This window comes from Streptomyces viridochromogenes (assembly GCF_001270495.1).
Lineage (GTDB): Bacteria > Actinomycetota > Actinomycetes > Streptomycetales > Streptomycetaceae > Streptomyces > Streptomyces viridochromogenes_A.
Genome location: NZ_LGUR01000193.1, coordinates 1 through 57,671, shown reverse-complemented (window position 1 = coordinate 57,671; position 57,671 = coordinate 1). Strand labels below are relative to the sequence as shown.

The following is a 57,671-nucleotide window of genomic DNA, read 5'->3' as shown; positions in this document are numbered from 1 at the left end:
CGAAGCGGAGCTCGATGCCGTCGTGTCGCAGACCCTCGCGGTCCATGCGCTCCGCCGCACCGGCCGCGCGCAGCACGTCCACCGTGCCCTGCTCCAGGATTCCGGCGCGCTGGCGGTGCTCGACGTAGGCGCGGTCGCGGCTCTCCAGGACGACCGAGTCGATGCCGGCGTTGTGGAGCAGCCGGGCGAGGAGGAGGCCCGCGGGGCCCGCTCCGATGATGCCGACAGTGGTGCGCATCGGTCGCTTCCCTTCACTGTTCGTCGTTCGTCCGAAGTTCGTGTAGTGAACTTTCATTCACCACTTACTGACGGAGTCTCCGACCGCGCACGCCCGCTGTCAACGGTTGTGCGTGAACTCTTGAAGGGAAGGAGAGGCTCGGAAGTGCCCAGAGCCGGACTTGAACCGGCACGCCCGCGAAGGGGCAGCGAGGTTTAAGCTCGCCGTGTCTGCATTCCACCATCTGGGCAGGCCATGGGCTCCGCATCGAGGTTCCGAGCCTATCGGGGTACGTCCCCCGAACAGCGGACGAGCAGACCGATGTTGTCTTATTTTATTGACGTCTGAGGGTGCATCAGCCCACGGAACGCGCCATCCGCACTTGCCAATAGCCTTTCGTGCGCCCGTCGGCGGCGCATGCGGAATGACGGAATTTCACCGTCCAAACAAGGACGCTCCACCTGTTCCAGACTCGAACACCCGTCAGGGGTCGCCGTCATCCTCAGGTATGACGCGGCGGTGTCCCGTCCATCCGCAGTCTGTCTTCGGAACCGGAACAGCGACTGACTACATGGCGCTCTTCAGCCAGGACGATGGATGACGTCCCTTCGAAAACACCGTCGTCCCTCAGGAGCGCCTACTCGTGACCACCGCATCCATCGCCGACCGGGCCACCACCGTGGCCGCGCGTGCCACGGATCTGTCGAAGATCTACGGACAGGGCGAGACCCAGGTGGTCGCCCTGGACCGGGTCACCGTCGAGTTCCGGCAGGCCGAGTTCACCGCGATCATGGGACCCTCCGGCTCCGGCAAGTCCACGCTGATGCACTGCGTGGCGGGCCTGGACACCTTCTCCTCCGGTTCGGTGCGCATCGGCGACACCGAACTGGGCTCCCTGAAGGACAAGCAGCTGACGAAGTTGCGCCGGGACAAGATCGGCTTCATCTTCCAGGCGTTCAACCTGCTGCCGACGTTGACGGCCCTGGAGAACATCACCCTCCCGATGGACATCGCGGGCCGCAAGGCTGACAAGCAGTGGGTGGATTCGGTCATCCGGATGGTGGGCCTGGCCGATCGCCTCAGCCACCGCCCCGCCCAGCTCTCCGGCGGCCAGCAGCAGCGCGTCGCCGTGGCCCGCGCGCTGGCCTCCAAGCCCGAGATCATCTTCGGCGACGAGCCGACCGGAAACCTCGACTCGCGCTCGGGCGCCGAGGTGCTGGGCTTCCTGCGCAACTCCGTACGGGAATTGGGGCAGACGGTGGTGATGGTGACCCACGACCCGGTGGCCGCGGCGTACGCGGACCGCGTGGTCTTCCTCGCCGACGGCCGGATCGTCGACGAGATGTACCGGCCGACCGCGGACAACGTCCTCGACTTCATGAAGCAGTTCGACGCGAAGGGCCGCACCAGCTGATGTTCCGCACCGCCCTGCGCAACGTCCTCGCGCACAAGGCCCGGCTCCTGATGACCGTGCTCGCCGTGATGCTCGGCGTCGCGTTCGTCTCCGGCACCCTGGTCTTCGCCGACACCCTCTCCAACGCCTTCCGCAACCAGTCGGCGAAGAGCTACGACAACGTCGCCGTCGCCATCACCTCCTACGCCAACCCGGACGACGCCAAGGAGGAGCCCGGCCTCTCCCGGAAGACCCTCGACAAGATCGCCGCGGTGGACGGCGTCGACGCCGCGTACGGCCGCGTCGAAGGCTTCGCCGGCGTCGCCGACCCCGACGGGAAGCTGATCGGCGTCGGCTGGTCCAACAAGGGCTCCAACTTCGCCCCCGGCAAGGACGGCAAGGACCCCGCCTACACGTTCACCGACGGCTCCGGCCCGGTGAAGGACGATCAGATCGCCCTGGACAAGGAGTCCGCGGCCAAGGGCGAGTACCAGGTCGGCGACCGGGTCCGGGTCGCCACGAACGGGCCGGTGAAGGAGTACACCCTCAGCGGCGTGTTCACCACCGAGGACGGCGCCGTGAACGCCGGCGGCAGCCTCGTCCTCTTCGACACCGCGGTCGCCCAGAAGCAGTACCTCAAGCCGGGCTACTTCGAGAGCGCCACCATCACCGCCGCCTCCGGCGCGGACGACAAGAAGATCCTGGACGCGGTCAAGCCGCTGCTGCCGGACACCGCCGAGGCCCAGACCGGCCAGGCGCTCGCGGACGAGCAGGCCGAGCAGATCGAACAGGGCCTGGGCTCGCTCAAGCAGGTCCTGCTCGGCTTCGCGGGCATCGCGCTCTTCGTCGGGATCTTCCTGATCTCCAACACCTTCACGATGCTGGTCGCCCAGCGCACGAAGGAGATCGCGCTGATGCGGGCCGTCGGCGCGTCGCGCAGGCAGATCACCCGCTCGGTGCTCGCCGAGGCCGCGGTCGTGGGCCTGGTCGCCTCGGTGATCGGCTTCGTCCTCGGCATCGGGCTGGCGGTCGGACTGCGGTCCGGCATGGCCGCGTTCGGCATGAAGATTCCGGGCGGCCCGCTGGTCCTGTCCGCCACGCCGGTGATCGCCGCGGTCAGCGTCGGTGTGCTGATCACGATGTTCGCCGCCTGGCTGCCCGGCCGCCGCGCCGCGAAGATCCCGCCGGTGGCGGCCATGAGCAGCGTCCACGCGGTCGCGACCACCAAGTCGCTGGTGGTGCGCAACTCCATCGGCGCGGCCATCACCGCCCTCGGCGCCGCCGGGATCGTGCTGGGTGCCTCGTCCGGCGGCGACGACGGCCGGATGTACATCGCGGCGGGCGCGTTCTTCGCGCTGGTCGGTGTGATCATCCTGATCCCGCTGCTGTCCCGGCCCGTGATCGCGCTCGTCCGTCCGCTGCTCGCCGGTCCCTTCGGGGTGGCCGGCAAGCTGGCCGGCCAGAACGCGGTCCGCAATCCGCGCCGTACCGGCGCCACCGCCTCGGCGCTGGCGATCGGACTGACGCTGGTCACCGGCCTGTCGGTGCTCGGGGCCACGGTCGGCGCGGCCATCGACAAGATGACCACGGACAACATCAAGGCCGACTACATGGTCTCGATGGCGAACGGCGGGGCCCTCGACGAGTCCGCGCTGACGGCGCTGGAGAAGGCCAAGGGCGTCTCCGCGGTCTCGCCGCAGCAGAGCGTCTACTTCCAGGCGGGTGACGACGACTACGTGTCCGCTTCGGCGGTCACGCCGGGCGACATCGAGCAGGTACTGAACGTCGACGTCGTCAGCGGCAACATCGGCACGCTGGCCGAGGGCCGGATCGCGGTCGCCGAGAAGACGGCCAAGAGCAAGGGCTGGAAGCCCGGCGACAGCGTCCCCGTCACCTTCAACGACGAGAAGAAGGGCACGCTGACGGTCGGCGCCGTCTTCAAGGACAGCGAGTTCCTCTCCCCCGTCCTCGTCGACACGAAGGTCGTGAACCCGCACGAGGTGCAGCCGTCCATCCAGCAGATCTTCGTGAAGGTGGACGGCGGCCAGTCCGCGGCGAACGAGAAGGTCCTCACCGACGCGCTGGGCGACAACCCCGCGATCACGATCATGGACCGGCAGGACATCCGCAACGAGTTCGGCGGCGTCATCAACACCCTGCTGAACATCATGTACGGCCTGCTGGCGATGGCCCTGATCATCGCCGTGCTGGGGGTCGTCAACACCCTCGCGATGTCGGTCTTCGAACGGCAGCAGGAGATCGGCATGCTGCGCGCGATCGGTCTCGACCGGCGCCGGGTGAAGCGGATGGTCCGGCTGGAGGCCGTGGTCATCTCGGTGTTCGGCGCGGTGGTCGGCATCGGCCTCGGCTCGTTCCTCGGCTGGGCGATCGGCGAGACCTTCGCGGACCAGATCCCGGGCTACACGCTGGTCCTGCCCTGGGACCGGATCGGGATCTTCCTGGTGCTGGCCGGTCTGGTGGGCGTCCTGGCCGCGCTGTGGCCGGCCCGCAACGCCGCGCGGCTGAACATGCTGAACGCGATCAAGACGGAATAGCCGTACGAGACAGCCGTACGCGCACATGGGCCCCGTTCCCGGGAGGGAGCGGGGCCCGTGTGGTTTCAGTTCCAGGTGCGGGAGCGCAGCGGCATCCCCGAGTCACCGGAGTCGGACGTCCTGATCGCCAGCACCTGGTTGACGCCGATGCGGTTGCGTTCGAAGGCGAGCGCGCAGGCGGCCATGTACAGCTGCCAGACGCGGGCGCGCCCCGGGCCGGTGAGCCTGACCGCCCGCGCCCAGTCGGCCTCCAGCCGGTCGACCCAGCGGCGCAGGGTCAGGGCGTAGTGCTCCCGGATCGACTCGACGTCGCGCACCTCGAAACCGGCCCGTTCGAGCTGGGTGACGGTGACGCCGATGGGCTGCAGCTCACCGTCGGGGAAGACATAGGAGTCGATGAACTCGTCGACCTGGTAGGAGGATTCGTCGCGCTGCGGCCGCCGCCCGATCTGGTGGTTGAGCAGCCGCCCCCCGGGCTTCAGCAGCCGGTACAGGACGTCGGCGTACTCCAGGTACCGCTCGGCGCCGACGTGTTCGGCCATGCCGATGGAGGAGACGGCGTCGTACGGCCCGTCGTCGACGTCCCGGTAGTCCTGGACGCGGATCTCCACCCTGTCGGTGAGCCCCTCGTCGGCGACGCGCTTGCGGGCGTAGACCGCCTGTTCCTGGGAGAGGGTGACGCCGACGACGCGCGCGCCGTACTCGCGGGCCGCGTGCATGGCCATGGAGCCCCAGCCGCAGCCGACGTCGAGCAGCCGCTGGCCGGGCCCGAGGGCGAGCTTGCGGCAGACGAGGTCGAGCTTGTCGCGCTGGGCGTCCTCAAGGGTGCCGGCCGGGGGCGAGGCCGCCCAGTAGGCGCAGGAGTACACCATGGACGGCCCGAGGACGATCTCGTAGAAGTCGTTGCCGACGTCGTAGTGGTGGCTGATGGCGCGTCTGTCGGTGCGCTTGGTGTGCAGATGGCCGCGGGCCCGGCGCACCTCCTCGGGGGGCGGCGCGGGCGGCAGCGGAACCCCGCCGAGCCGGACGAGCCCGCGGACCGCGGCCCGCACCTCGGGATCCCGGAGCGCCTGAGCCAGGCTTCGGGCGTCCTCCCCCCGCTCCCACACGAGCCCGGAGAGCAGATCGAGGGCGGTGTAGAGATCCCCCTCGATGTCGAGGTCCCCGGCCACCCAGGCCCGGGCCAGGCCCAGTTCACCGGGCTTGAACAGCAGCCGCCGGACGGCGCGGCGATTGCGTACGACGAGGGTCGGCGCGCCCGGCGGCCCCGCCTGCGAACCGTCCCAGGCGCGGATGCGCACCGGGAGCGGAACTCCCAGCAACTGTTCGAGAAGGCTCTTCAGCCGCACCGCGGCGTCTGCCATGGCGCACACCTCCGTGATCGGATCCCGGAATGTCCCAACACCACGTAAACACCTGGGAGCCCTGTGCGCAGTCCCCCACGCGCGTTACGGCTGGGCAAACAACCGCGACGGAGGCGGGGAAGGCCGAAGGACCTCCCGCACCACGGATGGCGGGAGGTCCTTCGGGTGGTTCAGCGACCTCGGGAGGTCAGCCGGACAGGGTCAGGAGGCCTTGGCCTTCTCGCCCTTCTCGGCCTTGCTCGCGGCAGCGACCGGGGCCGGCTTGGCGGCCTCGTAGAACTCCTCGCGCGGGTGCTCCATCGCGCCGAGGGAGACGACCTCGCGCTTGAGGAACATGCCGAGGGTCCAGTCGGCGAAGACGCGGACCTTGCGGTTCCAGGTCGGCATCGCGAGGCCGTGGTAGCCACGGTGCATGTACCAGGCGAGACGGCCCTTGAGCTTGATCTTCATCTTGCCCATGACGATCATCGCGACGCCCTTGTGGAGGCCGAGGCCCGCCACCGCGCCCTTGTTGGCGTGCGAGTAGTCCTTCTGCGGGAAGCCCCGCATACCGGAGATCACGTTGTCGCCGAGGACGCGCGCCTGACGCAGCGCGTGCTGTGCGTTCGGCGGGCACCAGGCGTTCTCGTTGCCCGCCTTGCGGCCGACGATGTCCGGGACCTGGGCGTTGTCGCCGGCGGCCCAGATGTAGTCGGTGCCCTTGACCTGGAGGCTCGGCTCGCAGTCGACGTGACCGCGGGGGCCGAGGGGCAGGCCGAAGCGGGACAGGGCCGGGTTCGGCTTGACACCGGCCGTCCAGACGATCGTGTTGGAGTCGACCTCCAGGCCGTTCTTCAGCACGACGTGGCCGTCGACGCAGGAGTCCATGGAGGTGGAGAGGTAGATCTCCACGCCACGGCTCTCCAGGTGCTCCTTGCCGTACTGGCCGAGCTTGGGGCCGACCTCGGGGAGGATCTTGTCGGCGGCGTCGACGAGGACGAACCGCATGTCCTCACGGGAGACGCTGGTGTAGTACTTCGCCGCGTCGCGGGCCATGTCCTCGACCTCGCCGATGGTCTCCGCGCCCGCGAAGCCACCGCCGATGAAGACGAAGGTGAGCGCCTTGCGGCGGATCTCCTCGTCGGTCGTGGAGTCGGCCTTGTCGAGCTGCTCGAGGACGTGGTTGCGCAGGCCGATGGCCTCCTCAATGCCCTTCATGCCGATGCCCTGCTCGGCGAGGCCGGGGATCGGGAAGGTGCGGGAGACCGCGCCCATCGCGATGACCAGGTAGTCGAAGGGCAGCTCGTACGCCTCGCCGACCAGCGGGGCGATCGTGGCGACCTTGCGGTCCTGATCGATGGTGGTGACCCGGCCGGTGAGGACCTCCGCCTTGGGCAGCACGCGTCGCAGCGGGACGACGACGTGGCGCGGGGAGATGCTGCCGGCGGCGGTTTCGGGGAGGAAGGGCTGGTAGGTCATGTACGACCGGGGGTCGACGACCGTGACGGTCGCCTCGCCGTAGCGCATCTTCTTGAGGATGCGCCGAGCTGCGTACAGGCCTACGTACCCACCGCCTACTACGAGGATCCTGGGACGCTCCGTGGTGCTCATGCCATCGAGTATCCACCCGCCTCAGGGGGGTCGCTCGTGCGCCCCTTCACAAGCTCTTCCATGCCCTGTGCTACACTCCCCGGCCCGCGTGACCCAGGTCATGGTCACAATCGGGAACCCGGAAGCGTTACGCCCCGTTGTCAATGCCGCGTGAGCTGCCTCTCTGGCTCTTCAGGGCCTCCGTGAGCGGGCCGAAACACCGTCCGTCGGCGGCCTCCCGATCCTTCCTTACACCGGCCATCTGAACATGTTCAAGGGCCTGTTCACCCCTCGGAAGGGTCAACCGGCACCCATCCGTGCTTCTCCAGGGCCCAATTCCTTGTGAAGAACTTCACGAAGGTTCTTGAGCGGGTGCCTTCAGGGGGTCGCCGGCGGCCTCAAAAGGCCCCCTCAGGAGCGCTCATACGCTAGCCGACCTGCTCAACCGACGGCTACCGAGCAGTAGCAACCGAGACCCGGACCACCCCGCCGATGCGACCCGGGTCACCCTCCCCTCATGGCCGTCACTCGGTCGGCCACACTCCGCGCGAAATTGATCAGAAGGGCACATAACGTGCAGCCATGATCACCTCACAGAAGGCCCTCCAGCGGGCCACCTCCCGAATAGTCACGGTCGGCGCTGCCCTCGGCATCGCCCTCGCAGCGGGGGCGGCCACGGCCGTCGCCACGCCCGCCCACCCCGTCGCCACGAAGGCCACGGCCGTACAGGCGTCCACGGCCTACGGCGGACATGGTGACGACGGAGGGTGCAGCGGCCTCATCGTCCTCCTCTGCAACTGACGGACAAGCCCGCACGGGCTGACACACGACGGCCCCGGTCCTCCGTGAGGTACCGGGGCCGTTCCGTGTCGCGGCAGGTCAGTCCCTGCGCCTGCCCGCCTCGGCGTCTTCCGCGACCTGGAAGGCGATGCCGTCGAGGATGTCGTGCTCGCTGACGACGACCTCCTCGGCGCCGATCCGTTCCATGATGGCGAGCAGCACCAGCGCGCCCGCGGCGATGACGTCAACTCGCCCCGGGTGCATGGAGGGTACGGCCGCGCGCTCGGCGTGGGTGGAGTGCAGCAGCCAGTCGGTGATCCGGCGGACCCGGTCGTGGCTGATCCGGGAGTGGTGGATGCGGGCCGAGTCGTACTCGGGCAGGTCCTGGGCGATCGCCGACATCGTGGTGACCGAACCGGCGAGCCCCACCAGCGTCTTCGCCTCGCGCAACGGCACCGTCAGCTCGGCGAGATCGAGGGCGGCCTCGATGTCGGCCCGCATCGCCGCGATCCGCTCCTCGGAGGGCGGGTCGCAGACGACGCCGTCGCTGACCAGGTGGCGCTCGGTCATCCGCACGCAGCCGACGTCCACGGAACGTGCCGCGCGGACGTGCTCCTCGCCGACGACGAACTCGGTCGACCCGCCGCCGATGTCCACGACGAGGTAGGGCCGGTGCAGGTCCTCGCGGCCCACCAGCTCCTTCGTCGCCCCGGTGAAGGAGAACTCGGCCTCCTGGTCCCCGGTGACGACCTCGGGCTCGACGCCCAGGATGTCCATGACCCCGCGCACGAACTCGTCCCGGTTCTCGGCGTCCCGGGAGGCGGAGGTGGCGACGAAGCGGAGCCGCTCGGCGCCGTGTTCCTTGATGATCGCCGCGTAGTCCCGGCAGGCGGCGAAGGTGCGCTCCAGGGCCTCGGGGGCGAGCCGGCCCGTACGGTCGACGCCCTGGCCCAGGCGCACGATGGTCATACGGCGGTCCAGGTCGACGAGTTTGCCGGTGGCCCCCGCGCCGGAGGCGCTGTCGGGCACCGTGACGTCGGCGACGAGGAGCCGGATGGAGTTCGTACCGCAATCGATGGCGGCGACGCGGGTCACTTCTCGGCCCCCTCGTCCGTGTCGTCCGTACCGAAGAAGCCGCCGCCGTTCGCGCCGAGCTTGACGACGTCCTCCTGCGTCGCGAACGGAGGCACGCACGGGCCCTTGGCCCACCACTCCGGCAGCATGGCGATCGCCTCGTCGCCCAGCGGGTTGACCCCGGGCCCGGCCGCCAGCGAGTGCGCGACCAGGACGTGCAGGCACTTCACCCGGTCCGGCATGCCGCCCGCGCTCGGGAAGCCCTTCAGCTCCTCGATCTCGTCGCGGCGCCGGATGTAGTCCTCGTGCGCGGCCCGGTAGGACGCGGCCAGTTCCGGGTCGCTCTCCAGCCGCGCCGTCATCTCCTTCATCACGCCGTTCGCCTCCAGCGTGCCGATCGCCGACGACGCCTTCGGGCACGTCAGGTAGTACAGCGTCGGGAAGGGCGTGCCGTCGGGCAGGCGCGGGGCCGTCTCGACGACGTCCGGCTGCCCGCACGGGCACCGGTGCGCGATCGCGCGCAGCCCGCGCGGGGGGCGCCCGAGCTGCTGCTTGAAGGCCTCGACATCCGCGTCGGTGGGCTCGGTGCGCGGAGTGGGCGGCGGGGGCGTTTGCATGCCTGTCTTTCTATCGGTTCTCGCTGGGCTCAGTGGTCGGCGGCGGCGTCGGCCTTGTCGACCCCGTCCCAGATGTTCGCGTACCAGGGGCGGTCGGCCGCGCTCTGGTCGGTCCGCGCCTGCTTGGCCGCGTCCGGGTCGACCACGATGTAACCGGTCTCGCCGGGCAGCACGTAGTGCAGCCGCAGCCGGATCTGCTGCTCCGCGTACGCGTCGTCCTGCCAGCGTGCCTTGAGGTCGCGCAGCTGCTCGACGCGCTGGGCGGCCTCCTCCTTCTGCCGCTGCATGTCGGCGATCTCGGCGCGCTGGGAGACGTACTGCCTTATGGGGTAGGCCAGCGCCACGACCATGGAGCAGAGGACCAGCGCGAGCAGCGCGGCGCGTCCGGTGAGCCTGGAGCGCCGGGCCTGCCGCTTGGTCTGGGAGCGGTAGACGCGGGCCGCCGTCTGCTCGCCGAGCAGCCGGATCCTGGTCGCGGTGGAGAACCGGTCCCGGTCCTTGACGGCCATGTCCCGCCTCCCGTTTCACACGCGTACGTCCCCGCACACGGTACGGGACCGAGTACGGGGACGTACGTACGACTGGCTAAGGCTCACCCCAGGTGGGGGTCAGCCGGTCAGCCCGACCAGCCTGGTCAGCCCTTGAAGCGCGGGAAGGCGCTGCGGCCGGCGTACACCGCGGCGTCGTCGAGGATCTCCTCGATGCGCAGCAGCTGGTTGTACTTGGCGACGCGGTCCGAGCGGGCCGGGGCGCCGGTCTTGATCTGGCCGCAGTTCACGGCGACGGCGAGGTCGGCGATGGTGACGTCCTCGGTCTCGCCGGAGCGGTGGGACATCATGCACTTGAAGCCGTTGCGCTGGGCCATCTCGACGGCGTCCAGGGTCTCGGTCAGCGAGCCGATCTGGTTGACCTTGACGAGCAGGGCGTTGGCGGCGCCCTCGTCGATGCCGCGGGCCAGGCGCTCGGGGTTGGTGACGAAGAGGTCGTCGCCGACGATCTGGACCTTGTCGCCCAGCTTCTCGGTGATGATCTTCCAGCCGTCCCAGTCGTCCTCGTACAGCGGGTCCTCGATGGAGACCAGCGGGTACGCGGAGACGAGCTCCTCGTAGTACTCGGTCATCTCGGCGGCCGAGCGGGACTTGCCCTCGAACTCGTAACTGCCGTCCTTGTAGAACTCGGACGCGGCGACGTCGAGAGCGAGCGCGATCTGCTCGCCGGGCACGTAACCGGCCTGCTTGATGGCCTCGACGATGAGGTCGAGGGCGGCGCGGTTGGACTCCAGGTTCGGGGCGAAGCCGCCCTCGTCGCCCAGGCCGGTGGACAGGCCCTTGGTCTTCAGCACCTTCTTGAGGGTGTGGTAGACCTCGGCGCCCCAGCGCAGGGCCTCGGAGAAGGACTCCGCGCCGATCGGGGCGATCATGAACTCCTGGATGTCCACGTTGGAGTCGGCGTGCGAGCCGCCGTTCAGGATGTTCATCATCGGCACCGGCAGCAGGTGCGCGTTGGGGCCGCCCAGGTAGCGGAACAGCGGCAGGTCGCTGGCCTCGGAGGCGGCATGGGCCACGGCGAGGGAGACGCCGAGGATGGCGTTGGCGCCGAGGGAGCCCTTGTTGTCGGTGGCGTCCAGGTCGAACATGGCCTGGTCGATCAGGCGCTGCTCGGTGGCGTCGTAGCCGACGAGCTCCGGGCCGATCTGCTCGATGACGGCGAGGACGGCCTTCTCCACACCCTTGCCGAGGTAGCGGTTCGGGTCGCCGTCGCGGAGCTCGATGGCCTCGAAGGCGCCCGTCGAGGCGCCGGACGGAACGGCGGCACGACCCGTGCTGCCGTCGTCGAGGCCGACCTCGACCTCGACCGTGGGATTGCCTCGGGAGTCCAGGATTTCCCGGGCTACGACGACGTCGATGGACGGCACGAGCATCTCCTTCTTGGGATGTGACGCGGGTACGCAGTCCGCGGTGGGTACTGCGAGACGAGCCTAACCGGCTCCGGGCGTTCGGCCAGCTGTCGACCGCCCCGTGGACAGAACCGAGAGTAAATTGTTTCCGAACGGAACAAAGACTCCGGCGCAAAAAAGCCCCGCCCCGGTGCGTACGGGGGAAGACGCACCGAGGCGGGGAGTTCGTGGGGACGGGGGTGACCCTCACGACGCCTTCACTATGAGTTCCACGGATGTGGAGGCGCCGTGGTTCACCTGTCGCCCGCGTGTTACTTCAGGTGCAGCTGCTGACCCGGGTAGATCAGGTCGGCGTCCTCGACGATGTCCTTGTTCAGCTGGAACAGCTTCTCCCAGCCGCCCTTGACCTTCTTGGCCTCGGCGATCGAGCTGAGGGTGTCACCCTTGACGACCTTGTACTCGCCGTCGCCCTTCTTGACCTTCTTGCCGGTCGGGGTGGTGACGGTCTTGGTCGACTTCTTCTCGGCGGCGGGACGCTCGGCGGAGCGGGAGGCCGGCTGCTCCTCGGTGGCGCGCGGGGCGGTCTCGGTGCTCGACGAGGAGCCGGAGCCGGTGTACGCGGCGCTCGACAGGCCGGTGCCGCAGTTCGGCCAGGCACCCTTGCCCTGGCCCGCGAGGACCTTCTCGGCGATCTCGATCTGCTGGGCCTTGCTGGCCTGGTCGGCGGTGGAGGCATACGCCGTGCCGCCGTACGCGGCCCAGGTCGAGGCGGAGAACTGCAGACCGCCGTAGTAGCCGTTGCCGGTGTTGATGGACCAGTTGCCGCCGGACTCGCACTGGGCGACGGCGTCCCACTCGGAGGCGGTGGCGGCGGAGGCGCTGCCGGCCGCCATCAGCGGGGCGGCGACGGCGGCGGCGCCGGTGACGCCGACGACGGCTATGGCGCGAGCGGCCTTGGACGGACGACGGTGCTTGCCCTTGCTGGAAAACAGCATGGAGAGATCCCCTCACCGACGCCTACGAGGTGAGCTGTCGGGTTCGGGCCGGTTGAGTTGCCCGGCCGCGCACGTCCGCCTTTCGGCTCGCGTTGCGCGGCTCCACCCCAAGCCGACTCCGGCCGTGCGGCCCCGAAGGGCTTCAACTGCCGGACCCGGCGCTTACCTTGGGTCCCCCGCTCCTGCCTACGGCGCTTGACGCGACGACTGTTCCCGGACGGCCGCCGGCAGGATTCGGCGTGACGGCTGTCGGGGCTCGCACTGGTGGCGAGCGGTCATGACCGTAGACATGCGATTCCGGGAATTACAAAGACGATCAGGGCTTCTGAGATCTATCTCTCACCGCATTCAAAACGGACATTCAGGTGCGAATACCGACGCGAACTTGCGCTGTTTTTCGCCCCGTTCGACCGTTATTCACCGGGGACGTCCAGGGTCTGACCGGCGAAGATGTGGTTCGCGTCAGTACCGATGGCGTCCTTGTTGGCCTCGTACAGCGCGCGCCACCCGCCTTCGACGTCAAGGGAGTCGGCGATGGAGGCCAGAGTGTCGCCGGCGCGGACGTCGTACGAGGCGTGGCGGCCGGAGGACTTGGCGGAGTCGGCGGCACCGTCGGCGGCCTTGCTCTCGTCGGCGCTGGGACCTCGATGCCGCCCCGAGCCGGACGCCCCGGCGTCGACCGCCCCGGTGTCCACGAGGCTCCAGGAGCCTACGTCTTGCACCAAGTTGTCCTGATTGTCGGCCTTGGGGTTCTCCACGGGAGAGCTGTCGGGCGACTGCGATGCCTTGGTGTCGGGTGACGTGTCGGACGTGGCGGAGTCATCCGCGGAGGGCGACGAAGAGGATGAAGAGGGTGAAGCAGCGGAATCCCGGGAGGATTCGGACGAAGCGTCCGAGGATTCACTCGGCGCGCCAGAAGGGTCGTCGTTCAGGTTCGAGTCATCGGCCGAGCCGGATGAGTCGGACGAGTCGGACGAACCCGAAGAATCGAGCAAGCCGGATGAGCCGGACACCTCGGAGGGCGAGTCTTCCGCCACCCCGGTGTCGAGGTCGAGGGCCCCGGACTTCTTGGTGAGCCCGTTGAGCACGGCGCAGGTGCCCCAGGGGCTGGTTCCCTGGTCCGCGAGAATGTCCTGGGCCACGGCGATCTGCTGGGAACGGCTCGCCAGGTCGGGGCTGGAGGCGTAGTCGAGGCCGCCGTACTTCTCCCAGTCCTCCTGGGTCAGTTGCAGCCCGCCGTACTGGCCGGTGCCTTCGTCGGCGCTCCAGGAGCCGCCGCTCTCGCACTCGGCCACCTTGTCCCACACGGTGCCGTCGGCGGCGCTCGCGCCCGTGGCGCCGAGCAGCGGGATGGCGATGGCCGACCCGGTCACTCCGGCCGCGACGAGGATGGCCGGGGCCTGACGGGGGCGACGGTGACGACCGTTCCCGGAGAGCATGCGGGGACCTTTCGCGAGACAGCGGTGACCGCGGCGCGTGAAACCTGGGCGCCGTCGTTGATGCGTGAAGGTATAGGCAGACGATCACTTGTCACAAGTTAATGCCGCGCAGATCACGTGAAGATCACAGACTTGAGCGCGTGTCGCGTTTGCCGAGGGGGACGCACTCACCCAACTGGGGTGAACTCCACCGGAAGCGTGCGCAGCCCGCGCATGATGAGTCCGCCGCGCCATCTCAACTCCCCCGGGTCCACGGCGAGTCGGAGGTCCGGGAGTCGGGTGAGGAGCGTGCCGAGGGCGGCCTGGCCCTCCAGTCGGGCGAGCGGGGCGCCGAGGCAGTAGTGGATGCCGTGGCCGTACCCGAGGTGCTGGTTGTCGCGGCGGGCGAGGTCGAGGACGTCGGGGTCGGCGAACCGCGCCGGGTCCCGGTCGGCGGCGGCCAGGACGACGAGGACGGGATCGCCGGCTGCGATGTCCTGTCCGCCGAGGGTGAGCGGCTCGGTGGCGAAGCGCCAGGTGGCGAGTTCCACGGGGCCGTCGTAGCGGAGGAGTTCCTCCACGCCGGTTTCGAGGAGGCCGGTCTCCTTGGCGGCCAACGCCGTTTGGAGGCGGGCGCGTTGCTCGGGGTGGGTGAGCAGGGCGTAGGTGCCGTTGCCGATGAGGTTGACGGTCGTCTCGAAGCCGGCGAACAGCAGGATGAAGGCCATGGCCGCGGCCTCGTTCTCGGTGAGGTGCTCACCGTGGTCGGAGGCTCGGATGAGGCCGGAGATGAGGTCCTCGCCGGGGGTGGGGGTGTCGGGAAGCGCCTCGCGCTTGCGGTGGATGAGCTCGGCGAGATAGCCCCGCATCTTCTTCACGGACCGGGCGACTCCGCCCCTGGGGCCGCCCTGGTGCCGGATCATCATGCCCGCCCAGTCACGGAAGTCGTCCTGGTCCTCGCGGGGAACGCCGAGCAGGTCGCAGATGGCGTAGATGGGGAGGGGAAAGGCGAACTCGTGGATGAGGTCGGCGCTCCCTTCGGCGGCGAACCGGTCGATGAGGCTGTCGGTGAGCTCCTGCACCCGAGGGGCGAACTCGGCGACCCTGCGGGGCGTGAAGGCCTTGGAGACGAGCCTGCGCAGCCTGGTGTGGTCCGGCGGGTCGATGTTGAGCAGGTGTGTCATCAGCTCGGCCTTGCGCTCCCCCGGGATGCCGGTCTTGCCCCTGGCGTGCGCGGGCTCGTCGTGGTGGGCCGGGTTCTTGGAGAGCCGGTTGTCGGCGAGGGTCTGCTTGGCGTCGGTGTAACGGGTGACCAGCCAGGCCTCCACGCCGCTGGGGAGGCGGGTCTTGTGAACGGGCGCGTGGTGGCGGAGCCAGGCGTAGGCGGGGTAGGGATCGGTGGCGAACTCCCAGGTGAAGAGGTCGGGGGGTTCGGGGGTGGTGCCGGCGGGCGTGGCCCTGCCTGGAGTGGTGCTGGGGGTGGTGCTGCTGGGGGTGGCGGGCTGGTCTGTCACTCCTTGACGGTATCCGGAGGCGTCAGCCCCTCCGCAGCCCGCACGGCATCGCGGTACGCCCGGGCCGCGACCCGCAGAGCCGCTTCCGGATCGACCCCGGCCGCCTCCGCGCGGACCGCCAGCGCGAGCAGCTCGTACCCGAGGCCCTCCCCTGCCGGCAGGGGCACCTCCAGTCCCGCCTGTCTGACACGCGACGCCAGCTTGGCCGCGAGGGCGAGGCCCGGCTGGCCGAGGGGGATGCCCTGGGTCACCGACTCCCGCTGCTTCTCCACCGCCTTCGTGCGCAGCCAGTGCTCCTTGACCTCCTCGGGGGTCGTCGCCGTCTCCTCGCCGAAGACATGCGGGTGACGGTGGATGAGCTTGGTGACGATGCCGCCGGCCACGTCGTCGATGGAGAAGGGGGCGTCCGCGTCCTCCTCCGCTATCCGGGCGTGGAAGACGACCTGCAACAACACGTCGCCCAGTTCCTCGCGAAGTTCGTCGCGGTCGCCCTCCTCGATCGCCTCGACGAGTTCGTAGGCCTCCTCGATGCCGTACTTCGCCAGGCCCTTGTGGGTCTGCTGGGAGGACCACGGACACTCGGCGCGGATCCGGTCCATGACCTGCACGAGGTCGAGGAGGCGGGCGCCGGGCAGGTCATAGGAGGCGGGGAGCAGCTCCAGGTCCGGCATGCGCACGCGGCCGGTGCCCGCGAGGCGGGCGAGGCCGTCGGTGAGGGCCGGCTCGCCCTCACCCGTGGCCACGACCACGGCCGTACGGCCGCCGGCGCACGCGTCGATCAGCTGCTCGGCGGTCGGGGCGGCCTCGTCGACCGCTATCCCGGCCTCGCGCAGATACGGCAGCTGAGGATGCGCGCCGTCCGCGCACAGCACGCGGTCGGCCGCGTGCAGCGCCTGCCAGGCGGGCCAGGACAGCAGGCCGGGCGCGACACGGTGGCTGGTGGTGAGCAGGACGATGCGGCCGGGGGCGGCTTCGGGACTGGTTGCGTTCACGATCCGAACGTAACCCACGTCGCCGACAGCCCCCCGAGTTATCCACAGGCCGGGTGGCTCCGCCCTCGCCCGTCCACAGGCAGAACGGTTCCGCCGTCTGCCTACGCCGTCTGCCGCGTCCCCGTCACCTCGCGCACCCACGGCGTCTTCGCGTCGGCCCGGCCGCTCTTCTGGACGTCCCAGGTGCCGTAGCGCGGGTTGAGGTCGATGTCGAGCTTCTTGGACGCCGCGGAGAGGGCGTTCCAGAAGGCGGGCTTGCCGGTGTCGGTGCCGAGCGAGGTGGCGAGCTTCTGGGCCTCCAGCTGGAGGCGGAGGTTCTCGTCGAGGCGCTGCGGCGGGATGCCGTACTGCTGGAGCCAGGCCGCCTCCAGCGCCTTGGCGCCGCCGACCTGCTCTTCCAGGCCGCTGCGCATCCGCTGGAGCTCCTTGCGGGTGACGGTCACGCCCGCGTCCTGGGCGGCGCGGTGCAGCACCTGGTCGAGGACCATGGTGTGCAGGACGTCCCGCGGGAGGGTGCCGGACTTGGCGATGACCTGCGCGTACTGGGCGTCGTCCGGTACGGCCGCGCGCTGGGCCGCGCGTACCTCGCCCACCCGGTTCTCCAGCTGCGCGACGGTGATCCGCTGGCCGCCGACGACGGCCGCCGCGCCGGGACGCGCATCGCTTCCGCAGGCGGTGAGCAGGGGCGCCGCGACGATCGCGGCGGAGAGGAGGAGCGCGGTGCGACGGCGGCGGTGCAAGGAGACCTCCCGAGGAAGAGCTTGTGCGACGGTGCACAAAGTCTTGCGGTGATCGATGGTAGGCAGTGGGCAAGCTCTGGCCAACCCATTCGACCAACGATTCACCAGGACTTCGGGCACCGAAGCACCCCCACCCGGCCCACTCGGCCCGCCGGTGCCTGTCCGGCGGGGCTTCGCGGACGCGGCCTAGCCGCGCACCTGCCCCAGCCACTGGAGCGTCCGCCGCACCTCTCCCGCGAGCGGGTGGCCGGGACCGTGCAGGCGCTCCACGTCGAGCAGCAGACGGGCCAGCGTGTCGTGGGCGGCGGGGCGGTCGCCGAGGGCGAGCAGGAGGTGGCCGATACGGCGACGGACGTCGTGGGCGAGCTGGGGGTCGCCGGAGACGTACTGGTTCTCGTAGTACGGCAGCAGCGCGCGGTACTCGGCGAGCGCGGCCGCCGGTTCGCCGAGCTGCTCCAGGCACTGGGCGGCGTCGAAGCGGAAGCGCAGGGACTGCGGGTCGGCCTGGCCGGCCTCGGCGGCGCGTTCGTCGGCGAGGCGGCGCAGTTCGGGAAGTGCACGCCGGTACTGGCCGTCATCCATGAGCGTGGCCGCGTACTGCTTGCGCAGGGTGCGGACCACCGGCGAGTGCTCGCCGTGCTGTTCGGCCGCGGCGGGCAGGATCGCGCCGAGGATGTCGACGGCCTGGGTGATGCGGCCCTCGCCGAGCAGGCGCTTGACCTCGTCGACGGCGCGCGCGACGTCCGGCTTCTCGGCGGGGGGTGGCACCGGTGTGGCCGGGGCGGGCTGCGGCGCCGGGGTGCGGGCGCGGTCCGGCCAGGGCGCGTGCGGGCGCAGGAAGGGGCGCGTGGGGTCGAGGGGCGATCCGGTGGGCGTCCCGCGCGCGGGCAGGAGCGGCTCCAGGTCCTCGTACACCTCCTGCGCCGAGGCGGGGCGGTGCTGCGGGTCCTTGGTCAGCCGACGCAGGACCAGGGCTTCGAGTGCCTCGGGGACCTCGGGGCGGAGACGGCGCACGGGCAGCGGCGGCTCGTACAGGTGCCGGTGCAGCACGCCGAGCGCCGTCGAGCCCGAGAACGGGACGTCACCGCTGAGGAGTTCGTGGAGGAGTATGCCGAGTGCGTACAGGTCGGTGTACGGGCCGACCGCGCCGCCCATCGCCTGCTCGGGGGCCATGTAGGCGGGCGAGCCGATGGGGGTGCCGGTGTGGGTGAGGCGGGTGGTGTCGGCGTCGATGACGGAGGCGACGCCGAGGTCGAGGACGGTGACCGTGCCGTCCTGCTTCACCATCACGTTGCGCGGCTTGAGGTCGCGGTGGACGATCGGCACGGCGTGCACCGCGCTGAGCACGGCGCACAGTTGCGCGGCGACCGCGACCGCCCACGGCCAGGGGTACGGGTCGTGCTCGGCGAGATGGTCGGCGAGGTCGGCGCCGTCCACGTACTGCATGACGAGGAACAGCTCCTCGCCCTCGCTGCCCGCGTCGTGCACGGTGACCAGCCCAGGGTGGTCGACCTGCGCCGTCACCCGGCACTCGCGCACGAACCGGCGGCGCAGCTCGTCCGCCTCCTGCCCGGCCACCTTGTCGGGGCGCAGCAGCTTCACCGCCACGCGCCGGTCGAGCCGCTGGTCGTAGGCCGTCCACACCTGCCCCATGCCGCCCTGTCCGATGAGCGTGGACAGTTCATAGCGGCCGGCGACGACACGTCCTGCCGCCACGCTCACCTTCCGCCCTCGCGGTTGCCGTCATGCCGGCCGTCGTGCTGGCGCAGGTAGTCACTGAGCTCGTCGAGCTCGGCGCGCACCTGGTCGATGCGCGCGGGCGCGGGGCGCTGCGGGGGCGGCGGTACGGGGCTGTGGGAGGCGGCGTCGCGGGGTGCCGGGGTGTTCGGTATCGGCGCGTGCGGTATCGCGGTCCGGGGCAGCGGGGTCGCCTGCGGCACTGTCCCGGTGCTGTACGGCGACCCGGGCTGCGGGTAGCCGTATGCCGGGGCCCCGACCGGGGGTTGCTGCGCGCCGTAGCCGGGGAAGCGGAGCTGGTGGAAGTGGCGTATGTCCGCGGAGAGGTAGTAGGCGATCGCGGCCACGATGCCGCCCAGGACGAGCGCGAGGCCCGTCCAGCCGCCCGGGGTGTGGATCTCGTCGCCGGGCTCCATGCCCATCAGGATCAGGCCGCCGAACTCCACCACGATCGACGCCGCGAACAGGCTCCAGTCGAGGGCCTTGCGGGTCACGATGGCCAGGCGCAGCATCATCGTCCACATCAGCAGGCCGAAGCTCAGCACGGAGAGCACGACGAAGAACACGCGCAGGAAGACCAGCCACCCGGTGGGCGGCGGCTGCTTCACCGGCTGCGTGTAGCCGTGGCCTTGCATGGCTGCTCCCGATCGATGCCTGAAGTACGGTCGTGCGATTGTCGCTTCGAGCGTATAGGTCGACACCGACATACGGTCACCGGTTGTACCGAACCGTTGTCGTGCTGATCACTTCGCAAGACGGCGCAGGTCAGGCGGAGGCTCGGCTTCCGGTCTGGTGTGCCGGCCGGCTCACAGCGGGTGCCGCATCCACACGTTGGGCTCGACGTACACCGCGTGGTCCCGCGCCGGCTCGCAGCGCACCGGGACCAGCGCGCCCGGCACCTCGATGTCGCCGGCCGTGTCGAAGGGGAGGCCGGTCCAGCGACGCCACTGTTCCAGCGAGCCGGCGACGGTCATGGATGCCGGGGCGATGGAGTCGATGGTGGCGCCGGCGCGGGCGTGGACCCGCAGCCACGGGTCGTGGGGCAGGCCGTCGGGGCGTACGCGGTGGGCGTACTCCTCGACGGGGGTGTGCGGTTCGAGGTGCTTGGCGCTGGGGCGGACCGGGGCGACGACCTCGCGGAAGCCGAGGGCTCGGGCGTTGTCGCGCATCGCCGAGAGCATCCGGGCGGACAGTCCGGCGCCCTGGGCGTGCGGGGCGATGACGACGGAGATGGCGCTGACCGTGTCGGGGCGGGTGCCGTTGCGCAGGTCGGCGAAGGCCCACACCAGCACCTCGTCCCAGCCCCGGGCGGGCAGCCGGCCCCGGCCCTCGGCGGCGAGGGCGAACGGAACGCTGTAGGCGTGGGCGACGACCTCGCCCCGCTCGTCCTCGGCGAACAGCGCGTACTGCGGGAGTTCGCGGGGGATCCGGCCGTAGTGGGCGTTGCCCACGGGGTCCTGGGTCGTGAACTCCGGCCAGCTGTCCGGCATTTCCGCGACCCGGCCGAGCATCTCGGGACGGTCGGCGAGGCTTGAGATCTTCAGCTGCATGCCGGCCACCGTAGGCACGGGGCGGCGGCACCGGGAAGCGGATTTCGGCGTCGCACCGCTCGGCACCCGGCCGCGCGCCACCGCGTCAGCCTCCGCACTGGCGCAGCATCATCTCCTTGTCGGCGGTCGTCACGGGAAGTTCGTACTTCAGCGACACCTGCGCGAAGCGCACCGCGTACGAGCAGCGGATCGGCTTGCTCGGGGGCAGCCAGGAAGCGGGGCCGGAGTCGCCCTTGGAGCCGTTGGTCGGGCCGTCGACCGGCATGAGGTTGAGGGGGTCGTTGGCGATGTCCTGGCGCTTGCCCTTGGGCCAACGGGAGGCGCCCATCTGCCAGTCGTACGACAGTGGCATGACATGGTCGATCTGTACGGTCGTGGCGCGGGACTTGGCCCAGTCGATCGTCCGGCCCGTGTACGGGTCGTGCAGGGTCATCGAGGCCACGACACAGTCCGAACCGGAGCGGAAACGGACGTCCTCGCCGTCGCGCTGGAGGAGGTCGTTGCGGGTGTCGCAGCCGTTGCGGGCGAACGGGACGCCGCCCGGGGCCGAGTCCATCCAGGCGTAGCCGAACTTGTCCCGCTCGTAACCCGTCTTCGGACCGCGGCCCTTGGTCGCCACCTTCTGGATGAGGGCCCGCGCCTCGGCCCGGTCGGCGTCCGAGGTGAGGGGCGCGAGGCCCGGCTTCGTGCCGTCGGGGTTGTCCAGTGGGTTCACCGCGCGGCCGGTGCCCGCGGCCGGGGCGGAACCGGAGGGCTCGGTCCCGGCCGCGGGCAGATCGACGCCCTCGCAGCCCGCCAGTACCAGCACCATGCCGAGTATCGCCGCGGCGCTCGCCGCCCCGCCCCTTCGACGCATCACGATGCGTCCCTCCCCTTGCTGCCGGTTCCGCCCCGCACAGGCGGCTTTCCCTGGTACGCCGTCGTGCATACGGTAGCGACCCGGCGCATGGCGGCATTCAGGAGGTCCAGACCACACAGGGAGCTAAGCGGGCATACCCCACATCTCGGGCGTATCGTCGGTGGTGAGTCACCTCCGGAAGGAGCTCTGGATGGGCATCTTCGACAGGTTCAGGAACCGCCACGCGCAGGACAAGGCCGGGGACATGTCCGACGCCGCGGAACGGCAGGCCAACGAGAAGACGGGCAACAAGTACGAGAGCCAGGTCGACGACGCGCAGCAGCGAATGGAGCGCGGACTCGGCATGGACCGCGACAGGCCGCCCGAGCAGCAGTAGAGGCCGAAGACCCACGGAGGACCACGCGACCGTCGGGCAGGGCGGCACGGCCGGCTGCTTTCACCGGAACCGGACCACCCTGAGAACAGGGGCCGTCCGCGGAGACTCATCTCCCGCGGGCGGCTTCACGGTTACCGGGACGCATCCCCGGCGCCTGCGCCTCTCCCCCGAGGATCGCGATGAGTTCCGGCCGGGCCGGGAGTCTGTTCTCGTGACCGCCGCGGGGCGCCGTACGACACAGCGTCGTACGCGGCCGCCCTGCACGAGACCTCACGGAGGACACCCATGACGACCCCACCGGCCGACCCGAACACCGCGCTGCCCGGCCGTCCGCCCGTGGTCGACCTGGCCACCTGGCAGACCGCCCGAGACGAGCTGCTGGTGCGCGAGAAGGCCCACACCCGTGAGGGGGACGCCATCGCCGCGGCCCGCCGCCGGCTGCCGATGGTGGAGTTCGACGGGACGGTCGAGGTCGTCGGACCCGATGGCCCGGTCCCCTTCCTCGATCTGTTCCAGGGCCGCGACGAGCTCGTGGTCTACAAGCACATGTGGTACGACGGCGCGCCGCACCAGGGGCAGTGCGAGGGCTGCACCACCACGGCGTGGCATGTGAGGGACGCCGTCTACCTCAACGCCCGCGGCGTGTCGTTCGCCGTTCTGACCACGGGCCGCTGGGACGAGGTGGCCTCCTACGTCGAGTTCATGGGCTACACCCAGCCCTGGTACTCGGTGCGCGACGTGGCCGAGCCGGTCGGCGGCGAGATGGGTTACCTCACCTGCTTCCTGCGCGACGGTGACCGGGTGTTCCTCACCTACTCCACGACGGGCCGCGGCAACGAGCGGGTCAACGGGTCCCTCGGACTGCTCGACATGACGCCCTACGGCCGCGGCGAGGCGTGGGAGGACAACCCCGAGGGCTGCCCCGTGATCGGCGATGTCCGCGAGGGACACCCGGCCGTGGGCCGCCAGGCCTGCTGGTACTGGCGCTCGGACGCGGACGGGAACGCCACCTGGGGCCCGACCAGCCGCCCCGTGCCGCAGTGGACCCGCCCCGGCGCGACCCCCGTGGAGACCCTCGGCCGGCACGGCGACCACCACTGAATCACCACGGAATTGGTGTCGGAGTTTCAGAATCCGGGAGCCGGTACGAAGTCCGGCCACCACGGCGGAACACCGCTGGGGCAGTAATAGGATTCGCCTTCCCAGAAAATGGAGAGGGCGCACCAGGAAACGATGAGGATCAGCGCCACTATGACAAAGGCGCGGACGACGGGATGCCGCCCCAGCAAAGCCCCAGCGCCCAGCCAAACGGCCATCAGAACAAACCAGAGAACGGGGATGAAGATAACGAGCAGAAATCCCCCGTTGGCCGAACTGTTCACCCCCGCGTCGCAGGCGCTCCACGACCTCCCCAGAAGCAGGGCCGTCAGCAGGGCGACGGCCAGCACAACGACCGAACCAAGACATCCGTGCAGCCGTCGGCCGTCCACAGGCCCTCCCCGCTCATCGCCTGAATCAAAAATCACCAGAGAAGCTCCACTCGCAACTGTACCCGCACCCGGAACACAGAAATACGTCAGGAATCCCCGAAGGGGCCCGACTCGCTCTGCGAAGAACGAGTGGGGCCCCGCGGGAGACATTCCGCTACTTTTCCGCCTGATCTACTTCTTCTTCACCTGGTCCGCCCCCTTCTCGTACATATCCTCTACGGTGTCGATCACTGCGGAATGGAACTGTTCCCTGGTCAGTCCGAGCCCTTGACGGTCAAACAGATCGATGCCGGCCTGCATCGTCATCTGGTCCCCGATGTCGTCCTCTCCGACAAGGATGGAGTCACCGACCGAGGCTCCTTCGATGAGCGTCTTCGCATCGATACCGGCAGCCCGGCCCACATAGCCGTAGTGAATGTTCGACCACATGTCGTAGAAGACCTTGTAGTCAGTCCCCGGAACGTCGACGAAATAGCCCTTTTCGGGAAGGTTGAACTTCTTTTCGAGCTTCGGCTTGTGGTCCCATTCGCACACCTTGGGGCAGACCTTGGCGAACCAGATGGTCATGGCGGCGGTCATGTCGCTTCCCTGATTCCGCCCGGCCAGCCCGTCATACCAGGCCCACGGGCGCAGCAGCCCCTGCATCGTCTTCACCTCGGAGGACCGGGCGTTCTTCGTCAGTTCGTCGAACATGTAGCCCTCCATCTCGTCGAACTGCTCCTCCCCCTCCTTCAGGTCCGGCTTCGGCTGGGGGCCCTTCTTGAAGGTGACCTTGTGCGAGACCTTCCCTCCGTCGTTCTTGACGGTGACGGTGAAGACTCCGCCGTACCCTCCGGCGTACACGGGCACCGTGTAGGTCTGCGTGGAGTGGTAGACCCAGGTCCCGTTGGGGCCCATCGTCATGTAGGACCGGTAGCTGCCGCCCTTGCCGTCGCTGCACCCGTTCTCGCAGTCCGTGATCGGCCTCAGGCCGGAGGGGTCGGACTTGGTGACAGGGGTGTTGTTGGCGTAGGCGTAGCCGTTGAGGGACTCGTGGTCGTCGGGGGCGAGGACCGGGTCGACGGAGAGGAAGCGCCCGGTGGCCGGGTCGTACTCGCGGGCGCCGACGTGGGTGAGGCCGGTGGCGTCGTCGGCGGGTTTGCCGAGGAAGCCCTTGTCGTCGGGCCAGGCCGGCGGTGTCGTGCCACGGCTCTCGCCGAAGGGCTTGGTGTAGCGACGGGTGACGGCCTGTGTGGTGGCGTCGACCGTCATCGAGGCGGTGCCGTGGTGGTCGTCGACCATCCAGGACAGGCCGGTCTCGGTGCGGACGGCGAGGGCGTCGCCGGAGGCGTAGTAACGCTGGGCGGTGAACTTCTTGGCGGCCGTGTCGTAGTGCAGTTCCTGGCCGGCCAGGTAGAGGACGGTCTTGTCGGGGCCCCGGCGGATCAGGAGGTCGCCGTTGGCGTCGTAGAGGTAGTCGGTCGTCTTGGTGCCTTCGGTGAGGCGGCTGAGTTCTCCTTCGACGTCCCAGACGAGGCTCTGCGCGGTGCCGGTGGGGCCGTAGCGCTTGGTGGTGTTGCCGTGCTCGTCGTAGGTGTACGACTTCGCCGTGCCGCCGCCCACGGTGACCGAGGTCATCGTGTGGGGCTGGCCGGTTCCGTTGGCGTTGACGGCGGGGTAGCCGTAGGCCGTGGTGGTGGTGTCACCGGTGGCCTTGCGCTCGGTCTGCTTGTCGCGCAGGCCGCCGGGCTTGTAGGTCCAGCTGTTCCAGTACGGGGCCGGGCCGCCGAGCGCGGTCGCGGACCGGGCGGTGGCGCAGTCGTTGGAGGACGGGGTCCATGCCTCGGTCAGACGGCGGTAGCCGTCGTAGGCGAAGCACTGGGTGTCCTTGCCGCCTGCCTTGTCGGTGATCGACTTGACGTTGCCGGTGGCGTCGTAGCTGTAGTCGATGTCGCTGGTGTAACCGGCGTTGGTCTGGTCGACGGTGTGCGTGTTGGCCAGGCGGCGGGTCCCGTCCTCGTAGCGGTTGAGGATCTGGAGCTGCTTGGCCCCGGTCGAGGTGCCCAGGCGGGTCTCCTCGATCTCGCCGTACGGGGAGTAGCCGACGTTCTGGACGTAGTCGGTCATGCCGTCGGTGCCGGTGAGCAGGCCGAGGCCGTTGTAGCTGTTGGTGACGGTCTCGGCGGGCAGGCCGGCCGCCGCGGGCATCGAGGTGGACTGGACGGTGCCGTCGATGTTGTAGGTCGTCGACGTGGTGAAGGTCTGCGGTGCACCGGCGGCAACCAGGGGGTCGGAGGCGGCTATGACGGTCTTGGTGCCCTTGGGGCGGCCGAGGCTGTCGTAGCCGGTGACGACCTGTGAGTAGATCTTGCCGGTGGTGCCGCCGACGTAGCGGATCGAGGCGGTCGGCTGGCCCTTGGCCAGGCTGTCGTACGTGAACTTGGTCAGCTGGTGGGCGCTGTCCTTCACCCCGTCCCAGGTGCCGGACTTGCGGCCGAGTTCGTCATAGTCGGTGATGAGGGTGCGCGAGGCGCCGTTGAGGGTGCTGGTGACCGACGTCGGCTGGTCGGCGTCGTTGTAGGTGGTGTCGGTGCGGCCCTTGTCGGGGTCGATGGCGTACTCCTGCCGTCCGCGCAGGTCGTAGCCGTACGTCCACACCGCGCCGTCCGGGCCGGTCATCTTCTCGATCTGCCCGCCGGCTGTGTACTCGTACAGGGTGCGGGTGTAGTCGGTGCCGGTCGGGACGGGGCCGCCGTACTCACGGCGCTCGGTGACCCGGCCGTGCGCGTCGGTGATCGTCAGCGTGCCGGTGCCGCCCGCGGCGGCGGTGACGGCGGTGCGGTCGCCCTGCTCGGCCGTCTTGGTGCGCCACTTCTCCTCGTCGTAGACCCGGAAGATCGATTCGGTGGCACGGCCGGCGGCGTCGAAGACCGTCTCGGTGGAGGCCGGAACGGAACCGGGGAAGGTGTTCGCCAGCGTGCCCGACGGCGCGAGGTTGTCGTGGACCTGCTCGTTCTTGACGTAGGCCAGGCCACGGTCGTCGTAGAGGGTCTCGGAGATCACCCGGCCACCGTTCGGCGCGGGAACCTGCTTCTGGCGGGACCGCAGCAGGCCGTCGAAGATCTCGTACGAGCTGTTGTAGGTCTGTCCGTCGGCCTTGAGGGCGTCGGTGCGGACCCAGGTCTCCTTGTCGTTGTTGACGCTGTAGGCGTAGACGATGCTGGCGGCGTCGCCGAGTGCGCGGGAGCGGTCCGGCTTCCAGACCGACCGCAGGCGGCCGAGCGCGTCGAGGGACCACTCGGTGATGTTGCCGTTGGCGTCGGTGGTCTTGGTGGCCGTGCCCCAGGCCGGATCGACCTCGGTGGTGGTGGTGTGGAGCTGGGGGGACGGAGAGGTGGTGGTCCTGGACTTCAGCGGGCCGTAGCCGGTGTCGTCGGGGACGTAGGCGGTCGTGATAGTGCGGTTGAGGGCGTTGGTCGCGCTGACCGCGCGGCCCAGCTTGTCGTAGGTCGAACCGGAGACCTTCTGGTAGACGGGCGCCTTGGTCACCGGGTCGTAGCTCGCCACCCGGTAGGAGGCGGTGACGTCGCCCTTCGTGGGCTCCGCCCCGACCGCCTGGCCGTCGTACGCCGTGGTGATGTCGGAGACCACATCACCGGGAACCACCGGGGTCGTCGCGCAGGAGACGCCATAGGTCCCGACACGGGAGGTGAGGGAGACGATCCAGTCCGAGGTGTTGCGCGCATAGGTCTTGCGCGTACAGGTCTCGTCGCCCGTCTTGGCGGTGTCGCCGCTGTCCTCCAGCGTGACCGGCATGCCGTACGTGGTGTCGTACGTCGTCTTCCGCTTGACCGTGCGGGCGCCCGTGGGGGTCGTGGTGCGGGTGGTCACCTCGCCGGCCTGCACGATCCACGCCTCGGTGGTGCCCCAGCCGTACGTGTGGCTGCCGGTCTTGTGGGACCAGGGGGTGTTGATGGTGCCGCTGACTTCCTCGGCGCCGTTGTAGACGATGGTCTCGCGGACGAAGCCGGCGTACTGGCGGGAGTCGTCGACTGCCGTGCCGGTGGAGTCGGTGACCTTCTCCACCCGGGCGGTGCCGTCGAGTTCCTTCTCGCCGTTCAGGCCGCGCATGTAGAGCGTGGACTTCTTGCTGCGCGGGCCCTCGGCGTTGCCGGAGGTCTCCACGACCTTGCCGTAGCCGCGCCACTGCGACCAGGTGCGGTTGGACGCCTTGGTCAGGCCCTCGTCGTCGGCGTAGGCCCAGCCGGCGCCGTCCTGGTAGTCGTAGTACTTCTCGCCGGTGTCGGCGTGGCCGTAGGGGTCGTCCTGGAGGACGGAGGTGACCACGTACTTGTGGAACCAGTCGGTGACCGGTTCGGCCCCGGACTGGGACCACTTGACCGGGAAGCAGCGGCGGGTGTTCTTGTCGACGGCCGCCGGCATGCTCGAACCCCAGACGCAGTCGGGGTCGGAGTAGTTGACGGTGAGGGTCGAGCCGGTCTCGGACTTGATGGTGCGCACGCGCCACTTGATGTAGCGCAGGGTGTCCGGGCCGCTGCCCTCCACGTGGTTGGACAGCTGCGTGCCGCCGAAGACGATCGCGGGCATGGCGGCCGCGGTGGAGTTGGCCTTGCCGGTGTTCTGGATGGACTTCAGCCACAGGCTCGCCGAGGAGGCGTCACCGGTGTCGGGGAAGCTCTGGTCCAGGTGCCAGGTGTCCACGTCCCGCTGGGTGGTGCCGGTGCCGGTCCACACCGAGGTGGTGATGTCGGTGAGGCGCTTGCGGGTGAAGAAGGACGGGCCGATCTGGGTGGTGCATTTGGTGCTGGCCGCGCAGATCATGTCGAAGGGCACATCGGGCCAGTTGGCCTTGGTGCTCTCGGTCAGGCTGGAGCAGCCGCCCGAGACGACGCAGCGTTCGGCGTAGGTGAAGCGGACCTGCTGGGCGGCGGGCCTGCTGTAGATCAGGTCGTCGCGCAGGCCGTAGTCGATGCGGTTGAGGTAGCCGCCGCGGGTGTAGCCGGTGCCGTTGACCGCGGTGTCGGCGTTCTTGGAGTAGTAGTTCGTCTCCCGGCCGTACCAGTAGGTGGAGGCGTTGTCGTGGGTGTCCACGACGTAGTCCAGGTTCCAGCGCCAGGCCTGGGTGCAGAAGGAGTCACCGAAACCGGTGGACTTGTAGCAGGGCTCGCCGGAGTCGTCGCCGAAGACCGGGACGGTCCACACGGAGTTGGTGACCGGGTCGTCGTCGCTGGTGTCCGTGGTGCCCTTGTTGCTCCAGCCGGGCAGGCGGTGCTTGCCGAAGAAGTACTGGACGCCGTCGGGGCCGGTCACCTTCCAGTACTCGGTGTTGTCGTCGCCGTTGCCGGTGGCGCCGGTCAGGTGCTCGACACGGGTGCCGTCCTCGTTCTTCACCTTCCACGAACCGCCGGTGGCCTGGGACTGGGCGGCGGTGTCGCAGGCCGCCTTGTCCGCGCACGTGTTGACCAGCTCGACGGCCTTGCCGTTGAGGACAAGGGTGGCGTTCGCGTACTTCCAGCACAGGTCGCCCTTGCTGGAGTGGCCGTCGTCCTTGCAGGAGGCGTACTTGCGCTCGATGTAGGACTCGGTGATCGAGAAGCCCTCGCCGACCACAGAAGTCTGGTTGTTCTCCCCTGCCGTGCGGCCGTCCACCGAGGCGGAGTCGTAGGAGATCGACAGGTTCGGGGACGGGCCGGCCGTGGCCGGCGGGACGCGCAGCGGGTAGTTCCAGGTGAAGTCACCCGTGCTGCCGCCGGCCTCCCAGGTCGCGGTCGGGGACAGCGGGGTGGCGCTGTAGTCGCTTCCGCCGCCGGAGCTGTCGGCCGCGGCGGCCAGCAGCATCGGGGTGCCGGCCTTGAGGGCGGGGGCGGAGACGGTGCCCGTGACGGTCTGCGACCCGGCGTCGTTGTCCGCGCCCGCCACGGGGCTCTGGGTGCGGCAGGACTTCTTCTGCGGGGTGGTCAGCGCACATGCCGGGAGCTTCACCAGGCGCAGTCGGGGCCCGAAGTTGCCGCCGTAGACGTCGGAGAAGGAGGAGTAGTCCAGGGAGAGGCGGAGCTTGTCGCTGTCACCGGCCGGGGCCTTGGACGCGGCTCTCGCCGGGTCGACGGTGAGCAGGACGCCGTTGACGCCCGCCTTCTTCGCGGCCGACCGGGAGTGGACGCGGAGCGCCACCTTCTCGGCCGGACCGGTCGCCTTCTTCTTGGTCTTCGTCTTGGTCTTCGTCCCGGTCTTCGCCGGCTTGGCTGACGAGCCGGCGGGCTCCTGAGCCAGGGATATGCCGAGCCCGCCGACGGTGACGTCGGCCTTGCGGGACGCCGCGACCTCGGCGGTGGCCTTGCCGGCCTCGGGCCAGGCGGCGTCCTTCAGCCGCTCACGAGTCTTGCGGGACGCCGACGCGGCCTTGTCCTTCGGCGCCTTGGAGGTGCCGGGCTTGAGCACGCCCACCTTGTCGATCTTCGACTCGGGCCGGTCTTCCAGCTTCTTGCGGGCAGCCTGGGTCTGGGCCAGCGCGGCGAAGTCGTAGCCCGCGGGGACCACGACCTGCGGCAGGAGGGCTAGGGAGGCGACGACCGCGCCACGGCCGAGCCAGCGGCGTACGACCGCCCCTGGCAGCCGTTTGCGGAAGGGTCTTGAAGACAAGGTGATGTCCCCGGTTCTCGGAAAGTGGAAATGGGCGGGTGGCGCCCGGGCAGCGGCGTCGGCGCCCGGAACGCCGGATCTCGATGGCGCGGCCGCGCGGACACGCGGCGCGGTCGTGCGGAAACGGAAGGGAGCGGGCGAGGGCAGGGGAGGGCAGGCAGGGCGAGACAGGGCGGACCCGAAAGTCCGGCTCGGCCCCGCCCGCCTCGCCCCGCCCCGCTCCTACTGCTGCTCGGTGTTGCGCCGGTTGGCGATCGTGTCGGTGGAGGTGGCTCCGGCCCAGACGCGAACGCTGTCGATCTTGCCGGGGAAGTAACGCGCGGGAGCGCCGTTGATCTTCGCGCGGCCGATCTCGAACGCTCCGCCACCCTGCCAGGCGGCCGGGTAACTCACGCCTTCCTCCTCGCCCATCAGGGCGCTGTCGACGTACAGCCTCAGCCCGCCGAGCCTGGAGGTGTCCTCGGGGTCGGCCGCCGCCTGGGCGTCGTAGACGACCGTCAGCATGACCGGGACACCCTGCTGGGACGTGGTCAGTGCGCCGGACTCGCTCTCGGTCCATGCCGCCCCGGTGCCGTCCTTGTCGGGACGGCCGAACGTCCACCGCCCCTGGGTGCTGCCGGCCGGCTGCTCGTACCAGACGCCCCAGGAGGACTGGCTCGTGCCCGACTGGCCGAACACCTGCACCGCGTACGACTTGCTGGTGTCGGCGAGCTTGGCGGGGTCCAGGGTCACCCAGGCGGTCGCGGTGAACGAACCGGAGTCGTCGACGACCGGGCCGGTGGCGGTGGCGTACGCGCTGGTGCCGTTCAGGGTCATCGTCTGACTGGTCGTGACCTCTTCGCCGATCTCCGGGTCACCGACGCTGATCTGGGTGAGCGCGGCACCGTTGAGGGTGAGGTTGCGGCCGAAACCGCTGGTGTCCTTGACCGTGGTGCCGGTCGCGTTGGCCATGTCGGTGGCGTCCCACCTGGCGACGAGCGCGGGTACCGGGTCACCGGCCGTGCCGTCGCTGAGGTCCTCGTCCTCCAGCCAGGCGTCGTGGGCGACTTCGGTGTCCGCGAGCGCACGGGACCAGACCTTCACCTCGTCGATGGTTCCGGCGAAGTTCTCCTTGCCCGTCGCGGTGTGCCACAGCCGTCCGACCTGGAGGTTCCCGGAAGCCTTCCACGGTGTGGCCGTGAACGGCGTCGGATCGCCCTGCGGGACGCCGTTGACGTAGAGCTGGAGGGTCTCCGCCGCCGCGTCGTAGACGCCCGCGAGGTGCGTCCAGGCGTTCAGGACGGGCGGCTTGGTGCCGATCGAGCGGATGATCACGGGCTCGGTGACGTCCGTCTGGTGGCGGTTGAAGATCCACGCGTTGTAGGCGGTGGAGTAGTACAGCTGGAACCCGGAGGCGTTCGTTCCCGCCTGGGACAGCACGGTGTAGTTGACGTCCTTCTTCGCCAGCCGCGCCCAGGCCGAGACGGTGAAGGACTTGGTGGTGTCCAGCACCGCGCCGGAGGTGGACAGGTACGCGCTCGTGCCGTTGAGCTTCGCCGCGCCCGGGCCGCTGCGGGCCAGGGTGTCCCAGGTGGCCCCCGAGGAGGTCAGCGGGTGCTGGGTCGCGGTGGTGGAGTCGGTGAGGGCGTTGTCCAGGTGCCAGATCCCCGAGGGCTGTTCGGCGCCCTTCACCAGGAAGCTGTAGTAGCCGGTGAACGAGCTGTGGCCGGCCGCGTCGTAGCCCCAGACCTGGATGGTGTTCTCACCAGGCTGGTTCGGCGTGATCGCCCTGGTATGGGACGCACCCTTGGCGACGGGGATCGGGTCGGAGACCTTGCCGCTGTTCAGCTTGTACTTGTAGCTGACGACGTCCGACTGGATACCGGCCGTCGTGGGGTTGGCATCCCCGGGGGTGAAGGTGAACTTGCCCGGCATGCCCACCCCGCCCGCGGCGGGGTCGGTCTCGGCCGGCTTGTAGATGCCGTCCGCGCTGGTCACCACCGGCGGCGGCGGCCGGTCGGTGTCGATGCGGAAGTAGCACCAGGACGACCAGGACGAATCCAGCACGCCGGTCGCGCCCCGGTCCGTCTTGTAGTACGCCTGCGTCTTGACCCGCATCCGGTAGTCGGTCTGGGCCGGCAGCGCGTTGGTCGTCGCGGTGCGGGCGGCGTTGTCGGCCACCCAGGCGCCGTCCGGCGATGCCTCGTACCAGGTACGGCTGGAGCCGTCGGCCTTCCACACCTCGAACATCGCGCGCAGCTGGGAGCTGGAGCCGTCGGCCGACTGCACCGTCGCCAGCATCTTCGGCGTCGTGTCACTAGTGGCGAAGGGCTGCGTGGAGGCGTTGCAGGCCCGCCCGATGGTGCCCGCCTGGACGCCGTACGAGGTCGGCTTGGACGGGTACGACACGTAAGTCACCGACAGTTTGGCGTCGTTGCGGAACCGCGCCCAGGCGGCGGCGTCGGACTCGTCGTGCGCCGTCAGCGAGAAGGTGATCTGCGGTTCCTTCTTCGAGGCGTAGGACGCGAGCGTGGTCGTCAGGTTCTCGTTGGTCTCCTCGTCCACGTTGTCGCTGAAGCGCACCCAGTTCGCCGGCTGCGACGGGTCGCACAGGCCGCCGCGTCCGTAGGCCACGTACCGGTCACCCATCAGGTCCACCGCGGTGGGCCGCGAGGACCAGCCGGTGCTGGAGGAGATGCCCTTGTCCACGCGGCTCAGGTCGTACCAGTGCGGGTCGCAGGTGAACGTCCACTCCTGGTACACCTCCATCGTCGCGTCCAGGACCTTCTTGCCGTGGATCGGCGACAGCGCGTACTCGAAGTACATGCGCTGGGTGTACGGGCTGTTCGAGCAGAGGTAGCCCGCGTAGTTGGAGCAGCGCCCCACGCCCTTGTCCCCGTCGAACTCCCAGTACTTGGTGCCGTTGGAGGCGAGGGCGGTCCAGTCGCCCAGCGAGATGCCCTTGGTCGGCGGGTCGATGTAGAGCGGGAAGACGGTGTCCTCACCGTGGAGCAGGTCCGGATCGGGCGTGATCTCCAGCGTGGTGCCGGTGACCTTGAGCGGGAGGTCGGCGGCGGCGTCGCCGCTGTCGGGGCCCTCAGTGGAGGTGGGCTCGCCCTCGGCGGCGGGCACCGGGACGTCCGTCGGCTGCGGTTCGCCCTCGGTGTCGGCCTGTGCCGCTGAAGCGGTGCGGGCGAGTTGCGTGGTGAGGCCGGCCGTTTCGGCGCCGGTGGCCGGGGTGTCACCGGCCGAGTCCCACATCCGCCCGGCCGGGCTCTCGAAGACCGGGGTGCCGTCGCCGTCGCGGGCGACGAAACCGCCGGCGGCCGTCGGCGCGATGTCCAGGCCGCCGCCGGAGACGGTCATCGTGATCGTCGCGAGCGCCGGATTCTTCGCCGCCGCCGCGGTCTTGACCACGAGTACCGAGGTGTAGCCGGAGCTCAGCGCGGTCAGTTTCAGATCGACGTCCGGGAGGACGCCGGGGTAGGTGGCCGTGGCGCCGTCGAGCCGGGGCTCGGGAAGCGCGGTGGGCCAGCCGAGTCGCAGCTCGTGCCCCTCGTCCTCCAGCGTGACCAGTCCGTCGCCTTTGCCGCCGCCCGAGAAGGTGAGATCGGCCGTCGTGTTCTTCGCCCGCACCGAGCCGTCGGCCGCGCGCGCGAGGGTGGTGTCGATGGGGGCCCAGGTGCCGTTGTCCTTCTGGGCGCGGACCGGAGCCGCGTTCATCTCCTGCGTGAAAGTGCCGTCCGGGTTGGCGAAGACCTGGGATGCCTCGGTGGTCGCCGTGTCGACGGCCACCCGCTTCCCCGTCTCCGCGGCAAGAGAACTCGCCTCCGACTCCGGGGTTTTGTCGGCCCCTACCGAGACCGCCCCGTCATCGGCGAGTGCCGCGGTCGCGCTGACCCCGACCACCGGAACCGCGCTCCCCAGGAGCGTGATGGCCATCGCCCCACTCCGCACAGCCTGACGCCAGCCGTGCCCCCGTCTTCGCGTAACCACGCCCCACCTGACCCTTAACTTTTCATTACAAAGAAACTGTGCTGATCATGTGGTGGTCGAACATGCTGGTCAATGGTGTCTCACATCACATTGATGCCACGTCAGGGACCCGGGCACTCAGGAGGATCGGCCCGCTCAACCGGCACCCGACGACTGCGACAGCCGGCGGCCGGGCGGGACAGGGGAGCAGCCAGCCCACCTGATTCACACACCTGATCGCTTCTTCACCTTGAGCGATCACAAAAAGACAGAATGGCCGTCACCGAAAGGGCAAATACGGAAAGGGTCGGCCTGTTTGTTCCGGCCGACCCTTTCGTGAGCCGTCCCACGCGCCAACGTGTCCGGCTTGAAGTCCCTGTTCATCGGCGGTTGGAGCCAAGCAGGCAGGGGCACCACCGCGTTGAGCGGCGGTGACGGGGATGGTGTCAGTGAAGGCGGCTGTGTGCAACCTGACCTGGGACGAAATGAGATGGGGTCAGGGCGTATCGGCTCTCGGGGCCCACGGGGACTTCTGAAGTGGCAGATCAGGGATTTATGCAAATCGTCCCATGCCGCAGTTGACGTGCTCTTTCGCATGGGACGAAGTTGCATTCTCCATTGCGGAAGGGTGGGCGCCCGATGTTCGAGTGGCAAAATGCTGTGCGCCCGCCGGTCGCGCCAACGACCGCTGGGCGTAAGCCGGTTGGAGCCGATATCGGGTCGCGCACGCGCGTGACCGTACGAAGCAGTTGGGAGATCTTCATGCTGAGTCGTCCATCGTGGCGGGACCGCCTGGAACAGGACCGCGGTGTGGCCGCGGTCGTGCACGGCCGTTGAGACGGGGCGCACAACGGTGGGACGCCCAGAAAAGCCGATCCCGGACCCGCTGAGTTCCGTGGGCAAACTGGCCGGCGCCTTACGCGACGGGCGGAAATCCCTCGGGATCTCGTACGCCGAGCTCTCAGCGCGAACACGTGAATACAGTGCGGCGACATTGCAGCGAGCGGCTTCGGGGATCGGCGTGCCGAAACGTGAAGTGGCCCGCGCCTTCGCTCACGCGTGCAGTCTCGATCTCGACACGATCGACCGTATGTGGCTCGCCGCGTGCCGCGAACGCCGCGGCAGCGGTGGTGCGCCGGAAGGCCCGTCGCCGAACCTCATCAAGGACTTCCCGGATCTCAGCGCCGCGCTGGAGGGCCTGCGACTGGTCAGCGGAGCACCGTCCTACCGGGTGATGCAGAACCGGGCCCGTCAAGCCGGCCTGGCGCTCTCCCGCAGCACCGCACAACGGATATCCAGGCGCCGCCAAGTACCGGGATCGGCAGCGTGCCTGGAGGCGTTCCTGGTCGGTTGCGAGGTGCCCCTGCGTGGCCGTGACGTATGGCTCGAGGCCTGGTGGCGAGCGCAGCAGCAAGCCAAGAGTCAACGTGTGGAGCATGTGCGCGAGGCCGATCTGCTGGAGGCGGTGGTGGCGGACGGCCCGGCCAGCCCGGTCACCCACGAGACCGCACTGCGACTGCTGCGCAAGGCCGGCTTCGACGCCCTGGAGCGCTATCGCGGCTTCCAGGCCCCGTGGACGGTCGCGTGCGATCGCTGCGCCGCCGAGCGCAGAGTGAGACTGTCCGACGTCGTCCTCGGACAGGCCACCTGTCTGGAGTGCCCCGAACTCAACGAACGGGTCCGCAAAGCGTGGGCCGACCTCCTTGAGGATCGCACCGACCAGCTCAGCCGCCAGGAGGCCGAGGCCCTGCGTGTCGCCACCTTGCTGAAGAGCAGGCACCAACGGGGCCATCTGGACGTGCATGTCTTCGTGCCGGACGAGCAGACAGGCATCGCCCTGCTGCCCGGCACATGGCACCCGGCCCTGGAGAACGCACTGAGGCACCACGTCCGGCGGCCGTTCCGGCTGGAGGTGATGCTCGTCTACCCCGACGGGCCGGCCGGGTCGCGTAAGAACGGGCAGCGCCAGCGCAGGCTCGCCAAGGCCGCCGGCCTGCTGGAGGGCCCCATCTAGGCCGGGCCTTCAAGGTCACGATCTCCATCGTCCATGGGTCCGGGACACTCCGAACATCACAGCACGCCGACGCGCCAAAGGAGAACGGTGCGCGATCGGGCCCCTTCAGAGCGCGCCGAACCCACTCATGAATGACGTACTGAGGGACGCCCTTCCCGAGTTCGTAGGAAGCCTCGCCGCAGCCCTCGTGCTGGCCGTCTGCGCCTACGTGGCCCGCCGGGTACGTGCCCGGCGCCGTCGGCGACCCGGCACGGAAATCCCGCCCCAAACGCGCCTTCCTCAGCAGGACTCCGAGGCCGACGGTCGGGAAGCAGCCTGACCCGGGCGCGATGCGGCTCGCGACGAACCTCCTCGCACCCCTGCTGCTTCGGACCGGCCCCGCTCACGAGCCCAGAATCGACGCCAGGAACTCCCCGACCCACCCCAGCAACTCCCGCCCGACCAGCGGCTTCCCGCCCACCTTCGCGGTCTTGGGGCGCGGCACCAGCAGCTGCTGCACCGCCGGCTTGATGACGGTCCCCGGGTACAGGCGCCTGACCCTCAGCTCCTGCGACTCGCGCAGCTCCACCGGCGCGAAGCGGATGTTGTTGCCCTGGAGGACGATCTCGCCGACGCCGCACGCGCGGGCCAGCATGCGCAGGCCCGCCACCAGGAGGAGGTTCTCGACCGGTTCGGGCAACTTGCCGTAGCGGTCGACGAGTTCCTCTCGTACGGCCTTGACGTCCTCCTCCGTGTTGGCGGAGGCGATCGCACGGTAGGCCTGGAGGCGCAGTCGCTCGCCGGGGGCGTAGTCGTGCGGGACGTGGGCGTCGACCGGGAGCTCGATCTTGACCTCCAGCGGCGGCTCCTCCTCCACCCCGCCCTCCAGCGAGGCGCGGTAGTCGGCGACCGCCTCACCGACCATCCGGACGTACAGGTCGAAGCCGACGCCCGCGATATGGCCGGACTGTTCGCCGCCGAGCAGGTTGCCGGCGCCTCGGATCTCCAGGTCCTTCATGGCGACGTACATACCCGCGCCCATCTCCGTGTGCTGGGCGATGGTCGCCAGGCGCTCGTGGGCCGTCTCCGTCAGGGGCTTCTCCGGCGGGTAGAGGAAGTAGGCGTAGCCGCGCTCCCTGCCTCGCCCGACCCGGCCGCGCAGCTGGTGCAGCTGGGACAGGCCGAAGTTGTCGCCGCGCTCCACGATCAGGGTGTTGGCGTTGGAGATGTCGATGCCGGACTCGACGATCGTGGTCGACACCAGGACGTCGAACTTCTTCTCCCAGAAGTCGACGACCACCTGCTCCAGCGCCTGTTCCGACATCTGGCCGTGGGCCGTCGCGATGCGCGCCTCGGGGACGATCTCACGCAGGCGGGCGGCCGCGCGGTCGATCGACTCGACCCGGTTGTGGATGTAGAAGACCTGACCCTCGCGCAGCAGTTCACGGCGGATCGCGGCGCCGATCTGCTTCTCCTCGTACGGGCCGACGAAGGTCAGGACCGGGTGGCGCTCCTCGGGGGGAGTCGTGATCGTCGACATCTCCCGGATGCCGGTGACCGCCATCTCCAGGGTTCGAGGGATCGGGGTCGCGGACATCGTGAGGACGTCGACGTTCGCGCGCAGCTTCTTCAGCTGCTCCTTGTGCTCGACGCCGAAGCGCTGTTCCTCGTCGACGATGACCAGGCCCAGGTCCTTGAACTTGGTCTCCGACGAGAACAGCCGGTGCGTGCCGATGACGATGTCCACGGCACCGTCCTTCAGGCCCTCCAGGGTCGCCTTCGCCTCGGTGTCGGTCTGGAAGCGGGACAGGGCCCGGGTGTTCACCGGGAACTGCGAGTAGCGCTCCGAGAACGTCCCGAAGTGCTGTTGGACCAGCAGGGTCGTGGGGACCAGGACAGCCACCTGCTTGCCGTCCTGGACGGCCTTGAAGGCGGCCCGTACCGCGATCTCCGTCTTGCCGTAGCCGACGTCGCCGCAGATCAGGCGGTCCATCGGGACCGACTTCTCCATGTCCTCCTTGACCTCGGCGATGGTCGTCAGCTGGTCGGGGGTCTCGGCGTACGGGAAGGCGTCCTCCAGCTCGCGCTGCCAGGGGGTGTCCGAGCCGAAGGCGTGCCCCGGGGCCGCCATGCGCGCGCTGTACAGCTTGATCAGGTCGGCCGCGATCTCCTTGACGGCCTTCTTCGCGCGTGCCTTCGTCTTCGTCCAGTCGGCGCCGCCCAGGCGGTGCAGCGTGGGGGCCTCGCCGCCGACGTACTTGGTGATCTGCTCCAGCTGGTCGGTGGGGATGTAGAGGCGGTCGCCGGGCTGGCCGCGCTTGGCGGGGGCGTACTCGACGACGAGGTACTCGCGCGTGGCGCCCTGGACGGTGCGCTGCACCATCTCGATGTAGCGGCCGACGCCGTGCTGCTCGTGGACGATGTAGTCGCCCGTCTCCAGGGTGAGCGGGTCGATGGTCTTGCGGCGGCGGGCCGGCATCCGGGCGCCGTCCTTGCCGGCCGCCTTCTGCCCGGACAGGTCCGTCTCGGTCAGGACGGCCAGCCTCAGCGCGGGGTCGACGAAGCCGTAGTCGATCGAGCCGCACGCGACATGGACGATCGCCGGGGAGATCTCCCCCAGGTCGGTCTCCAGGCGCGCCGCCACGCCCTCCCCGCCGAGCACCTCGACCGTGCGGGCCGCCGGGCCGTGGGCCTCGGTCACGAAGACCGTGCGCCAGCCGTCGGCGAGCCAGCCCTTGGTGTCGGCGAGGGCCTTCGCGGTGTCGCCGCGGTAGGACTCGGGGGCGTGCATGCCGAGCTTGAGGGTGTCCGCGTCGAGCGTCTCGTCGGCCGCGAACGGGGACACCGACCACCACATCATGTCCAGCTCGCGCGCCCGCTCCCGGACGTCCGCGATGGACCACAGGGAGGCCGCGCCGACGTCGATGGGCGCCTCGCCGCCGCCGGCCGTGGCGGCCCAGGACGCCTGGAGGAACTCCTGCGAGGTGGCCACGAGATCGGCGGCACGCGTGCGTACCCGCTCCGGGTCGCATACGACGGCCATGGCGCCCTTGGGCAGGACGTCGAGCAGCAGCTCCATGTCGTCGACGAGGACGGGGGCGAGGGACTCCATGCCCTCGACGGCGATGCCCTCGGCGATCTTGCCGAGCAGTTCACCGAGCTCGGGGTGCTGTTCGGCGAGGGCACGCGCGCGTGCGCGGACGTCGTCGGTGAGGAGGAGTTCGCGGCAGGGCGGGGCCCACAGGCCGTGCTCGGCGACTTCGAGGGAGCGCTGGTCGGCGACCTTGAAGTAGCGGATCTCCTCTACGTCGTCGCCCCAGAACTCGATGCGCAGGGGGTGCTCTTCGGTGGGCGGGAAGACATCCAGGATGCCGCCTCGTACGGCGAACTCGCCGCGCTTCTCGACGAGTTCCACGCGCGCGTACGCGGCGGCGGCGAGGGCCTCGACGATCTCGTTCAGGTCGGCGGTCTGACCAGTCCGCAGGGCCACCGGCTCCAGGTCACCGAGGCCCTTGACCTGCGGCTGGAGGACGGAGCGGACAGGGGCCACGACGACGGAGACCGGGCCCGTGTCGGGGTCGTCGGGGCGGGGGTGGGCGAGGCGGCGCAGGACCGCGAGGCGGCGGCCCACGGTGTCGCTGCGGGGGCTGAGGCGCTCGTGCGGGAGGGTCTCCCAGGACGGGTACTCCGCGACGCCCTCCGGGGGGAGGAGGGAGCGCAGGGCCGCCGCCAGGTCCTCGGCCTCGCGTCCCGTCGCCGTCACCGCGAGGACCGGCCGGTCGGTCTCGCGGGCGAGGGCGGCGATCGCGAACGGGCGGGCCGCCGGGGGGCCGACCAGGTCGACGTGCATGCGGTTGCCGTCTGCGGCCGCCGTGATCGCTTCCGCGAGGGCGGTGTCCTTGACTACGGCGTCGAGCAGACCGTGCAGGCTCATTCGGGGGCGCTTCCGTCCGGGGTGGGCAACACGAAGGGCCCGACGCGTGTGACGGGCCGGGGGCTTCCAGCGTACGTCGCTGCGCGGGCGGGTGCCGGGCCTGTGGATAACGCGCGTTCTCTGGTGACCGGCGTTGACGTGGTCGTGAAGGGGCTCCGCCCCTTCGACCCCGCTGGGGCTGCCGCCCCAGACCCCGCTATCGGCCCTTAAGGGGCCTCGTCCTCAAACGCCGGACGGGCTGAAAATGCCTGGGCCGGCGCCGGAACGTGGCAGGCCTCCACCTCAAACACCGGACCGGTCGAAATCGCCTGACCCGGCACCGGAAAGCGGCCCCGAGCCCCGCACCGCGTAAGGTCCCTCCATGCCCACCCCTGCCACCTCCGCGACGCCGAACACGTCCTCGGACCCCCACATACCGGCGCCCGCCACGCGCCCGGAAGCGCACCCTCGGCCCGGCGCCGGCCGGCGGGACCCATGGCTGCTCGCCGGCGTGCTCTTCGTCGGCTACGCGATCGTCTCCGTCGGGCGCTACCGGCATCTGGGGCAGCGGTCCTGGGACCTCGGGATTTTCGAGCAGGTCATCCGGGCGTACGCGCACCTCCAGGCGCCCGTCGCCGATCTCAAGGGGCCGGGGTTCAACATCCTGGGCGATCACTTCAGCCCGGTGACGGCCCTGCTCGCTCCGCTCTACCGGGTGTTTCCCTCCCCGGTCACCCTCCTCGTCGCGCAGGCCGCGCTGTTCGCCCTCTCCGCCGTGCCGGTCACCCGTGCCGCGGCCCGGCTGCTGGGGCGGCGCCCTGGGCTGGCCATCGGGGTGGCGTACGGGCTGTCGTGGGGGCTTCAGCAGGCCGTCGACTTCGACTTCCACGAGATCTGCTTCGCCGTGCCGCTCATCGCGTTCAGCCTGGAGGCGCTGCTCGCGCGGCGGTGGCGTGCGGCCCTGCTGTGGGCGCTCCCCCTGGTCCTCGTGAAGGAAGACCTGGGGATGACGCTGGCCGCCATCGCGCTGGTCGTCGCCCTGCGGGCCCGCCACGACTCCGTGCGTGCGGCCCGGTACGCGATCGGCGTCGCCGTCTTCGGCGTGGTGGCCGTCGCGGTCACCCTCCTGCTGGTCATACCGAGCTTCAACAGCGGCGGAACCTACGACTACTGGAACAAGGTGAGCGACTCGGGCGGCGGTGGCCCCTTCGACGGCCTCGACACCAAGCTCCGCACGCTCGGCTGGCTGCTCATCCCCACCACCGGGCTGCTCGCGATCCGCTCGCCCCTGCTGCTGGTCGCCCTGCCCACCCTCGGCTGGCGGTTCGCCTCCTCGTACTCGCAGTACTGGGGCACGGACTGGCACTACAGCGCCGTCCTCATGCCCGTCGTCATCCTGGCCCTCGTCGACGCCCTCGACACCGCCCGGCACAGCCCGCGCGAGTGGGTGCGGTCGTATGTCCGGCAGCTGCCCGCCGCCGTCGCGGCCGCCTCGGTCGCGCTGACCACCTCACTGCCGCTCGCCGCGCTGACCGAGAGCGAGATCTATCGCAAGCCCGAGCGCGTGACCGCCATAGAGCGGCTCCTCGCCCAGGTGCCCGACAACGCCTCCGTCGAGGCGAACATAGCTCCGATCAGCCGGCTCACCTCACGCTGCCGGGTCTTCTGGATCAGCACCACGCGCGGCATCGACCCGGACTTCATCGCCCTCGACAACTCCCGCAACCGCTATCGCGACGTCGAGGGCTACGCCCGGGACCTTCACCCCGACGCCCGGTACACCGTCAAGGGCACCGCCTACGGGGTCGTACTCCTGGAGCGGCGGACCGCCGGATGAGCACATAGGCGACGAACTCGGGGACCGCATGCCTTCGGGCCCGGTCCGCAGAAGGTGGAAACCTCCGCGGGCCGGGCCCGTCCCCCGCAACCCCCGTATGCGGTGGCTACTCGGCTACTCGGTCGCGATCGCGTTCAGTACGTTCATCCGGCCCGCCCTGAACGCCGGCACCAGTGCCGCGAACAGGCCCACGAAGGCCGAGCCGATGAAGACCCCGATGATCGTCGGCCACGGGATGTCGAGGACGTTCAGGCCCTCCAGGGCGAGCAGCTGCTGGGCCGTCGCACCCCAGCCCATCCCGAGTCCGAGGCCCAGCAGGGCGCCGAACAGGGCGATCACCACCGACTCCATGCGGATCATGCGGCGCAGCTGGCGGCGGGAGAGGCCGATGGCGCGCATCAGGCCGATCTCGCGGGTGCGTTCCACCACCGACAGGGCCAGGGTGTTCACCACACCCAGGACCGCGACGATGATCGCCAGGGCCAGCAGGCCGTAGACCATGTTCAGGAGCTGGCCGACCTGGTCCTTCAGCTCCTGCTTGTAGTCGGTCTGGTCGCGGACCTGGTACTGCGGGTAGTCGTGCAGCGACTTCTTCAGGGCCGCGTACGCCGCCTCCTCCTGGCCGTCCTTCGCCTTGGCGAACATGATCACGTTCTGCGGGATCCGGTCGGCGGGGACGTACCGCTCCAGCGTGGCGATGCTGATGTAGCGAGCGCCCTGGTCGATGGAGGTGTCGTCGTCCGTGATGGCCGCCACCTTCAGCTTCGCCGTCTCGCCTTCCTTGAAGGCGACGGTGATGGTGTCGCCGACGCGCACGCCGTGCTCCTTGGCGTAGTCGGTGCCGACCGACATGGCGTCCTTGCCGTAGGCGGCGGAGAGCGTGCCCTGCGTGGTCGTGCGGCGCACGTCCTGGGCGTACGTCGGATCGGCGGCTGTGAGCCCGGTGTCGTCGGTCTTGCCGTCCGGCGAGGTCAGGGTGGCGTCGATGTCCTTGTAGCGGGTGACGTGGGCCAGGCCCGGCGTCTGCCGCATGGCCTGCTCGGCCTGCGGCACGATCCGCTGCTGCTGGGTCATGACGATGTAGTCGGCGCCCACCGACTTGTCGAGCTCGCTCGTCGCCGAGGCGACCATCGAGGAGCCGACCACCGACAGACAGGCCACCAGCGCGAGGCCGATCATCAGGGCGGCGCCCGTGGCACCGGTACGGCGCGGGTTGCGCAGGGCGTTGCGCTCGGCCATGCGGCCCACGGGTCCGAAGGCGCGCAGCAGGACCGCGCTGATCACCCGGACCACCCCGCCCGCGAGCAGCGGGCCGATGACCACGAAGCCGATCAGGGTCAGCACCACGCCGCCGCCGAGCAGCAGCGCGCCGTCGCTCGCCTTGTCGGCCGTGGCGGCGGCGTACAGGGCGAAGGTGCCCGCGCCGGTCAGGACCAGGCCGATCAGGCCGCGTATCCAGCTCGCCCTGCCGTCGGCCGGGGTACCGGCGTCGCGCAGTGCGGCCATCGGTGAGACCTTGCCGGCGCGGCGGGCGGGGAGGTAGGCGGCGAGGACGGTGACGACGACGCCGAGGATCAGGCCGATGACCGGGGTCGTCACCTTCACCGTCAGGTCGTCGGTGGAGAGGTTCATGCCGGCCATCGACATCAGCTTCATCAGGCCGACGGCGATACCGACGCCCGCGCCCACGCCCAGCACGGAGCCGATGAAGCCGAGCAGCAGCGCCTCCACCAGCACGGACCGGTTGACCTGCCGGCGCGAGGAGCCGATGGCCCGCATCAGGCCGATCTCGCGGGTGCGCTGGGCGACCAGCATCGAGAAGGTGTTGATGATCAGGAAGATGCCGACCAGGAACGCGATCCCGGCGAAGCCGAGCATGGCGTACTTGATGATGTCCATGAACTCGCCGACGTCCTTGCGGTTCTCGTCGGCGGTCTCCTTGGCCGTCTGGATCTTGTACGAGCCGTCCAGGGCCCGCGCGATGTCCTGCTTGAGCTTCGCGTCGCTCACGCCGTCCGCCGCGGTGACGGAGACCTGCGTGAAGCGTCCGGTGGCGCCGAGCAGGGTGCGCTGGGCGGTCTCGGTGTCGAAGTAGACGACGGCCGCGCCCGGGTTGGTCACCTTCCAGGAGGCGATGCCGACGATCCGCGCGCGGATGTCACCGGTGGCGGCGATGGTGCGCAGTTCGTCGCCGAGCTTCAGGTCGTGCTTGTCGGCGGTGTCCGCGTCGACCATGACCTCGGTGGGCCCGCGCGGGGCGTGCCCGGAGGTGATGTCCATGGACTTCAGGTCGTTCCGGGTCCAGTTGCCGGCGATGGTGGGCGCGCCGGTGGAGGAACCCATGTTCTCGTTCTCGGAGTTGACGACGGTCACGCTCATCGAGCCGACCGCGCCCTCCGCCTGCTTGACGCCGTCGACGGCCGCGACCTGCTCGACGGTGGAGGCGGGCAGCGACACCGGCCGGCCCGTGCCGCCCCCGTCGTCCTCGTCCTCCGCCGTCCTGGGGCTGACGGTGACGTCGGAGGAGGTGACGGCGAAGAGCTTGTCGAAGGTGGTGTTCATCGTGTCGGTGAACACGAGGGTGCCGCTCACGAAGGCCACCGACAGCAGGACGGCCACGGCCGACAGGGCCATGCGTCCCTTGTGCGCGAAGAAGTTGCGCATCGAGGTCTTCAGGACGGTCATGACGTACGCCCCCGGGCGTCGAAGTCCTTCATGCGGTCCAGGACGGCGTCGGCGGTGGGCTTGTACATCTCGTCGACGATGCGCCCGTCGGCGAGGTACAGCACCCGGTCCGCGTACGAGGCGGCGACGGGGTCGTGGGTGACCATCACGATGGTCTGCCCGAGCTCGTCGACGGAGCGGCGCAGGAAGCCCAGTACCTCGGCGCCCGCGCGCGAGTCGAGGTTGCCGGTCGGCTCGTCGCCGAAGATGATCTCGGGTCGCGCGGCCAGGGCGCGGGCGACGGCGACGCGCTGCTGCTGACCGCCGGAGAGCTGGGTGGGCCGGTGCTTGAGCCGGTCGGAAAGGCCGACTGTGTCGACCACGCGCCCGAGCCACTGCTTGTCGGGCTTGCGGCCCGCGATGTCCATGGGCAGCGTGATGTTCTCAAGGGCGTTGAGCGTCGGCAGCAGGTTGAACGCCTGGAAGATGAAGCCGATCCGGTCCCGGCGCAGCTGCGTGAGCTTCTTGTCCTTCAGCCCGGTGATCTCGGTCTCGTCGAGATGGATCTGGCCGCTGCTGACGGTGTCGAGTCCGGCGAGGCAGTGCATCAGGGTGGACTTGCCGGACCCCGACGGGCCCATGATCGCGGTGAACTGGCCACGCGCGATGTCCACGTCGACATGGTCGAGAGCGACGACACGGGTCTCCCCCGACCCGTACGCCTTGACGACCTGCCGCGCCCGCGCGGCAACGGCCGTACGCCCTCCAGTGCCCCCGTGCCTGGGAATGGTCACAGCCGATGTCACGGTATGTCTCCTAAGTCGGTCGTCGATGGACGTACGAAGCCGTGTGCCGGTACGTCGATGACTGGGTACGTCGTTGAGTCTGGCTCCGGACAGGGGTCCGGCGCGCTGGTGCCGAGCCCCGTCTTGTACGGGGGAAAACCCCACCCCCGTCGGTTCGGCCTGCCGCCCCCCAGCGGCATAAAGCCAGGTTAAGGACGGCCCCCTGGTGTCTCGTCCTCCGGCGGTACCAACCCTCCCCGAGACCTAGTACGGAGGTACCCCTAGGGGCAGTCCACCCTTCGGTGGAGCGCACCTCGGGGTTGTCTCCACCCTGCGGCCCATCCAGGCTCCACCCTCCCGCGACGTCAGGGTCAAGTGGGAAGCTGTCCGGCGGCAGATAGCTGCAAGGGGAATGCATCAGGAGAGGAACCCGGTGGGCAGTACGAGACCCGCGATACGCGACACCGCACGGCGCACCGGAACCGACAAGCGCGGAGCCGTGGTCGCGGCCCTGATGCTCGCGATGGCCCTGGCCGCGCTCGACGCCACCATCGTCTCCACGGCCGTACCGCAGATCGTGGGCGACCTGGGCGGGTTCTCAGTCTTCTCCTGGCTCTTCTCCGGCTACCTGCTCGCCGTGACGGTGACCCTCCCGGTCTACGGCAAGCTCTCCGACACCTTCGGCCGCAAGCCGGTGCTGGTCGCGGGCGCGGCGCTGTTCCTGCTGGGGTCGCTGCTGTGCGCGGCGGCCTGGAACATGGCGGCGCTGATCGCGTTCCGGATCGTGCAGGGGCTGGGCGGCGGGGCCCTTCAGGGGACGGTGCAGACGCTGGCCGCCGACCTGTACCCGCTGGAGGAACGCCCCAGGATCCAGTCCAAGTTGTCCACGGTGTGGGCCGTGTCGGCGGTGGCTGGCCCGGGGGTGGGCGGCGTCCTGGCGGCCTACGCGGACTGGCGCTGGATCTTCCTCATCAACCTGCCCATAGGGGCGGTGGCGTTGTGGCTGATCGTGCGGCACCTGCACGAGCCCGAGCGCGAAGTGACGGGTACGCGCGCGCGTGTCGACTGGGCGGGCGCCCTGGCGGTGTTCGCGTGCGGGGGCGTGCTGCTGACGGCACTGGTGCAGGGCGGGGTGGCGTGGCCGTGGCTGTCGGGGCCGTCGATCGCCTTGTTCGGTACGGGACTCGCGCTGGTGGTGGTCGTGGTGGTCGTGGAGCGCCGGGCGGCCGACCCGATCATCCCCGGGTGGGTGTGGCGGCGCCGGACGATCGCGGCGGTGAACCTGGCCCTCGGCGCCCTGGGGTTGCTGATGGTGGCACCGACGGTGTTCCTGCCGACGTACGCCCAGTCGGTCCTCGGCCTGGCCCCGGTGGCGGCCGGATTCGTGCTGTCCGTCTGGACGTTGAGCTGGCCGGTGTCGGCGGCGTTCAGTCAGCACGTGTACCGGAGGATCGGCTTCCGCAATACGGCGATGCTGGGGATCGGGACGGCGTCGCTGATCCTGCTGGCGTTTCCGTTCCTGCCGTATCCCGGGCAGGCGTGGCAGCCGACGCTGCTGATGCTGCTGCTGGGGGCGGCGCTGGGGTTGTTCCAACTGCCGCTGATCGTGGGCGTGCAGTCGACGGTGGGCTGGTCGGAGCGCGGCACGACGACCGCGTCGGTGCTGTTCTGCCGGCAGACGGGCCAGACGATGGGCGCGGCGCTCTTCGGCGCGGTCGCGAACGGGGTGCTGGCCTCGCGGCTCGGCGGCGCGGGCGACCTGGACTCGGTGACGCGCGCGCTGGATTCGGGCGGCACGGCACCGGAAGCCACCAGGCGGGCCATCGCCGACGCGGTGCACGCCGTGTATCTGGGGGCGGCCGCGGCGGCGGCGCTGGCTTTCCTGGTGCTGTTGCTGCTGGCGCCGAGACGGTTCCCGGTACTTGAGGAGAACTGATCCGGCGTCCGTACGAGCACTTCCCGAGCGCGGGTCGCGGCGCTACGGGGGAATGGCCCGGCGATCGAGGAGAACGGCCCGCGGGTGGGCTTTCAGCGACGACCGAGGACGAGCTCAGCCCTTGCCGACGGCGCCGACCGCCGAGGCGCGCGAGGCCGCCGGGGCACATCCTCGGACAGGACGCGGCCTTGTACGGCCAACGCGAACGCCGCTGCCCCGAAGGCGAATCCGGGGCGGCGAGGGCGTACTCCGGGGCGGCCGGCGAGGCCGGTCGCCGGCCGGGTTCCGGGCTGCCTGGCGCCTCACCCCAGTGTGACGCGGGCGGCGACCGGCAGATGGTCGCTGCCGGTGGCGGGCAGGGTACGGATGTGAGCGACCGCCGCCGAGCGGGCCATGACCTGGTCGATCCGGGCCAGCGGCAGGGCAGCGGGGAAGCTGAGGGCGAAGCCCCGTTCCGCCACGTTCATCCGTGAGGTCAGCGGGGCCAGCCCGCGGTCGTCGACCGTGGCGTTGAGGTCGCCCAGCAGGATCACGGTTCGCAGCCGCTCGGCGGCGATGGCCTCACCCAGCAGACCGGCGCTCTCGTCGCGCCGGGAGGACGCCAGCCCGCCCGCCCCGACGCGGACCGAGGGCAGATGCGCGACATAGGCCGCGACATCGCCGTACGGCGTGTGAACCACGGCCCGCAGCCCGCGACTCCAGTCCTCCGTGATCCCCCGGGGCTTGATGTCGACGAGCCCGGCGCCGGTCAGCGGATGCTTCGACCAGAGCCCGACGGTCCCCCGCACCACGTGGTACGGGAAGTCCGCGGCGAGCATCTCCTCATAGACCGGCAGCGCCCGGGGCACCAGCTCCTCCAGCGCGACGAGATCGGGCTCGGCGTCGGCCAGGGCGCGGGCCGTGCCCGCCGGGTCGCCGTTCTCGTCGCTGACGTTGTGCTGCACCACGACCAGCTCGCGCGCGCCCGGCTCCGGCGCGGGCAGCAGCAGCCCGCCGAAGAGGTACGTCCAGGCCGCCACCGGCAGGAGCAGGGCCACCAGCGCGACGGCGGAACGACGCAGCAGGGCGAGGCCGAGCAGTACCACGACCACGGCGCCGAGCCAGGGCAGGAAGGCTTCCAGCAGACTCCCCACGCGTCCCACGGAGTTGGGCACGGCCCGGTGGCCCGCCAGCAACCCTGCCGTGAGCACGGCGAGCGCGGCGAGCACCCGCCCCCGGGCCGCCCACCGCGCCGCCCACCGGGTCGCCGCTGCCCGCACCTTCGACGTCACGCTTGCCAAGACGATCTGCCGGGCGGATCAGTTTCCTCGCCCCGCGCCCCGCGCCCCGTGTTTCCGGGTCCCTATCCTGTGGCACATGGTGAAGCTGGAGCGGCTGCGGGCCGATCACGCGGAGGCTCTGCTGGCCTTCGAGCTGGAGAACCGGGCGTACTTCGCCCGATCCATCCCCGATCGCGGGGACGCGTATTTCGCCGAGTTCGACGCCCTGCACCAGGCCCGGCTGGCCGAACAGGACGACGGGATCTGCCACTTCCACCTGGTGACGGACGGCGAGGGGACCATCCTCGGACGGGTCAACCTGATCGACGTCGAGGACGGTTCGGCTGAGCTCGGGTACCGCGTCGGGGAGCAGGCGGCGGGCAGGGGTGTCGCCACGGCGGCGGTGGCGGAGGTGTGCCGGGTGGCCGGCACGGCGTACGGGCTGACGTCCCTGGTCGCCGTCACCACGCTGGACAACCCGGCCTCCCGGGCCGTCCTGGAGCGGAACTCCTTCACCTTCGTGGAGGACATCGCTGTGGCTGGCCGGCCCGGAGTCCGTTATCGGCGCGCGCACCTCGGGCAGCCGGGTACAGCGGGCTCAAAAGTCTGAGTTAACGCCGGTAACACACCAGGTCAGACACGGTTCGGTGGAGAAAGCGCATACCGACCGCTCAGTTTGGTGAAACCCTCGCGCAAGGGCCGTACTCCGAAGTAACGTGCGTGGCTCGGCCGCCCCCCCACCTCCCTGCGGTCCGTCGCACCGGACCCGAGCCGCGCAAGGAGCAACGGGATGTCCCCGTCCTTCGACCCGTCACCGCCGTACCAGTACGGCCCGGGCGACACGTCATCACCGTCGTACAACACCTACGACGCCTACGACACCTATCCCTGGCAGACCCCGGCCCCACCGCAGCCACCCCCGCACCACCGGACCTCCGACCACCCGCCCCTCGGGCACCACAGCGACCTGCGGATCCTGCGCAGCGCCTACCGCTGGCAGCGGCGCGTGGCGACGCTCACCGCGCTCGGCTACTTCACCCTCTTTTTGATCCTGTCCGCGTTCGCGCCCGGGTTCATGACGGGCACGGTCACCGAGGGGCTGCCCGTCGGCCTGCTGCTCGCGCTGATCCAACTGCCCGTCACCTGGCTGGCGATAGGTCTGTACGAGCACACGGCCCGCCGTTACGTCGACCCGCTCGCGGACCGCATCCGCAAGCTGGCCGAGGTGGACGCCAAGCGGGAGTCGGGGAACCGGGGGACGGGACGATGACGGACTTCAGCGGAGACGCGCAGGCGATGTCGCTGGTCGCGTTCTGTGCCGTGGCCACCATCACGCTGCTGCTGTGCGTGATGACGGGCCCGGACCGGGACGACCTCGACGAGTTCTACACGGGTTACAGCTCGCTGTCCCCCGTGCGCAACGGCCTGGCGATCGCGGGCGACTACATCAGCGCGGCGACCGTGCTGGGCACGACCGGCGTGGTCGCGCTGTGCGGCTACGACGGCATCGTGCTGGCGCTGAGCACCGCCCTGTCGCTGATGCTGCTGATGTTCCTGCTGGCCGAACCCCTGCGCAACGCGGGCCGGTTCACCATGGGCGACGCGCTGGCCCGCCGGATGCCGGGCCGGAGCGTGCGCATCGCCGCGTGCGCGGTGACGCTGGCCGCGCTGGTGCCGCTGATGCTGGTGCAGTTGGCGGGGACCGGGCAGTTGCTGGCGTTCATCCTGGGCTTCTCGGGCGACTCGCTGAAGACGGGGTGCATCGTCGGCCTCGGCGTGCTGATGATCAGCTACGCGGCGATCGGCGGGATGAAGGGCACCGCGCTCATCCAGATCCTGAAGATCGTGATGCTGCTCGGGTCGGGCGCGGTGGTCGCCCTCCTGTTGCTGGCGCGGTTCGACTGGGACCCCGGCGCACTGTTCGACACGGCGGCGCGGCAGAGCGGGGTCGGCTCGGCGTTCCTGGAGTCGGGCCTGCAGTTCGCGGGCGGCCCGCACCCCCGCCTCGACATGATCAGCTCCCAGCTCGCGGTCGTCCTCGGCGGTGCGGTGCTGCCGCACATCACCATGCGCATGTACACGGCGACCGGCGCGCGTCAGGTGCGCCGCTCGATGTCGTGGGCGGTGTCGATCGTGGCGCTGTTCGTGCTGGTGATCACGGTCGTCGGCTTCGGCGCGACGGCGCTGATCGGGCGGGAGGTGATCGCCGGGGCGGACCCGCAGGGCAACACGGCGTATCTGCTGGGCTCCAGGGCCGCGTTCGGCGCCGAGGTCTCCACCGCGGAGACCCTGCTCTTCACGGCGGTCACCACGGCCATCTTCCTGACCGTGCTCGCCTCGGTGGCCGGCATGATCCTGGCCTGCGCGAACTCCCTCGCCCATGACGTGTTCGCCGTGCGGCTACGGGAGCTGTCCGGCCGCCGCGAGATGATGGTGGCGCGGCTGTCCGCGCTGGGCGTGGGGGTCCCGGCGATCGTGCTGGCGACGATGGTCCAGCACCGCAGCCTCCAGCCGCTGGTGACCCTGTCCTTCACGCTGGGCGCCTCGGCGATCGCCCCGGCCCTCGTCTACAGCCTCTTCTGGCGCCGCTACACCCGGGCCGGACTGATGTGGACGCTGATCGGCGGCTCGGTGGTGGTGCTGGTGCTGATGCCGGGAACCAATCTCGTCTCCGGGTCGCCGGTCTCGGCGTTCCCCGACGCCGACTTCAACTGGTTCCCCTTCACCACGCCCGGACTCGTGTCGATCCCGGCCGGCTTCCTCCTCGGGTGGCTGGGGACGGTCCTGTCGGGGCGGGAGAAGTCGGAGGAACAGCGGCGGCAGTACGAGGCCGTGGAGGGGTGGATTCTGGCGGGGGCGGTGCGGAGGGGGAACTAGGCACCCGCTTCTCGACATCGGGTCGGGGCCGGAGTCGGGACCGGAGTCGGGACCGGGCAGGGACCGGGCAGGACCAAGGCAGGACCAAGGCAGGACCGGGGGCGGGGTCCTCGCCGGACCCCCGCCCCGGTCTCACTCCATTGCCGCCTGCCGCTCCAGCGTCGACAGGCTGTTGCGCATCTGGTCCATCTGCAACCGCACCTCGTCCCACATCTCCCCGTGCTCACGCAGCACCCGCTCGGTCTCCCGGGCGATCCGCTCCGTCCGCTCGCGGGCCTGCTCCAGCAGCTCCGCCGCCCGCGCCGTCGCCTCCTCCTGCAACCGCTCGGCGGAGGCCCGCGCGTCGGCGAGCTCCTGCTCCGCCTCGGCCAACGACGCCTCGGCCCGCGCCACGCCCTCCTTCTCCGATTTCTCCAGCGCGGCCAACCGGCGCTCGGCCTCCCGCTCGGCCTCCGCCAACCGCTCGGCGTGCTCCTTGGCCTGCCGCGCCACCAGGCCGGCGGTCTGCTGCCGCGCCTGGCGCAACGGGCCGAGCACCTCCCCGCGCTCCTCCTTCACATCACGCCGGGCGGCGATACGCGCCTCGCCCGCCTCCGCGCGTGCCGCGAGCAACCGCTGACGGGCCCACTCCTCGGCTTCGGCGCTCACGGCGTCGGCGTGCGCCTGCGCCGCGTCCCGCACCTCGTCCGCATACGACTGCGCCTCCTCCATCAGCCGCTGCGTCTCCTGCCGCGCTCCCTCCCGCACGGCCGCGGCCTCCTCCTCCACCATCTCGAAAAGCCGCCGCGCACGCCCCCCGAGCTCCTCGTACGTCTGCGGGGCGAGCTCCGCCACCACCTCCCGCAGCCGCTCCGCCTCCTCGTCCATCTCCCGGGCGAGCACGGTGAGCCGGGCGGCCCGCTCCCAGGCGGCGTCACGGTCCCGGAAGAGGGCGTCGATGTAGGCGTCGACCTGTTCGGGACGGTAGCCACGCCCTCTTACGACCACGAAGTCGTAGAGCGGGACCGGTGCGCTGCTCATCCTGGAACCCCTCTCCGCCGAACGGATGCGAAATGATGATTTAGCGCACATCTTGATGTATCGGGCGGAAGCGTTCATAACGCGACACTCCGCGCAGGAGGCACCGCGCGGGGGCACGGAGGCACGGAGGCACGCCGAGCGGCGCACACGAAGACCAGCGGCGCGCGGAAGGACGAACGGCGCGCAAAACGACGAAGAGCGCATACGAAAGGGCCGGCTCCCGGTCGTACAACCGGGAGCCGGCCCCTGCGCACCCCGCACGCCTCAGCGGCGGCGGTCAGCGGCAGCCGGGTGACATCACCCGGCTGCCCTCACCTCACGACAAACAGCCGAACGGCCGTCACAACAACCCGTCCCACATCTGCTCCAGCAGCACCGACCACCAGCTTTCCGGCGACCCGAGCGCCGCCGGGTCGAGGGCGGCGAGCTGAGCCTGGAAGTCGACGGTCCAACGGCCCGCCTGCTCCTGGTTCAGGCCGAAGCGAAGACGCCACATCCGGCCCAGCAGCGCCAGGCAGCGCTGGAACTCGGGCAGCCCCGTGTTCACGAACTGCGGCGGTACGGGCGCACCACCCGGCCCCGCCTCCACCGGCACGGCGACGATGTGCGCCGTCCCGTACTGCACACACAGCGCCTTGCCGAAGTCGCTGCCCATGACGAGATACGAGCCCGCGTCCGACGCCGGCTGCACCCCGCGCTCCTGCGCCAGCTCCGCCAGCGTCGGAACAGGCCGTCCCGGCTGGGCCTGCGCCCAGAAGAACGGACCCATGTCCAGCGGCAGACCGCCCACCATCAGGCTGTGCGCCACGACCGGCGGCACACCCTGCCGCGACACGGCGGCCTGCTCGAACCGGAACAACCCCGGCCCGAACGCCCCCGCCAGCTCCTGCGCCACACCCTCCGGCGGAACCGGCGGCACCGGCTGCACCTGCGGCAACGGCGCACGCACCGGCGCCGGGCGGGCGGGCCCGTCGGCCACCTGGTGCAACTCGCCCTGGTGCGCCAGCAGTTGCTGCATGCCCTGCTGCCGGCTCGCGTGATCCGTGCCGTACGGCGCGATCGACGTGATCCGCGCCTGCGGCCACTGCTCCCGGATCATCCGCGCACAGTACGCACCCGGCAGCTCACACGACTCCAGCTCCGTGTGCAGCTCCAGCACCTGGTCCGGCGGCACGTTCATGCCCCGCAGCTCATGGAAGATCTGCCACTCCGGATGCGGCGTACCCGGCGCCGAACGCCGGATCAGCTGCTGCTCCGACCCGTCCTGCGCCCGGTAGCGGAGAACGGCCTGATAGCCGGGGCCGACGGTCGGCTGGCCGACGGGTTGTTGGGGATAACCGTACGCCGAGGGCTGCCCCGGCGCGGGCTGACCGGGCTGCCCAGGCTGACCAGGGTGCCCGGGCTGCGGAGGAACCGCCCCCGGAGGCACGGGGGGCTGAGGGGCACCGGGCGGCGCCATCCCGGCACCACCGGGCGGCATACCGGGACCGGCAGGTGGCATGCCGGGACCGCCCGGAGGCATCCCCGGAGCGCCGGGCGGCTGCGGCGCGCCCGGCGCCGGTGGCGGCGGAGGCACACCGGGGCCGCCCACCGGGGGCGCGGCCAGCACGGTCTCCGCGTGGTGCACGGCACCGCGAGCACCATCCGAGGAACCCGGAGCGCCCGGCATACCCGGAGCACCCGGAGGCTGCGGCGCGCCGGGGCCGCCCGGCATGCCCGGTGCACCCGGAGCACCGGGCGGGTTGGGGATGCCGTGCGGATTCGGCGCACCCGGAGCACCCGGCACACCAGGAGGCCCCGGTGGCTGCGGCGCGCCGCCCATCTGGTTCGGGTCGGCCAGCACGGTGGCGGCATGGTGCACCCCGCCGGGGGGCGTACCGCCGGGCGTACCGGGCGGGTTGGGGGCGCCCGGAGGATTCGGCGCGCCGGGCATCCCAGGGGCCCCCGGCGTACCGGGCGGCTGCGGAATCCCCGGCCCGGCGGCACCCTCGGGACCATCGGGACCCAGCGCCGACACCAGCTGCGTCGGAACGTACCCACCCCCCGGAGCACCCGGCGCACCCGACATACCAGGAGCCGCCGGCGTACCCGGCGCACCAGGCGTACCCGGAGCCGCCGGCGTACCCGGAGCCGCCGGGGGCTGAGGAGGCGGAGGCGGCGTCGCCCCACCCCGCGCACGAGGAGGCGCCGCCTTGCTCGTCGCGGCATCGGCGATGTCCCCGGCGTTCGGCGCGAGCGGCCGACCCGGCGTCTCGGGACCACCCGGCGCCTGCGGCCCGCCCTGCGGATAGCCGTAGGAGGGCGCGGACGGCGGCGTGGCACCCGGCGGAGGCGTACCCGGCACACCGGCACCCTGCGGATAGCCGTACGAAGGCGCCCCCGGCGGCGGAGGCGGTGTCGGCGCACCCGGCGTGTCCGGCTCGTCCAGCGCCGGCTCGATCGCCGTCGAGGGAAGCTGGCTGCCGCCCGACATCAGCGCCGTCTTGGCGTCCGGCGGCGTCGCGTCGTCACCGCTCAACGGCGGCGCGAACACGGTCTCCGGCAACGGCACGGAACGGTCCTCACCGGCATCGGCGTTGGTGTCCGTACCGGCCCAGGGAGTCGCCCCCTCGGGCACACCGGGCACCGGCGCCGCAGGCGGAGGCGTCGACGGCGGCCCGGCCGCGCCCACCGGAACCCCGCCCTGCGTCTCAGGAAGCGCCCCGGCACCAGACACACCACCGCCGTCGGACCCCGAAACCGACCCCGACCCCGAACCAGAAGCCGAAGCCGAAGCCGAATCCGCGCCCCCGTCCCCGCCGTCCCGGCCCTGAATCCCCAGCTTGTCCGCCGCCTCCTGCAACCACTCCGGCGGCGTCAACAAGAACGACGTCTGATTCAGATCCACCCGAGCCGGAGCAGCCGGCGCCGGCTCGGCGACCGCGTCCCCACGGCCGTACTCCTCCTCGTACCGGCGAATCACCTCACCCACCGGCAGCGACGGCCACAACGTGGCCTCCCCGCTGTCCCGGGCGATCACCAGCCGCTGCGCGCCCCCGTCCGAACTCGGCCCGTCCGAACGGTCCTCGGCCCACACCACGAACCCGAGCCCGAACTCCCGCACCCGCACCTCACGATGCTGATACGACGGCACATCACCGTTGATCCACTCTTCCGCACGCTCCTGCGCCTGCGCGAACGTCACCATCGCGAAGCTCACTCCCCCACAGCCGCAGCGGCGACGGGCACCGCACCCGCGAACCCACCGTCCACCATCAGATTCGCCACCGTCTCCAACTCCGGCGGAGAACCCGCCAGCCGGGACAGAAACGCATCGAAGTCCTCACCGCACGGCACCAGCAGCCGCTCCACCCGCTCCGCCGGCGGCCACGAAGGATCCACATCCCGCGCGTCGTCGTACGCGCAGAACCACACCGACCCCAGCCGCTCGCCCTTCACCTTCACGGCCAGCAACCCGCCCTGCACGAACCCGACACCCAGATAGTCCTTGGTCAGATGGTCACGCAAGCACTTGTTGACATACACCAGGTCGTTGACGGCCGCCTCGTCCCGCACCGTGAACAACGGCTGGTCGACCAGCAGACCCAACCCCGGATCCAGCGCCGTCCCCACCGGCGCACACCCACCCGCCGCCTTCAGGAACGACCGGTACGCACCCGGCAGCCGATACCCGAGATCCTCCTCGACACCCAGCGCCTGCGCCTCCGTCACCGCCACACCCGACTTCGGCAGCCGGAAATGCGCGGGCCGCGTCTCCTGCAACGGCCGCGTCCCCCGCTTGTCGTGATCCACCGCCGACGTCGCGATCCCACCGTGATGCCGCAACAGCGCCTTCACCTCGACCGGAACCAACTCCAGCCGCCGCGAACCCACCACGTGATGCCATGTCCAGCCATGCGGCGTCGCCACCGCCGGGATCGTGTCCCACAGTTCATGCCCCGACGCCGCCAGCGCCGCGTTCGCCGACACATAGTCCGTCAGCCGCAACTCATCGACACCAAAACCCTGCGGCGGCTCCGCGATCTCCGCCGCCGCCCGCGCGTACGGCGAGAAATCGGGGTAACCACGCTCGTCCACCCGTACTCCTCTCGGGTGACGGGTCGCCCGGACCGGATCCGGGAAATGCACGACCTGCCCGGCATAAGCAGCGTTCGGCGGCGCGGCTTGTCCCCCGGCCTGGCGGCCGGGAGGTGCCCCCAGCCCGAGCCGACCTGTCGTCATCGCGGTTGCCCCCTGCGGCGTTCTGATACGCGCCACCATGACCACTCCGGGTCACAACGCCACGTATCGGCTGTCTCGTCTGCGTCCACGCGTCACCGCATGGAAAGCGGTGCCGACAGCCTATGCGGTACGACGACACCGGTCACCGGCGCCGGTCACGCCCCCCTCCGCTTCCGTGACCAGCCGTCACCCCGCCGTGACAGCCCGCCCAAACCCGGGCGTGTCGCGACGCCCCAGCTTCCGCACCCGCCACGCCATTTGGCACTCTGTGACGTCCGAGAGCATGCCCGGGGGATGCTCGGGAGGGGATGACGATCATGAACGCGACGCAGACAGGCCCACACGCAGCCCAGTCCGGCGACCCTCGCATCGGCTGGAGCGCCACCGAGGCCCCCCGCACACCCGCCCTCCTCCACCGCCGCGACGGCATACTCCCCACCGTCGCCGCCGCCCTCTCCGTCCGCGGCGCCACCCTCACCGGCACCGCCGCCCGCGGCGACCAACCCCCACCCCTGCACCACCTCGTCCAGGACTTCCTCGACACCCTCACCAGCTCGGAACGCGACCGCTTCACCGGCCGCTGTGCCGAAACCATCCTCATCTCACGCCACATCGCCGCAGCCGACGCCACCCGCAGCAAACGCTCCGCCCGCAAACCCATGACCAACGGCGAAGCCCGCAAAGCCCTCAAACAGGCCAAACTCACCGCCCGCCGCATCCGCGAGGACGGCGACCCCCTGCACGGCAGCTTCGCCGCACCCTGCCGCGCCTGCACCGCCCTCAGCGCCCACTTCGGCGTCCGCATCGTCGACCCGACGACGACCGACGGCTAACCCGTCACTCCCCCGGCACATCCGTAGGCACATCCGTAGGCACCGACGAACGAAGGGCAGATGCACACCGACCGCACCTCCACCACCCGCTTCCCCGTCCCCGTCGACGCCGCCCTGCGCGCCGCCGGCTGGCAACCCGGACGCTGGGACATCAAACAAGCCGAGATCTGGGCCGACACCCTCCGCGAACACACCTCACCCGCCGGCCACACCCACGCCGTCTTCCCCGCCGCGGTGGAAGCCTGGGCCGAATTCGGCGGCCTGCACATCACCCCCAGCGGCCCCGGCCGCCAGATCGCCCCCGCCGCGCTCCACTTCGACCCCCTCCACGGCCTCCACATGGCCCGCACCCTGGGCGACCTCGGCCGCGCCCTCGACACCGAGGTCTGCCCCCTCGGCGCCGAAACCGACACCCAGGCCCTCCTCGCCATCGACACCGAAGGCCGCGTCTACGGCCTCGACCACACCGGCGACTGGTACCTCGGCCCCGACATCGACCAAGCCCTCGCCACCCTCGTCGCAGGCATAGAACCGGCACGACTCACAGCGGGCTGACACCCGCCAACGGCGACGGACCGACCCCGTCCCGCCCCGCCGGAATCC

At 70.4% G+C, this 57,671-nt stretch carries 39 protein-coding genes, 1 tRNA gene and 1 riboswitch (1 of these 41 running past the window's edge); of the genes, 13 read left to right on the top strand and 27 right to left on the bottom strand.

The window, feature by feature from the left end:
- Both ADK36_RS18820 and ADK36_RS18815 read right to left on the bottom strand, forming a co-directional pair.
- On the bottom strand, positions 1-238 hold the start of the coding sequence (locus ADK36_RS18820) for a 4-hydroxybenzoate 3-monooxygenase (RefSeq protein ID WP_053198338.1). The gene continues 938 nt to the left of window position 1, outside the view; 238 of the gene's 1,176 nt are visible here — the first part of the coding sequence; its start codon is at positions 236-238; its stop codon lies beyond the left edge, outside the window.
- 145 nt (positions 239-383) lie between these two features.
- Positions 384-467 (bottom strand) — tRNA-Leu (locus ADK36_RS18815).
- A gap of 393 nt (positions 468-860) precedes the next feature.
- Here ADK36_RS18815 and ADK36_RS18810 point away from each other — a divergent pair.
- Both ADK36_RS18810 and ADK36_RS18805 read left to right on the top strand, forming a co-directional pair.
- Positions 861-1,631, top strand: coding sequence for an ABC transporter ATP-binding protein (locus ADK36_RS18810; protein ID WP_048583138.1), 771 nt, complete (start codon positions 861-863; stop codon positions 1,629-1,631).
- A complete protein-coding gene (locus ADK36_RS18805) occupies positions 1,631-4,165 on the top strand; it encodes an ABC transporter permease (RefSeq protein WP_048583137.1) in 2,535 nt (844 codons plus the stop codon). Before ADK36_RS18810 ends, ADK36_RS18805 begins: the two co-directional genes overlap by 1 nt.
- Before the next feature lie 65 nt (positions 4,166-4,230).
- Here the strand turns inward: ADK36_RS18805 and ADK36_RS18800 are convergent, their stop codons facing one another.
- Both ADK36_RS18800 and ADK36_RS18795 read right to left on the bottom strand, forming a co-directional pair.
- Positions 4,231-5,529 (bottom strand): SAM-dependent methyltransferase, encoded by a 1,299-nt coding sequence (locus ADK36_RS18800; RefSeq protein ID WP_053198336.1) that lies wholly within the window; start codon positions 5,527-5,529, stop codon positions 4,231-4,233.
- A gap of 201 nt (positions 5,530-5,730) precedes the next feature.
- Positions 5,731-7,119 (bottom strand): NAD(P)/FAD-dependent oxidoreductase, encoded by a 1,389-nt coding sequence (locus tag ADK36_RS18795; RefSeq protein ID WP_048583135.1) that lies wholly within the window; start codon positions 7,117-7,119, stop codon positions 5,731-5,733.
- 561 nt (positions 7,120-7,680) lie between these two features.
- Here ADK36_RS18795 and ADK36_RS18790 point away from each other — a divergent pair.
- A complete protein-coding gene (locus tag ADK36_RS18790) occupies positions 7,681-7,899 on the top strand; it encodes a hypothetical protein (RefSeq protein ID WP_048583134.1) in 219 nt (72 codons plus the stop codon).
- A gap of 78 nt (positions 7,900-7,977) precedes the next feature.
- Here the strand turns inward: ADK36_RS18790 and ADK36_RS18785 are convergent, their stop codons facing one another.
- The 13 genes from ADK36_RS18785 to ADK36_RS18725 form a co-directional block, all read right to left on the bottom strand.
- Positions 7,978-8,973 (bottom strand): Ppx/GppA phosphatase family protein, encoded by a 996-nt coding sequence (locus ADK36_RS18785; protein ID WP_048583133.1) that lies wholly within the window; start codon positions 8,971-8,973, stop codon positions 7,978-7,980.
- Positions 8,970-9,569, bottom strand: coding sequence for a DUF501 domain-containing protein (locus ADK36_RS18780; protein WP_078916365.1), 600 nt, complete (start codon positions 9,567-9,569; stop codon positions 8,970-8,972). Before ADK36_RS18780 ends, ADK36_RS18785 begins: the two co-directional genes overlap by 4 nt.
- 29 nt (positions 9,570-9,598) lie before the next feature.
- Positions 9,599-10,078, bottom strand: a complete 480-nt coding sequence (locus ADK36_RS18775) for an FtsB family cell division protein (RefSeq protein ID WP_048583132.1) — start codon at positions 10,076-10,078, stop codon at positions 9,599-9,601.
- A 125-nt stretch (positions 10,079-10,203) separates the two neighbouring features.
- A complete protein-coding gene (gene eno / locus ADK36_RS18770; RefSeq protein ID WP_425315313.1) occupies positions 10,204-11,484 on the bottom strand; it encodes a phosphopyruvate hydratase in 1,281 nt (426 codons plus the stop codon).
- Positions 11,485-11,777: 293 nt separating this feature from the next.
- Positions 11,778-12,461: a transglycosylase family protein gene (locus ADK36_RS18765; RefSeq protein WP_048583131.1), complete on the bottom strand. Its 684-nt coding sequence runs from the start codon at positions 12,459-12,461 to the stop codon at positions 11,778-11,780.
- Between the two features lie 4 nt (positions 12,462-12,465).
- A riboswitch (cyclic di-AMP (ydaO/yuaA leader) is annotated at positions 12,466-12,665 on the bottom strand.
- Positions 12,666-12,874: 209 nt separating this feature from the next.
- On the bottom strand, positions 12,875-13,900 hold the full coding sequence (locus ADK36_RS18760) for a transglycosylase family protein (RefSeq protein WP_053198334.1): 1,026 nt from the start codon (positions 13,898-13,900) through the stop codon (positions 12,875-12,877).
- Between the two features lie 167 nt (positions 13,901-14,067).
- Positions 14,068-15,393: a cytochrome P450 family protein gene (locus ADK36_RS18755; protein ID WP_053198332.1), complete on the bottom strand. Its 1,326-nt coding sequence runs from the start codon at positions 15,391-15,393 to the stop codon at positions 14,068-14,070.
- On the bottom strand, positions 15,390-16,385 hold the full coding sequence (locus ADK36_RS18750; RefSeq protein ID WP_048583183.1) for a nucleoside triphosphate pyrophosphohydrolase: 996 nt from the start codon (positions 16,383-16,385) through the stop codon (positions 15,390-15,392). The genes ADK36_RS18755 and ADK36_RS18750 overlap by 4 nt, the downstream gene beginning before the upstream one ends.
- Positions 16,386-16,486: 101 nt before the next feature.
- Positions 16,487-17,125 carry a SurA N-terminal domain-containing protein gene (locus ADK36_RS18745; protein ID WP_048583128.1) on the bottom strand — a complete coding sequence of 213 codons (639 nt, stop codon included), beginning with the start codon at positions 17,123-17,125 and terminating at the stop codon, positions 16,487-16,489.
- A 186-nt stretch (positions 17,126-17,311) separates the two neighbouring features.
- On the bottom strand, positions 17,312-18,805 hold the full coding sequence (locus tag ADK36_RS18740; RefSeq protein ID WP_267887413.1) for a serine/threonine-protein kinase: 1,494 nt from the start codon (positions 18,803-18,805) through the stop codon (positions 17,312-17,314).
- A 38-nt stretch (positions 18,806-18,843) separates the two neighbouring features.
- Positions 18,844-19,497, bottom strand: coding sequence for an integral membrane protein (locus ADK36_RS18735; protein WP_048583126.1), 654 nt, complete (start codon positions 19,495-19,497; stop codon positions 18,844-18,846).
- 171 nt (positions 19,498-19,668) lie between these two features.
- Complete coding sequence (locus ADK36_RS18730) at positions 19,669-20,412, bottom strand: acetyltransferase-like protein (protein ID WP_048583125.1); 744 nt, start codon at positions 20,410-20,412, stop codon at positions 19,669-19,671.
- 85 nt (positions 20,413-20,497) lie between these two features.
- Entirely contained in the window at positions 20,498-21,268 is a 771-nt protein-coding gene (locus tag ADK36_RS18725; protein ID WP_053198328.1) for an HNH endonuclease family protein, read from the bottom strand.
- Positions 21,269-21,461: 193 nt separating this feature from the next.
- Between ADK36_RS18725 and ADK36_RS18720 the strand changes: the two genes are divergently transcribed.
- Together ADK36_RS18720 and ADK36_RS18715 are read left to right on the top strand one after the other, a co-directional pair.
- Positions 21,462-21,647, top strand: a complete 186-nt coding sequence (locus tag ADK36_RS18720; protein WP_048583123.1) for an Rv0909 family putative TA system antitoxin — start codon at positions 21,462-21,464, stop codon at positions 21,645-21,647.
- A 285-nt stretch (positions 21,648-21,932) separates the two neighbouring features.
- Positions 21,933-22,748 carry a DUF899 domain-containing protein gene (locus ADK36_RS18715; protein WP_048583122.1) on the top strand — a complete coding sequence of 272 codons (816 nt, stop codon included), beginning with the start codon at positions 21,933-21,935 and terminating at the stop codon, positions 22,746-22,748.
- Positions 22,749-22,774: 26 nt separating this feature from the next.
- Here ADK36_RS18715 and ADK36_RS18710 read toward each other — a convergent pair whose 3' ends face one another.
- The 3 genes from ADK36_RS18710 to ADK36_RS18700 form a co-directional block, all read right to left on the bottom strand.
- Positions 22,775-23,137: a hypothetical protein gene (locus ADK36_RS18710; RefSeq protein WP_048583121.1), complete on the bottom strand. Its 363-nt coding sequence runs from the start codon at positions 23,135-23,137 to the stop codon at positions 22,775-22,777.
- 171 nt (positions 23,138-23,308) lie between these two features.
- Positions 23,309-29,776 (bottom strand): RHS repeat-associated core domain-containing protein, encoded by a 6,468-nt coding sequence (locus ADK36_RS18705; protein WP_078942635.1) that lies wholly within the window; start codon positions 29,774-29,776, stop codon positions 23,309-23,311.
- A 222-nt stretch (positions 29,777-29,998) separates the two neighbouring features.
- The gene (locus tag ADK36_RS18700) at positions 29,999-33,697 is read right to left on the bottom strand and encodes a LamG domain-containing protein (RefSeq protein WP_078942636.1); all 3,699 of its coding nucleotides are present in this window, start codon (positions 33,695-33,697) and stop codon (positions 29,999-30,001) included.
- Between the two features lie 1,054 nt (positions 33,698-34,751).
- Between ADK36_RS18700 and ADK36_RS18695 the strand changes: the two genes are divergently transcribed.
- Complete coding sequence (locus ADK36_RS18695) at positions 34,752-35,744, top strand: hypothetical protein (RefSeq protein ID WP_234329799.1); 993 nt, start codon at positions 34,752-34,754, stop codon at positions 35,742-35,744.
- 382 nt (positions 35,745-36,126) lie between these two features.
- Here the strand turns inward: ADK36_RS18695 and mfd are convergent, their stop codons facing one another.
- On the bottom strand, positions 36,127-39,657 hold the full coding sequence (gene mfd, locus ADK36_RS18690) for a transcription-repair coupling factor (protein ID WP_053198326.1): 3,531 nt from the start codon (positions 39,655-39,657) through the stop codon (positions 36,127-36,129).
- A 361-nt stretch (positions 39,658-40,018) separates the two neighbouring features.
- Here mfd and ADK36_RS18685 point away from each other — a divergent pair, with 361 nt between their 5' ends.
- Entirely contained in the window at positions 40,019-41,473 is a 1,455-nt protein-coding gene (locus ADK36_RS18685; RefSeq protein ID WP_053198324.1) for a DUF2079 domain-containing protein, read from the top strand.
- Between the two features lie 114 nt (positions 41,474-41,587).
- On the opposite strand, the gene ADK36_RS18680 is transcribed toward ADK36_RS18685, so the two are convergent.
- Together ADK36_RS18680 and ADK36_RS18675 are read right to left on the bottom strand one after the other, a co-directional pair.
- Entirely contained in the window at positions 41,588-44,158 is a 2,571-nt protein-coding gene (locus ADK36_RS18680; RefSeq protein ID WP_048583117.1) for an ABC transporter permease, read from the bottom strand.
- Positions 44,155-44,943: an ABC transporter ATP-binding protein gene (locus ADK36_RS18675; RefSeq protein WP_048583116.1), complete on the bottom strand. Its 789-nt coding sequence runs from the start codon at positions 44,941-44,943 to the stop codon at positions 44,155-44,157. Before ADK36_RS18675 ends, ADK36_RS18680 begins: the two co-directional genes overlap by 4 nt.
- 412 nt (positions 44,944-45,355) lie before the next feature.
- Here ADK36_RS18675 and ADK36_RS18670 point away from each other — a divergent pair, with 412 nt between their 5' ends.
- Positions 45,356-46,858, top strand: a complete 1,503-nt coding sequence (locus tag ADK36_RS18670) for an MFS transporter (RefSeq protein ID WP_053198323.1) — start codon at positions 45,356-45,358, stop codon at positions 46,856-46,858.
- Positions 46,859-47,160: 302 nt separating this feature from the next.
- Here ADK36_RS18670 and ADK36_RS18665 read toward each other — a convergent pair whose 3' ends face one another.
- Positions 47,161-48,117 carry an endonuclease/exonuclease/phosphatase family protein gene (locus ADK36_RS18665; protein WP_425315315.1) on the bottom strand — a complete coding sequence of 319 codons (957 nt, stop codon included), beginning with the start codon at positions 48,115-48,117 and terminating at the stop codon, positions 47,161-47,163.
- 97 nt (positions 48,118-48,214) lie between these two features.
- Here ADK36_RS18665 and ADK36_RS18660 point away from each other — a divergent pair, with 97 nt between their 5' ends.
- From ADK36_RS18660 to ADK36_RS18650, 3 genes are all read left to right on the top strand, one after another.
- On the top strand, positions 48,215-48,727 hold the full coding sequence (locus tag ADK36_RS18660) for a GNAT family N-acetyltransferase (protein WP_048583179.1): 513 nt from the start codon (positions 48,215-48,217) through the stop codon (positions 48,725-48,727).
- Between the two features lie 180 nt (positions 48,728-48,907).
- A complete protein-coding gene (locus ADK36_RS18655; protein ID WP_048583114.1) occupies positions 48,908-49,387 on the top strand; it encodes a DUF485 domain-containing protein in 480 nt (159 codons plus the stop codon).
- On the top strand, positions 49,384-50,994 hold the full coding sequence (locus ADK36_RS18650; protein WP_048583113.1) for a cation acetate symporter: 1,611 nt from the start codon (positions 49,384-49,386) through the stop codon (positions 50,992-50,994). The genes ADK36_RS18655 and ADK36_RS18650 overlap by 4 nt, the downstream gene beginning before the upstream one ends.
- A gap of 132 nt (positions 50,995-51,126) precedes the next feature.
- Here the strand turns inward: ADK36_RS18650 and ADK36_RS18645 are convergent, their stop codons facing one another.
- From ADK36_RS18645 to ADK36_RS18630, 3 genes are all read right to left on the bottom strand, one after another.
- Positions 51,127-52,014, bottom strand: a complete 888-nt coding sequence (locus ADK36_RS18645; RefSeq protein ID WP_048583112.1) for a cellulose-binding protein — start codon at positions 52,012-52,014, stop codon at positions 51,127-51,129.
- A gap of 340 nt (positions 52,015-52,354) precedes the next feature.
- On the bottom strand, positions 52,355-55,201 hold the full coding sequence (locus tag ADK36_RS46355) for an SUKH-4 family immunity protein (RefSeq protein ID WP_078942639.1): 2,847 nt from the start codon (positions 55,199-55,201) through the stop codon (positions 52,355-52,357).
- An 8-nt stretch (positions 55,202-55,209) separates the two neighbouring features.
- On the bottom strand, positions 55,210-56,235 hold the full coding sequence (locus ADK36_RS18630; protein WP_078916370.1) for an SMI1/KNR4 family protein: 1,026 nt from the start codon (positions 56,233-56,235) through the stop codon (positions 55,210-55,212).
- Positions 56,236-56,543: 308 nt separating this feature from the next.
- On the opposite strand from ADK36_RS18630, the gene ADK36_RS18625 reads away from it, so the two are divergent.
- Positions 56,544-57,068, top strand: coding sequence for a YwqJ-related putative deaminase (locus ADK36_RS18625; RefSeq protein WP_048583109.1), 525 nt, complete (start codon positions 56,544-56,546; stop codon positions 57,066-57,068).
- 60 nt (positions 57,069-57,128) lie between these two features.
- The gene (locus ADK36_RS18620) at positions 57,129-57,623 is read left to right on the top strand and encodes an SUKH-3 domain-containing protein (RefSeq protein ID WP_048583108.1); all 495 of its coding nucleotides are present in this window, start codon (positions 57,129-57,131) and stop codon (positions 57,621-57,623) included.
- Positions 57,624-57,671: the final 48 nt, after the last annotated feature.

Excerpts from the sequence above, each read along its gene's own strand:
- ADK36_RS18780 (WP_078916365.1), bottom strand. The coding sequence starts at position 9,569 with ATGCAAACGCCCCCGCCGCCCACTCCGCGCACCGAGCCCACCGACGCG.
- ADK36_RS18805 (WP_048583137.1), top strand. The coding sequence starts at position 1,631 with ATGTTCCGCACCGCCCTGCGCAACGTCCTCGCGCACAAGGCCCGGCTC.
- ADK36_RS18720 (WP_048583123.1), top strand. The coding sequence starts at position 21,462 with ATGGGCATCTTCGACAGGTTCAGGAACCGCCACGCGCAGGACAAGGCC.
- ADK36_RS18795 (WP_048583135.1), bottom strand. The coding sequence starts at position 7,119 with ATGAGCACCACGGAGCGTCCCAGGATCCTCGTAGTAGGCGGTGGGTAC.
- ADK36_RS18620 (WP_048583108.1), top strand. The coding sequence starts at position 57,129 with ATGCACACCGACCGCACCTCCACCACCCGCTTCCCCGTCCCCGTCGAC.
- ADK36_RS18735 (WP_048583126.1), bottom strand. The coding sequence starts at position 19,497 with ATGCAAGGCCACGGCTACACGCAGCCGGTGAAGCAGCCGCCGCCCACC.
- ADK36_RS18790 (WP_048583134.1), top strand. The coding sequence starts at position 7,681 with ATGATCACCTCACAGAAGGCCCTCCAGCGGGCCACCTCCCGAATAGTC.
- ADK36_RS18725 (WP_053198328.1), bottom strand. The coding sequence starts at position 21,268 with ATGCGTCGAAGGGGCGGGGCGGCGAGCGCCGCGGCGATACTCGGCATG.
- ADK36_RS18800 (WP_053198336.1), bottom strand. The coding sequence starts at position 5,529 with ATGGCAGACGCCGCGGTGCGGCTGAAGAGCCTTCTCGAACAGTTGCTG.
- ADK36_RS18660 (WP_048583179.1), top strand. The coding sequence starts at position 48,215 with ATGGTGAAGCTGGAGCGGCTGCGGGCCGATCACGCGGAGGCTCTGCTG.
- ADK36_RS18650 (WP_048583113.1), top strand. The coding sequence starts at position 49,384 with ATGACGGACTTCAGCGGAGACGCGCAGGCGATGTCGCTGGTCGCGTTC.
- ADK36_RS46355 (WP_078942639.1), bottom strand. The coding sequence starts at position 55,201 with ATGGTGACGTTCGCGCAGGCGCAGGAGCGTGCGGAAGAGTGGATCAAC.
- ADK36_RS18680 (WP_048583117.1), bottom strand. The coding sequence starts at position 44,158 with ATGACCGTCCTGAAGACCTCGATGCGCAACTTCTTCGCGCACAAGGGA.
- ADK36_RS18655 (WP_048583114.1), top strand. The coding sequence starts at position 48,908 with ATGTCCCCGTCCTTCGACCCGTCACCGCCGTACCAGTACGGCCCGGGC.
- ADK36_RS18625 (WP_048583109.1), top strand. The coding sequence starts at position 56,544 with ATGACGATCATGAACGCGACGCAGACAGGCCCACACGCAGCCCAGTCC.
- ADK36_RS18760 (WP_053198334.1), bottom strand. The coding sequence starts at position 13,900 with ATGCTCTCCGGGAACGGTCGTCACCGTCGCCCCCGTCAGGCCCCGGCC.
- ADK36_RS18645 (WP_048583112.1), bottom strand. The coding sequence starts at position 52,014 with ATGAGCAGCGCACCGGTCCCGCTCTACGACTTCGTGGTCGTAAGAGGG.
- ADK36_RS18730 (WP_048583125.1), bottom strand. The coding sequence starts at position 20,412 with ATGCAGCTGAAGATCTCAAGCCTCGCCGACCGTCCCGAGATGCTCGGC.
- ADK36_RS18765 (WP_048583131.1), bottom strand. The coding sequence starts at position 12,461 with ATGCTGTTTTCCAGCAAGGGCAAGCACCGTCGTCCGTCCAAGGCCGCT.
- ADK36_RS18715 (WP_048583122.1), top strand. The coding sequence starts at position 21,933 with ATGACGACCCCACCGGCCGACCCGAACACCGCGCTGCCCGGCCGTCCG.
- mfd (WP_053198326.1), bottom strand. The coding sequence starts at position 39,657 with ATGAGCCTGCACGGTCTGCTCGACGCCGTAGTCAAGGACACCGCCCTC.
- ADK36_RS18685 (WP_053198324.1), top strand. The coding sequence starts at position 40,019 with ATGCCCACCCCTGCCACCTCCGCGACGCCGAACACGTCCTCGGACCCC.
- ADK36_RS18775 (WP_048583132.1), bottom strand. The coding sequence starts at position 10,078 with ATGGCCGTCAAGGACCGGGACCGGTTCTCCACCGCGACCAGGATCCGG.
- ADK36_RS18630 (WP_078916370.1), bottom strand. The coding sequence starts at position 56,235 with ATGACGACAGGTCGGCTCGGGCTGGGGGCACCTCCCGGCCGCCAGGCC.
- ADK36_RS18700 (WP_078942636.1), bottom strand. The coding sequence starts at position 33,697 with ATGGCCATCACGCTCCTGGGGAGCGCGGTTCCGGTGGTCGGGGTCAGC.